Below are 55,652 nucleotides of genomic sequence, written 5' to 3'. Positions count from 1 at the left end.
GCTGATCGTCGGCATGTTTATCGAGGGAACCGCGGCGATGATCGTACTGGTCCCGCTGCTGGCGCCGATTGCGGCGGCCTACGGCATCCATGAGATCCAGTTCGCCATGACGGTTATCTTCAATATGGCAGTCGGCTGCATTACCCCGCCGATGGGTACGCTGATGTTCGTTACCTGCGGCATTACAAAATGCAAGATTAAAAATTTTATCATAGAGGCAAGACCATTTTATGTTCTGCTGCTGGTGTGCCTGATGCTGCTGACATTCGTCCCGATTTTCTCGGTCGGCGTCCTGCAGTTATTCGGACTGGCATAAGGGGGAATCGGTTTTGGAAACGCTATGCTATCAAACCCTGCCGGACCAGAACGCATTCATACTGCGGACTGGAACGGAACGCTTTTTACAGTTTGGCGAAGGGAATTTCCTGCGCGGCTTTGTAGATTATTTTATCGACTGCGCTAATGAGCGCATGGGGTTGGACAACAAGGTGATTGTTGTCCAACCGATCAAGAGCGGGCTGGCGGACGTGATCAACCGACAGGACGGCCTGTACCACCTTTATCTGCGGGGCGGCGAGCCGTCGGCGCCCCAAGTGCAGAGCCGGCTGGTCAGTTCAATCAGCCGGGCGATCGACCCCTACCGTGATTTTGAAGCGTTCCTTGCCTGCGCGGAGCAGCCGGAACTGCGTTTTATTGTTTCCAACACGACCGAAGCGGGGATATCCTGCCGTACGGAGGACCGGCTGGAGGACTGCCCGGCAGCTTCCTTCCCCGGCAAGCTGACGCAATTGCTGTGGAAGCGGTATCAATGCTTTGGCCAACAAAAGGGCAAGGGGTTCATTGTTCTTTCCTGCGAGCTGATCGACCACAACGGACAGGAACTGAAAAAATGCGTGCAAACTTATGCGGGGCGCTGGGGACTGCCGGAAGACTTCCTCAACTGGCTGGAGGAGGAAAATGTGTTCTGCGATACGCTGGTCGACCGCATCATAACCGGCTATCCGAAGGAGGATGCGGAGCGCCTGAATCAGGAAAACGGTGTGGAGGACCGCCTGCTGGATACCGGCGAGCCTTTCGCGTTCTGGGCGATCCAGGGTCCGGAATGGATGAAGCAGGAGCTTCCGTTTGAACAGGCCGGACTGCCGGTGGTGATCGTCCCCGATTCATCGTATTATAAAAAGCGCAAGGTGCGCATCCTGAACGGCGCGCAGACCGGCATCTCATTGGCGGCATACCTAATGGGCAGCGACATCAGCCTGGACTATATGGCCTGCCCGCTGTGCGTCCGCTTTGTCCGCCGGATGATATACGACGAAATCATCCCATATTTGCAGTTGGACGACGCGGATATGCGCGCCTTTGCCGATCAGGTGATGGTGCGCCTGAATAACCCCTTTATCCAGCATAGCCTGCTGGCAATCTCACTCAATTCGGTTTCCAAGTGGAAGGCAAGGGTTTGGCCGAGCCTGCTGGCCTATTGGGAGCAGAATGGGGAGCTGCCGGTCTGCACGGTGTTCTCTCTGGCCGCGCTGCTCGAATTTTACCATCTGCACTCCAAAAACGCACAGGGCTACTACGGCGCGCGCGAGGGGATCCCCTATCCGGTCAGAGATGACCAGGATGTTCTGGAATTTTTCTGGGAACACCGAGAGGATACGCCGGAAAAGCTGGTGCGGTTCTGCGGGGAAACGGTGTTTCCAGAAATCGGCGGCATACCGAAACTGGCGGAACAACTGGCAGGGCTGCTTGCGGATATACGGCAGCAGGGGATCCGCACGGTATTTGACACGCTGATGGATGAATAATTTTGCTGACCTCTTTTTCTTTTCTTCACTTTTCAAAACGCCGCAGGGGTGACCCTGCGGCGTTTTGGCCGTTATGCCTGCGGCTGTCCGGCCGTCTGGTTATTTTTGTATTGACGGGGCGTTTGACCGGTTATTTTTTTGAAGATTTTGGTGAAATAGTTCTGGTCGGAAAAACCTGTCATTTCCGCAATTTTTGCCATGGAATAATGGCTGGTCTGGATATATTCGCAGGCGTGTATAATGCGCTGCCGGTTGAGGAAATCGTTAAAGGAGATGCCCATTTCCCGCTTGAACAATTCGCTCAGATAGGTGCGGTTGAGGAAAACGTGGGCGGCAAGCTGATCGAGCGACAGCTTTTCCATATAATGCGCATCAATATACTGCAGGCAGCTCAGTACGGAGGGGGACAGCTTTTTGCGGTTGGATACCGCCAGCTTCAGGAAATAGCTGATGAATGCAGCGGCGGCCTGGGTGAACTCCTCCTTGGTTGGAAGATGAAGGCAGGCGGATAAAAGGCGGTCCAGCCGGTCGAAAACCGTCGTATCGGATTCTACGGACGGACAGGCGGCGATCAGACGGTAGCCGACAACAGTAAAATATTTTTCAATTTCCTTCGGCGCGCAGAAAAGCTGATGGCTTTCTTCAATATACTGGGTAAGCGCGTCGCAGGCCTCCTGAAACTGCTGGTGGGAGAGAGCGTCGGAGATGTCCTTCAGCAATTTCATGGAAAGGAATTGCTTAGGCTCGGAGTCCGAAAGCTGGGCGCTGTCCACAACATTCAGGGAGTAATACTGCTTGAAGTGAAGTGAATCAAGCGCTTTGTTCAGGTTGTCCTGCAACTGGGTGGCCTGCCGGATGTACATTGCGGTCCATGCGGCGACTCTGCAGCCGGCCTGCCGCTCGATGCCGGCGGAAAGCGAGCCGAAATATGAGGAGGAATCGTAAGAATGACTGTATTGCTGCAGGTTGTTGCAAAACACAACGATGATTTCCCGTGTGTAAGCCAGGCATACGGCGTGAAGCCCCTGTTCATTCAATGTCAGGCTGATCATCTGCAGTATATCGGAAATACCGGCCGACGAGGGAAAGGACAGCTTGAGCAGAAAAATTGAAAGGTTCTGCGGGGAAAGCTGTGGGTCGAGTGAGAAAAGGAACGTCTGTGTGCTGGCGTTCGGCTGCGCGAGGAATTCCTGCAGGAGCAGCGACTTGTCCATCAGTTGGCTTCCTTGGGAGGGCATGTTGGACAGTGTGTGCTGAATTTTGAACTGCTGCGCTTTCTGGAGCGCGTTGGCGATATCTTCGGCATTCATTTCCGCTTTCAGGATATAGTCCGTGGCCCCTAGCCGGAGCGCCTGCTTGACATAAGAAAAGTCGTCATACGAACTGAGAATGACAATACATACCGATGGATATAGGCGCTTGACACATTCGCAAAGCTCCAGACCGTTCATAAGCGGCATTTTGATATCGGTAATAATCAGATCCAGGTCAGGGTTTTCCTGAACAAGAGACAAGGCGTCAGCGCCGTTTTCGGCCTGTAGAATTTCGAGCGTTTTTGCGGACTGCTCCAGCAAAAGCGTCATCCATTTGCGGATCAATGTGTCATCGTCCACAACCAAGATCTTCATGGTTAAATCAGTTCCTCCTGACAAGAAATAGCAGGGATATGGACAAGCACGGTGGTGCCGCCCCCCTTTTTGCTGTAAAAGGTGATGCCGTAGGGATGGCCGAAATGCAGCACGATCCGGCTGTGGATATTGATCAGTCCGACGCTGGACCGGAAATCGGACTGTGCCTCATAGAAAGAGAGGACCTTATCCGTTCCGATCCCGTTGTCCGAAATTGCGATCATGATATCCTGCTGGTAGCGCTGGACACGGATGTACAGCTTCCGGTCGCCCTTCTTGGATTTCAGGCCGTGCATCACGGCGTTTTCAACGAGCGGCTGAAGCGTAAGCTTGAGTATTTTGCAATCCAGAAGGCTTGAGTCGACATCCCAGCAAACCTCGAACGGCTTGTCAAAGGAGATTTGCTGGATATCGATATAGCATTGCAGCATCCGCAGTTCGGTCCGGATCGAGCAGAACTCCTCGCTACTGGAGATGGAGTGCCTGAGCAGGGTGATAAAGGAGCAGAGCGTATGGTCAACGGTCTGCTTTTGCTCGGTATAAACGAGAAAGCGGATAGCAGTCAGGGTATTATAGATAAAATGAGGATTGATCTGCGCGTACAGGGATTGCAGTTCAGCCTTACGCTTGCGCCGCTGCTCCTCAATGATGCTCTGCATCAGCGACTCGATTTGATTGAGCATTTCGTTGAATTCACAGGCAAGCAGGCCGATTTCATCCGAGGAGGTGACGCTGACACGCTGGGAGAACGACGACTGCCTGATGCGGTGGATCTCCTGGGTCAAAAGGTTAATAGGGGAGACGAAATGACGTGAAATAATCCAAGTGAAAGCAAAAAGCGCCAGCAAAAATAGGGAGATGACTACAAGATATAAGATACGGAAACTGATATATTCACCGAAAAGATAGCTGGTGGGCAAAAAGGTGACGACCTTCCATTGTGGCTGCGATACGGTGTTATAGGTGATATGATATTTTACATTATCGATCGAGGTTATGTATGAGCCTGCATATTGGGCCCGCGCCTGTGTGGAAATCGGAAAAACATTAAGATTGTTATAGGATACGGAAGAAATGATATTGTTGTATTGATCGAATATCGCGACCGCGCTGTGGGAGGAAAGGCTGGAGCCATACAGCTTGATCAGGTCGCTTTCCAGAAAGCTCATGATCAAAATGCCGTGATTCTCCCAAGTGTCAAAGTTTTTCAAAGCGCGAATGCTGTAAATATAATTGGTCTGCGCGTTACTGTGGATGCGGTTCAGATACTCGTCCCGCACCCACAGCGTTTGCCAGGAGTTCCGCTGCAGGTCCTGATACCACCACCTCTGCTTAATTTCCGTAATGGGAACGGTATGGTCATAAACGCCGTTCCCATATATCCGTCCGTCGTTAGCAACAATGGTGAGGTGCAGGTCTACGTCAGGGATGGAGGTGTTGTACTTCTGTTGGAGCGCAATGATGTCTCTCTGTGCTGCATTGTAACCAAGCTGGTCATAAATAATGCCGTTTTGGAGCGTGTCCTCGATCATAGGATCAAGGAAGTACAAGTTAGAGATGGAATTTATCTGGTTGAAGATCCTGTCCAGTTGTACTGAGGTCTGGTTGGACTGCTCCAGACACATACGGTCGATGGACTTTTGTATGGCATAGCTCTGATAAAGCGTCAGCGGCGGCAGGAAGATCAGCAGGGGGATAATCGTTGTCAGAGTAAGCCAGTAGAAAAGCTTTTGCCGCAGAGACAGATTCCTCATAGACAAGTGGTTTCTCATAATAAAGCTCCAAAGATGGACAAGGGGTTTTCTTCATTATAGCAATTTTGTGGAATAAGTTTTGGAATATCAAAAAGAACCAGAATATTTTACTAAAAGAGCGAAATATTATAATAAAATAATCGGGATTGCGCCAATATGATATAAATTGACAGACAGTTTTCAAAAACGCGGTTTAGGCGGCCGAATGGGGGATGGAAATGCGTCGGTTACGGTTTGGCAGGCTTGCGGCGGCAGTCCTGATGGTTGCGGCGTCTTTGCTGCCGACAGTATATTTGGATAAAAAATACGAGCTGGGCGCGCAGACAATTCGGGTAAAGCCATACGAAAAACGGGATGATACGCCATATATCAAGATCGGCGTATATGCATCGCTGACAGGATATGCCTCGCTGCTTGGCCGCATGGGGCAACAGGGGATCCGGCTGGCGGTCGAGGACATCAACGGAAGCGGTGGGGTTGACGGAAAAGAGATCCGCCTGATCGAATATGACGACCAGTCCGATAGCGAGGCCGCGGTCACGGCGGTTCGGAAGATGATAGAGGAAGATCGCGTGGATGCCATTATTGGTTCCCATACGAGCGGGAATATCCTGCAAACCACCGAGCTGACCGAACAGGCTCATGTGGTGCAGATCGGGTTGGGGACAAGCTTTGTCTGGACCGGAGTGGGAAACAAATACCTGTTCCGCTCCACAGCAAGCTCGAAGTATTTTGATGAGTTGCTGTTAAGCGCGATGGAGCGTCAGGGAGCGAAGCGGATCGGTATTTTATATTCAGAGACCGATTATGCGGAGAGCGGCGCCAAGCATATGGAAGCGCTGATTGAAGATTGCCCGCAAATGGAGCTGGTATGGCTGAAAAAGCATAAGATTGACGAAAACGATTATTCTACAATGTTTATGCGGCTGAATCATATGAATATCGATTCGCTCATCCTGTACACAAGCAGCGAAACCGCCAGCCTTCAGATCCGCCAGCTGCGCCAGGCCGGTTTCCAGGGCGCGGTGTATGCGCCGGAGAGCTTTGCAAACAGTGAAGTGCGCCGTTCGGCGGGAGATGCGGCGGAGGGCGTGGTATACGCCTGCGGGTACTCCATTCCGGATTCGCCTATTGAAGCGGTTACGCCGGAGGAGAGGACCTTTTTGGAAAAATTTATCCAACGCTACGGTACAATGCCGGTGGCGGAAGCGGCCTACCGCGGCTACGACGCGATGATGCTGTTAGCGGAGGCGATGCGGCGCGCGGACACGCTGGAAAGCGAGGATATTCGGGACGCGCTGGTCAGCATAAAAGGATATAAGGGAATTGGCGGGATTTTTGACTTCACGGATGGTTCGGGAGATGGTATCCAAACCGCGCGTCTGTTCCGGATAGTCAATGGAAAACCAGCCCTCTTCACGATACAGAAATAAATACCTGTTAATCGCAAGGCATAAAAAAACGCCCGCCGTACTTACGGCGGGCGAAGAGAAATCCGCGGCTACAGGCTGGGATCGATGATGAATTTGCCCAGGCTGCGCTCCTGCGGGCTGCCAAGGATGTCGGCAAGCCGGTCCAGTCCGCAGACGGCATGCACCATACTGGTCACATCCAAACGGCCGGAATCGATCAGATCAAGCGCGCGGCGCTGCGTATAGGGATTGATATAGGACGCTTTGAGGACGATTTCCTTTTGAAAAACGGTAAAAGGCTTAACCGCGATCGCTTCATCCGGCCTGGTCAGGCCGAACATCATTACGACTGCCTTGGGGCCGGCCAGTTCAATGGCCTGCTCGATGGTGGCCGGCCGGCCGACGCATTCGATAACCGTGTTCAGACAGAGCATGCCGTGCGCGGCGAGTGCTGTCGGCACGTCCTCGTGCAGCGGATCGATGCAGACATCCGTGCCAAGCGCTTTACCGACCGCGCGTTTACCTTCGACCGGCTCCAGCAGCGCGATACGCGACGCGCCCGCAAGCCTTGCCAGCTGCACCATAATCAGGCCGATCATTCCGCCGCCGATCACGGCGACATGGCTGCCGGGTCGGATCTCGCACATATCCATGCCGTGCAGACAGCAGGCGACCGGTTCGGTCATTGCGCCCTGTTGGAACGAAGTACCGTCTCCGAGCGGGTAAACCTGCTTTTCGTTGACTGCGCAGTATTCCGCGAAAGCGCCGTCCACAGTGGTGCCGTAGCCGGTCATGTGCGTGCAGTAATGCGCCATACCGTCGCGGCAGAATTCGCATGCCCCGCAATAGTAATTGGGATCGACGCACACGCGGTCCCCTTTGCGGTAGCGCGTGACCGCGCTGCCGGTATCCGCGATAACGCCGGAGAATTCGTGTCCCAGAACCGTGGGGGGATGGGTTTCGGCCGCGCCCTTGTCCCCTTCGAAAATATGCACATCCGTACCGCAGACGCCGCATGCCTTGACTTGGATCAGCACATCGTGCGCGCCGACGGCGGGGATGGGACGGTTCTCTATCCGGATATCATGCCTGCCGTAAAAAACTGCGCTTTTCATAACAGCTTCCTCCTCTGCAATCCGATTGTTTGGATGGTTCTATCCCTATGATACCAGCCTGCGTGGCGCAATACAATATGCACCGCGCGGGTTTTCTGTTTTCCTGCTGGGAAACGCATGGTTCAATGCGCGGGACGAGGGCAGCCCCGTCTGCCGGCGGACACGAAAAGCGGGCGGCAGTCAAAAAAATACCGCGCGGATCAGCCGGTTCGGCCGACCCGCGCGGTACCGATTGGAGGGAGACTTGTGGTTACAGGGCCAATCCCTCCACCCAGGATTTTAGCTCGGACTCGGACAGACGGCCGTTGAGCAGGCGCCCGTTGACGATTTTGGTATCAGCGGCCACGCTGCTTCGCAGGCTGTCCGCAGTCCGGCCAAGGCCGCTGCCGCCCGAGGTGGCAAACAGGATGATGGTCTTGCCCGAAAAATCGTAGCTTTCCAAAAAGCTGTTGATAATGGTGGGCGCGATATACCACCAGATAGGGAAGCCGACAAAAATAACGTCATACGCTTCGATGGGTGCGTCCGTGTCGGCAAGCGCCGGACGGGAGGCGCTGTCCTGCATTTCGACAGAGCTGCGGGAGCGCTTATTGGTCCAGTCCAGATCGGCGCGCGTATAAGGCACGGCGGGTTTGATCTCGTAAAGGTCCGCGCCAATCGCTCCGGCCAGCGACTTCGCAGCTTTCGCGGTCACGCCGCTGGCGGAAAAATAAGATACCAATGCTTTTTTCATGGTCAAGTCCTCCTCATTCAGTCAGTGATTTTCCAAGCGCATAGGCCAGCTTGGGGAAACGGCTGCTTTGGGTCATGGATACGGTGCCGCAGCCAGTACCCAGGAGCATGCCTTGGTCGTTGAAATGTAAATACCTGCACAAGGTCTGGTAATGGCCGGCAAGGTCCTGCATCGTCCAGTCGTTGCTGTCCCAAGCCGCTGCGATCAGCGCCGTTTTCAGATGCTTTGCCGACAGCTCGTCGTTGAAGCTGTAAAAGCGGTCGATCGCTGTTTTGAGCTGGGCGGACATGCCGAAATAATAGAGCGGCGTGACAAATACCACCATATCGGAAGCAAGGATTCGGCGCCGCAGCTCCTCCATGCCATCCTTCTGCACACAGGGGCCGGACATGCCGCAGGCGTCGCAACCCAGGCAGGGGCGAAGGTCCGAGCGCGCCACGTCAAAGACCTGTGTCTGGTGTCCGGCCTCTGTGGCACCGCGTATGAATTCCGCAGCCAACAAATTGGAGGAACCGTGCTTGTGAGGGCTGCTCTCCATCACTAAAATCTTCATGTTTCACACCTCCTCGGATCAATAGGATAATTATCGTAAGGACGGCCTTGGCGCCTTTACGACAATTTTATTATACCGCACCTCTGCAGAAATAGCGAATGCTTGTTTTCTATCGCCAGAAATACATTTGGTGCATGATCGCGCTTGCGGCCGCCCCGCGCCTGTGCTATACTGGACAGGCAGGGGGTGGAAGCGTGGAACTTCGGGCGTTGCGGTACTTTCTGGCCGTGGCCAGGGAAGAAAATATCACCAGGGCGGCGGCGCTGCTCCATATGACCCAGCCGACCCTGTCCCGTCAGTTGATGCAGCTGGAAGAGGAGTTGGGTGTCAAGCTGTTCCGCCGCAGCCAGCACAGGATTATCCTCACCGATGCCGGCGTGCTGCTTCGCCGCCGGGCGCAGGAGATCGTCGGACTGGCAGAGAGGGCCGCGCGGGAGCTGCATCCGGCGGAAGAGGTCTCTGGCGAGATCTCCATAGGGAGCGGCGACCTGAAAAGCATCAGCCTGCTGGCTGATATGCTGGCGGAATTCCATCAGGCGTATCCCCTGGTGCGGTATGTGATCTACAGCGGGAATTCGGACGGTATCAAGGAGCGTATCGAACAGGGGCTTCTGGATATCGGGCTGCTGCTGGAGCCGGTGGAGATCAGCAAATATGAGATCCTGCGGCTGCCGGTGCGGGAGAGCTGGGGGCTGTTGGTGCCGGAGGGTTCGGCGTTTGCAGACAGGAAATGTGTAACACCGAAGGATCTGGTCGGCCAGCGGCTGATCCTGCCCACGCGGGAATTGATGCAGCAAGAGATGCTCCGCTGGTTCGGGCCGTATGCAGAACAGATACAGGTTGTGGCGAGTGGGAACCTGCCGTATAATCAGGCGCAGCTGGCCCGCAAAGGGCTTGGGCTTTATCTTGCGATCGAGCTGGACTGCGCTTACGAAGGGCTACGGATGCTTCCGCTATCGCCGCCGCTGGAATCCAGCACGGTTCTGGCGTGGAAAAAAACAGAATCCTTTTCAGCGGCTACGGCGGCATTCCTTGGGTTTGCTCAAAAATACATAAAACGCATATCTGACCATCCATTATAAGTATTAGACAGGGATCGGCTTTGGCCTTACAATGTAGATGTCCGTTCAGGGCGTCTACATTTTTTTATTTTGAGGGATGGGAAATGACAATCCTGGAGGCGAGCGAACGATATCAGATCCCCCTGGAAATCCTGCGGGAATATGAGCGGTGGGGGCTGTGCGGGGCGGTCAAGCAGGTGATGGGCGAGTGGCAGTATGACGATCAGGATCTGGAACGGCTGAGCCTGATCCTGACCCTGCACGACATCGGCTTTACCTCAGAGGAGGTGGAGACGTACATGCGCCTGCTGCTGGAGCAAAGAGGAACGGGAAAGAAGCGGCTACGGATGCTGGAGCAGAAGCGAAAGGCCGCGCTGGACGAGATCCATTTTCGGGAAAGGCAGGTGGCGCGCATGGACGGCCTGCGGCACCGGCTTTTACAGGAGCAACAATCGACAGAGGAGGCGGAACGATGATTTTGAAAGAAACCTATGCACTGGCCAACGGCGTGGCAATACCCAAGCTGGGGCTGGGGACCTGGTTCATCCCCGACGAGCAGGCGGCGGAAGCGGTAAAAGCGGCGACCGCCTTGGGTTACCGCCATATCGATACCGCGCAGGCTTACGGCAACGAGGCGGGCGTAGGCGAGGGCGTGCGCGCCTGCGGCCTGCCGCGGGAACAGGTGTTCGTCACCAGCAAGGTGGCGGCCGAGGCGAAGGATTACGACAGCGCGGCGAATTCGATCGACGGGTCGCTCGCCAAAATGGGGCTGGACTATATCGATATGATGATCATTCACAGCCCGCAGCCTTGGGCGGATTTCCGCGGCGGGGACTATGCGGAGGGCAATCGGGCGGCCTGGCGCGCGCTGGAGGATGCGTATGCGGCCGGCAAGGTAAAGGCGATCGGCGTATCCAATTTCCTGCCGGACGATCTGGAAAATATCCTGTCGTCCTGCCGGATAAAGCCCATGGTCAACCAGGTTTTGCTCCACATCAGCAACACCGATCGGGCGCTGCTGGACTACTGCAAAAACCAGGGGATATTGGTGGAGGCCTATTCGCCGATCGCCCACGGTGAGGCGCTCAAGAATGAACAGATCACCGCTATGGCGGCAAAGTACGGCGTATCCCCGGCGGCGCTGTGCATCCGCTATGTGCTTGAGCTGGGTACGGTCGCCCTGCCTAAGACAGCGGATCCTGCCCATATGAAAGAGAACGCGGCGGTGGATTTTCTGATCGACCCAGCGGATATGGAAAAGCTGATGCGGCTCCCACCCATCGAGAGCTATGGGGAGTTCAGTTGCTTCCCCGTGTTCAGCGGCAAGTAAAAACAGGAGGGATACCATATGAAAAGCTTGGATCAAAATGCATTTGCAAAGCAGAATATATTTGGCTTGGGCGCGGAGAATACCGCCTATGCCCAGTATTTTATCGGGCAGTCCTTTCTCAACCCGCTGACACGGCCGGAAGACGGGATATTCCTGGGCAACGTCACCTTTGAACCGGGCTGCCGGAATAACTGGCACATCCACCACGCACAAAAGGGCGGCGGTCAGATCCTGCTCTGCACGGCGGGCGAGGGCTGGTATCAGGAAGCGGGCAAGGGGGCGGTCAGCCTGACGCCCGGGACCGTAATTGTCATCCCGCCGGAGATCAAGCACTGGCATGGGGCGAAAAGGGATGCGTGGTTCAGCCATATTGCGATCGAAGTACCCGGCGAGGGATGCAGCAACGAATGGTGCGAGCCGGTGACGGACGAAGAATACGCCGGCCTGTAAAATGTTTGCGGCCTGCGGCGCCGGACTGGATGAAGCGAAAAGGAGAGCGATCGACGATGTCTCGAATGGAAAAAGCGGAACAAGCGATAGCCAAATTGTATGGGGATACGGCTGGCGCGCTGCGGCAGAGCGATCCGGAATTTGCCGCGATCAAGGAGCGACTGATCTACGGCGAAATCTATGCCGAAGAACGGCTGGATGCCGGACTGCGCGAGCTGCTCATTCTGGTGGTGGCGGTCACAAACCAGACGATGCATGAGGTCAGGCGCCATGTCAGAGCGGCGCTCCGGTGCGGCGTACCCCCGCAGCAGATACGGGAGGCGGTCTACCAGTGCGCGCCATACATCGGACTGGGAAAAACCGAAGCGGCGGTAGAGGCGGCCAGCGAAACGCTGGCTGACAGCGGTATTCCACTGCCGCTGCCCAGTGGCTACACGGTGGAGGAGGAAGGGCGGCTGGCGGCCGGCATCGCCGCGCAAAAAGCCATTTTCGGCGGCTCCATCGACGCGATGCGCGCTGCCGCGCCGGACAACCAGAAAAATATACAGGATTATCTTTCCGCCTACTGCTTTGGCGACTTTTATACCCGTGAGGGGCTGGGTCTGCAGGAACGGGAGCTTTTGACCTTCGCCATCCTCTGCGCCCAGGGCGGGTGTGAGCCGCAGGTCAAAGCGCATGTGGGCGGAAACAACGCCGTGGGAAACGGCAAGGAAATCCTGCTGGGCACATTGACGGTGTGCCTGCCGTATATCGGCTTCCCGCGCACGCTCAATGCGCTGGCCTGCGTCAATGAGGTTTTGCCGGAGGAGAAATAAGGAATCATAAGATAAGGACAGCCCTGCCCGTGGACATATGCACAGGCAGGGCTGTTCGCTTGCTTTGAGGGCGGGAAGGCGCAACCCCTATCCGTCTAAAGAATAGGTAATCTTCACATTGCCCTTGCCCATGTCCGATTCCAGGGCGGAGAGGGACCCTTCCAGCCGGCCCAAACGGGTAAAGCTCCAGGAGTTGGTAGAGTAGTAAAGCACGATGTTATTACTCTGATACAGAATAAGGTTCCCGGCCGCAGCGTCGATAGGCTCGTCGCTTTGGGACAGGATGGCGGGCGGCCCGCCCACCTTTTCAAACCCGCCGTAGTCATGAGCCTGTATGGTGAGAGAGCTGCCGTTTTCGGCCAGAAAAGCCGTGAAAGCAGCAGCGTAGGCATTATCCGCCAAGGTCGCGATATAGGTGTGTCCGTTAAATGATACCTGAAGCTGGTCAGCGGCTTGCGCGTCCGCGGCAGGTCCGCCGGCCAGCCGGCGATGTCGTCGGGGGAGACTGTGCCGGAAAAACGCCTGCCCTCCAGCCAGACCGCACCCTCCGTCAGCTCCGGCAGACCCGTGTTGCTGTATGGCACTGCCGCCGGAGGTGCAGAAGCCTGCCACGGTTTTGACGCTCCAGTCGTAGCTTTCCGCGAAGGTGCGCGTGATCTTGGGCGGGATGCCCCACCAGATAGGACACCCCAGCAACACTACATCGTAAGACGCCCAGTTTTCCACGACGCAGCCGCCGGCAAAATCGCGGGACGGGCGGTTTCGTCCTGCTATTCGGTGTTGGTGCGGCAGTCGCTGTTATAATCCAGGTCAGCGGCCGTATAGGGATGTTCTGGCAGGATTTCAAAAAGGTCTGCGTTTAAGGGACTGGGCAATAGTTTCCGCAATTCCGGTGGCGGAGAAATAGGCGACCAGAATCCAGCCGCCCGTTTTGGCACCGGTGTTTCCCTCCGGCGTACTCTGCACGCCGGAATTCTGATCGCTGCCGGATACCGCCGAAGAACCCGCGCCGTTTTCCGGAAGTGGCGCTCCGCCTGAATTGGCGGGGCTGCCGAAGGCCGCGCAGGAAGCGGCCAGAACAAGCGACAGAAAAAAGTTGAAAATACGTTCCATGAGCATATTCTCCTGTTGACAAGGGTGTGCTGTTTCCGCATTTATGTGCGCCGCGCGTGCAAGGCTGGCGCAGCGGTTACAGGCTGGTCAGCACCGGATTGCGCAGGTAGTCATATACCCGACGCACTTCGCTGGGGCGGCGGGGTCCAGCATAAAGTCCCACACATCCAGGTTTTCCGCCCGCCGCTCTCGGTGGATGCTTTTGGGGATGACAGCCACGCCCCGCTGGATATCCCAGCGTAGGATGACCTGTGCCACGCTTTTACCGTGCTTGCAGGCGACTGCCGTCAATACAGGATCGGTGAACATGCCGTGCATGTCCTCGGCAAAGGGCGCCCAGGCCTCGGGCTGCACGCCCGGCTCGGCCATGATGCGCGCAGCTCCTCCTTCCGCTGGAAGTAGGGATGGCGCTCGATCTGGTTGACCATGGGCCGAGTATCCGCATTCCAGCACAGGTCCATCAGCAGGGCGGCGTCAAAGTTGCACACGCCGCTGGCCCGCACCTTTCCGGTATGGTATAGCTCCTCCATAGCGCGCCGCGCGCCGTAGTAATCGCCGAAGGGAATGTGGATGAGGTACAGGTCCAGATAGTCCAGCCCCAGCTTCTGTAGAGACTCGGCAAACGCCGCTTTGGTCTTTTCAAAAGCCTATCTGGTGAATGTACGCCTTGGGGGTGACGAACAGCTCCTACCGCGGATCGCCGCGCCCACCGCCTGTTCGTTTTGGTATGAGCTGGCGGTGTCAATGCGCCGGTAGCCCGCGCCGAGCGCGGGCTGTACGGTCCGGAGGCATCCCTCCCTGTCGGTGACCTGCAAGCCCCCGAAACCTTCCAGTAGCATGGTCACGCCGTTGTACAGTTTGACGGTTTGCATGCGGATGCAAGAGGCATGCGGTGCAAAAGCGGCGCCGCTTACGTCCAACATGATGACGCCGCATATAAAGCAAAATTTCTGTAAAAGAGAGATTGGTATGCGATTGCTTGGTTGACATTCTGATGTTGATATATCATGACATTTAGTGTATAATACATGACATTGCTAAGGGGAGGTATCACAAATGGCTGTTAGTTATGATAATCTCTGGAAATTACTGATAGATAAAAAACTCAAGCGGACCGATTTGAAGCAGTTGTGTGGAATCAGCAGTAACGTTCTTGCCAAGCTGGGCAAAAATGAGCCGGTATCTATTGATTCGCTTGAAAAGATTTGCTTATCCTTAAACTGCCATATTGAAGAAATCATGCAAATAGTGGAGGATAATAAGTGATGGAGCACTTTATTAAGTGTGGAGATACATTGGATTTGATTCAATCGGTTCCCAAGAATTCAATCGATTTACTTGTTACATCACCTCCTTATTGGGCAAAGCGTGTTTATAATGGCGAGGGCGAAATCGGTTCTGAAAAAACACCGGAAGCATATGTTGCTCGCCTTGCGGATTTTTTTGATGAGTTGAAGCCATATCTGAAAGACGAAGCAAATGTTTTTATCAATATAGGGGACACATTCTTTGGTTCTGGAGCAGGAGCATGGAAGAAATACCTTGATGGAGAAGGAAATGTTACGGAAGTACAGAAGGAACGAAAAGAAAAGTTTTTTACAACTAAGCCGCTTCAGCCCAAAATCAGGCAAAACGGAAAACTATATCAAAACAAACAGCTTTTGCTGATACCGTCACGGTTTGCCATTGAAATGCAAGAGCACGGCTGGCTCCTGAGAGATGACATTATTTGGCACAAGCCGAACCGTATACCTGCAAGTGTTACCGATAGATTCAATAACACATATGAGCATGTTTTTCATTTCACACTAAAGAAGAAATACTTTTTTGATCTTGACGCTGTAAAGGTTTTAGGACAAAACGGCAAAATGAAAAATCCAGGAGATGTATGGTCGATCAACACGCAGCCCCTGAATGGAGATCATACTGCAACTTTTCCAGAGAGCTTGGTTGAACAGATTGTAAAATGCGGTTCTCCGGCCGGCGGAACGGTTTTTGATCCGTTCCTTGGAACTGGCACAACATGGGTGGTATGTGAACGATTAGGAAGAAAATGTATTGGCTTTGAAATCAACGAAGGATACTTCAATTTTGCGAGCCAAAGATTTAGGGAGGCAAAAGGCAAGCAGTAATGGCTGATTATATTGAAATAAATAGCGAACGACTTTGTGACTGCAAAAAAGGGTATCTCTCCTGTGTTGAAGCAAGAGAATGGATGAAAAACCAGATTGGGGTATGGAATTTTAATTATGAACCTCGCGATGTTCGGGATAAAACAGTACACCCTGCCGTGTTTCCGATCGGCCTTGCAACAAGAGTAATAGAACAATTTACCCATAAAGGGGAACTCGTTTTAGATCCCTTCTGCGGTTCGGGAACAACACTTGTTGCAGCACAGGACCTTGAAAGAAACTGTATTGGAATTGACCTGAAGCAAGAATACGTTGATTTGTCAAATAGTCGTGTTGACAATGAAAAAAACGGCAATCCGTGCAAGCAAATTGCTGTCTGCAGAGATGCAAGAACGCTTTCTGAGGTGGTCAGGCCCAAGACAGTCAAGCTATCACTCACATCCCCGCCGTATGCCAATATTTTAAATAGAGAAAGAAAAAACAAGAGCAGACGCGGTGATTTAAGAGAAAATAAACAATATCTCAAGGTGGAGCAGTACAGCCAGGACGAACGAGACTTGGGAACGCTCTCTGCTGAACAGTTTGAAACGGCGATTTGCGAAATTTATTCATCAATGAAGTCTGTCTTTTCGGAAAAGGCCCATGCTCTGATTAATATTACAGACGCATGGATTGATGGAAAAAGGGTGCCGCTGCATATCAATATCATTAATGCACTTGTAAAGGCGGGGTATGAATTTAGAAATACAATCATCTGGGACAGAAGAAATCTGGTAAATAGGATCGGTATTTTTGGTTGGCCGAGCAGTTACATCACAATGGGAACAACATTTGAATATATTCTTGATTTTACGCTTCCAGCCGAGCCTGAATCAGCACAAAAGTAAAAGCAGACAGCCTCATTTTTGTGGATGAGGCTGTCTGCTTTTTATATAATGATGAATGACGTGTTTTTCCTATGGAATGGGTTTGCAGATTGCAGAATTTCAAATTTTGTTCCGTAACTGTGTTTAATGGGACATTCCCAGTGCGTATACTTTATCTCGAGTCTGACTCGCAGAAATATGGGGCCTTCTCCCTTTGCTTTGGTATGCTTACAGGACTCGTTCAACGCTTTCAAACAAAGTGGAAAGTTTTTTTACTGGTATACGGATATGCGGTCCTCGGTCATGCGGGGCTTTTTTTCCGAACTCGTTTGCTGGTTGATCTATGCACAACTCCATTACTACCGCACCGCTGCTTATAGCGTCGTAAATGTTTTTGGGCGAACTTAAAATGTAGGCTTCAATGAAATGAAATCGTTCGTATTCTGAGTTGGCTGGCCCTTGCGTTTCTGCAAGAACGAATAGTACCTGATTGATTTTTCCTTTCCCGCCTGTTAGATCCCAGGTTGCCAGGTATTCCTCTTCGTGATAGAGACACACTTCTGATACCCCCTGCGCGCGCAGAGTAAAACCAAGGCGATTAAATTTATTTCCGTAAATGGTTGTAAAGAGTTTACGCTTTAAGGAGTCGTCTCTGTTTGACGGCTTCTCGTAACTAAAGCGGTTAAAGATTTGCCTGGGAGTCATTCCGGAAGTTGATGTTTGGTGAAATAGGGTTAACTTACTGGTTTTACCCTTTTTCTTGCGCATTCCTTTTAACTCATATGTGCCTAAATCGGCAAGATGAAGGTTGTTTTCGGCAACACCAAATTCGCGTTCTAGTATTTGCCCCACAATTCCGTCATCAGCGCGAAACATACCTTTGGGAACGGAAATGAATCCTTTGGAATTGATTTCTTTCAGTCGTTCTATCACAGCCTCTTTGGTCCAGATATCAGCCATTGCAGTTCCTCGCTTTCTATGAATTGTTTGTCTGTTTTGCGGCTCTGCGGGCTCTGCTGCAGCCAGCCCGCTGATGCTTAGGTGAAAATTGGGCATAAGCTAAAAAATCCTTATTTTATCTTCCGATAAAATAAGGATCTATGGTGGACCTGAAGAGATTCGAACTCTCGACCTCTCGGATGCGAACCGAACGCTCTCCCAACTGAGCTACAGGCCCAAATATAAAAAATTTTTCGCTCTTGGGTGTAACAGACTAACTGCCCTTGACAAGTAATAATTATACATGTAGAATGAAAATATGTCAAGCATTTTTTTAAACGGCTGGCAAAAAAAGCGTGCATCAGCCAGATGCGCCAAAAGGAGAATGTAAAATGAACAACAGCGAAAAAACCATGGAAAAGATCGTTGCCCTGTGTAAGGGCCGCGGCTTCGTATACTCCGGCTCGGAGATCTACGGCGGCCTGGCCAACACCTGGGACTACGGCCCGCTCGGCGTGGAGTTCAAGAACAACGTTAAGGCCGCGTGGCGCAAGAAGTTTGTGCAGGAGAGTCCGTATAACGTCGGTCTGGACGCGGCGATCCTGATGAACCCGACCACTTGGGTCGCTTCCGGCCATGTCGGCGGCTTTTCCGACCCGCTGATGGACTGCAAGGACTGCAAAACCCGTCACCGTGCAGACCAGCTCATCGAGGAGCAGGCCGGCGAGAATCCGGCCGGCTGGACCAACGAGCAGATGAAAACGTATATTGACGAGCATCAGCTTGCCTGTCCGAACTGCGGCGGTCATAATTTCACCGATATCCGCCAGTTCAACCTGATGTTCAAGACCTATCAGGGCGTAACCGAAAATGCCAAGAATGAGATCTTTCTCCGGCCGGAGACCGCGCAGGGTATTTTTGTCAATTTCCAGAATATCCAGCGCACTACCCGCAAGAAGATCCCCTTTGGCGTGGGACAGGTGGGCAAGTCCTTCCGCAATGAGATCACGCCTGGCAACTTCACCTTCCGCACCCGCGAGTTTGAGCAGATGGAACTGGAGTTCTTCTGCAAGCCTGGCACCGACCTCGAATGGTTCAAATACTGGAAGGACTACTGCCATAACTGGCTGCTGTCCCTTGGCATAAAGGACGAGAACCTGCGTCTGCGCGACCATGATCCGGAGGAGCTGTCGCACTACTCCAATGCCACCACGGATATCGAATTCCTGTTCCCGTTCGGCTGGGGCGAGCTGTGGGGCATCGCGGACCGCACCGACTTCGACCTGACCCAGCACCAGAAAACTTCGGGCGTTTCCATGGAGTATTTCGACCAGGAGGGGAACGAAAAGTATATCCCGTACGTCATCGAGCCGTCTCTCGGCGCGGACCGCGTGGCGCTCGCTTTCCTGTGCGATGCCTACGACGAAGAGGTCGTCGGCCAGGATAAGAACGGCAAGGACGACGTGCGTACCGTGCTGCGCCTGCATCCGGCGCTCGCGCCGTTCAAGGCGGCCGTGCTGCCGCTGTCCAAAAAGCTGTCGGAAAAGGCAATGCCGGTGTGGGAAATGCTGGCAAAGCAGTTCTCTGTCGATTTCGACGACGCTGGCTCGATCGGCAAGCGCTACCGCCGCGAGGATGAGATCGGCACCCCCTACTGCATCACGGTCGATTTCGAAACCGAGCAGGACGGCTGCGTGACCGTGCGCGACCGCGACACCATGGAACAGGAGCGCATCCGGATTGAGGATGTTGCAGACTACCTTGCCAAGAAGATCGCATTCTGAAAATTCGCTGTTTTCAAAAACCCGCTGCATTTTGCAGCGGGTTTTTTCTATACAGGGGGTTGACAAGTAAAGTAGGGAAGTTTATAATTTGATTATTCCTATTGGAATAATATGAAATTAAGGAAGGAGCCGCCATGTGCTTTTGGCTAAAAACGCTGCTGCGGTCTAATTTTCGGTTTGGGCGAATGTGACGCAGCTTCTGTGGAAATAACGGTAATGACAAACCAAAAGGGAAAGGAAGCACTTACCATGACAACAATAAAAAATACCGAAAATTGGGCGTTTGAAACCAAGCAGCTCCACATCGGGCAGGAAAGTCCGGATCCGGCAAGCGGCGCACGCGCGGTACCGATCTACCAGACGGCTTCGTACGTTTTCCAGAACTGCGCCCATGCGGCGGCGCGCTTCTGCCTGGAGGATGCAGGGAACATCTATGGCCGCCTGACTAATTCGACGCAGGAGGTGCTGGAGAAGCGTCTCGCTGCGCTGGAGGGCGGCGCGGCTGCGTTAGCGACCGCGTCAGGAGCGGCGGCCATCTCTTATACGATACAAGCGCTGGCACAGGCAGGGGAACACATCGTGGCGCAAAAGACGATCTACGGCGGCACCTATAATCTGTTGGCGCATACCCTACCGCAGTATGGAATAACGACCTCTTTTGTGGATGCGCATGATCTTGCGGCGGTGGAAGCGGCCATTCAGCCGAATACAAAGGCGGTTTATCTGGAGACTCTGGGAAACCCGAATAGTGACATTCCTGATATCGATACGATCGCGGCGATCGCTCACCGGCACGGCCTGCCGTTGGTGATCGACAATACCTTTGGCACGCCCTATTTGATCCAGCCGATCGAGCATGGGGCGGATATTGTCGTTCACTCGGCGACCAAGTTTATTGGGGGACATGGAACAACGCTCGGCGGTGTGATTATAGACAGCGGTAGATTCAATTGGGCGGCGTCCGGCCGGTACGCACCGATCAGCGAGCCAAATCCCAGCTATCACGGCGTATCGTTCACCAAGGCGGCTGGCTCAGCGGCGTTTGTCACCTACATCCGTGCGATTCTGCTGCGCGATACGGGCGCGGCAATATCGCCGTTTAACGCGTTCCTGCTCCTGCAGGGGGTGGAAACGCTGTCGCTGCGGCTGGAACGGCATGCGGAGAATACAAAACAGGTCGTTGCGTTCTTGGCAGCGCACCCCAAGGTAGAGCGCGTCAATCATCCCTCTTTACCGGAGCATCCGGATCATGCACTTTATCAGAGATACTTTCCGCAGGGCGGCGCCTCTATTTTCACGTTTGAGATCAAAGGCGGGCAGGAGGAGGCGCATCACTTTATCGATAAGCTGCAGATATTCTCCCTGCTGGCCAATGTGGCAGATGTTAAGAGCCTTGTGATCCATCCAGCGACCACGACGCATTCACAGCTCAACGAACGGGAGCTTCTCGACCAAGGGATCAAGCCGAACACGATCAGGCTTTCGATCGGTACGGAAAATATCAAGGATATTCTGGCCGACCTGGAGCAGGCGCTCGCATGAAAGATGGAAGTGCAAAAAAGAACACCCGATCGGGTGTTCTTTTTTGTTCAGGAGGCATGTCGCTCTACAGGCTCCTGGACATTTCGGAACAGAAGCGAGATACACCAGACCGCCGCCAGACCGACCAGGCAATAGACGATACGGCTCATTACGCTGGCGGAGCCGCCAAACAGAAATGCGACGAGGTCAAAGCCGAACAAGCCGACGCCGCCCCAGTTCAGGCCGCCGATGATAGCGAGTGTCAGCGCGATTTTATCGATCATTTGAAAAATCTCCCCTCTTGGTTTTGCAATAGTATGGCCGAAAAAGGGAGAAATATACGGAACGGAAAATAGTTGTTTTATCAAAGCCGGCTGTTGCGCTGCTTGGGGGGCGCCTTTTAAAGCTGTGAGAAAACCTCGCCGATCGGCGCGTGGATGACCAGATCCGCGCGGCGGTCGGCAGGGGTAGAGGTTTTGTTGACCAGTACCAGCTTGCTACCGCGGTAATAATCGATCAGGCTCGCGGCCGGATAAACAGCCAGCGAGGTGCCGCCGATAATCAGGATATCCGCATTTGCAATGTATTCGACGCTTTTGTTGATTGTAACGCTGTCCAGGCTTTCTTCGTAGAGGACGACATCCGGTTTGATGGTGCCGCCGCAGGTGCATTTGGGTACGCCCTTGCCCGCGGCGATGTCACGTACGTCGTACGGCTTGCGGCAGCGCATGCAGTAGTTGCGCAGAACCGAGCCGTGCAGCTCAAGCACTTCTTCGGAGCCGGCCTTCTGGTGCAGCCCGTCGATATTTTGCGTGACGACCGCGCGGCACTTGCCCATGCGCTCCCATTCTGCCAGCTTTCGGTGCGCTGCGTTGGGCTGCGCGTCCAGCGCAAGCATTTTTGCACGGTAGAAGCGGAAAAATTCCTCCGGCTCAGCCATGAAGAACGTATGGCTCAAAATGGTTTCGGGCGGGTATTTGTACTGCTGGTTATACAGCCCGTCCACCGAGCGGAAGTCAGGGATGCCGCTTTCCGTGGATACGCCTGCGCCGCCGAAGAAAACGATATTGTCGCTCGCATCGACCCATTCTTTTAACTTTGCGATCTGTGCGTCCATACCGGCGCGCCTCCTTTTATTCCGTAAACGTGACCGTACCCTCCCTGCGAGGCTTGGCGGGGGTCTCCTTTGCAATGTAGCCGACCGCGGCGGAGCAGATGACGATATGGTCCTCCGGCACGCCGTATTCGGTCAGCAGCGCGCGCACCGAGGGGATGTCGCAGGTCTCGCGCAGCTGGTTGATCCAGCAAGAACCAAGCCCCAGCTCGGTGGCCATGAGCAGCAGGTTCTCCATCGCGGCGGCGCCGTCGACGAAAGCGTGGTGCTCGCCGCGCTGATAGGAGATGATGATGTTGACCGGAGCGCCGTAAAAGTTGTATTCCGGACCGCGGTTGTCCACCTCAGCGACTGCGCGGGCGAGCTTGTAGGATTTTTCCGCGCTGTAAACGACTGTAAAATGCCACAGGTATTTGCCTACGCCGGAGGGCGCCCACTCGGCGGCCTCGACAAGCTGCATGATCTGTTCCTTGGGCGGGAGCTCGGCCTGAAACGCGCGCGTGGAGCGGCGGCTTTGGATGACTTGCATCAGGTTGGACATAGGGAAAGACCTCCTTAAACGATAAGAATAAATATAGTATAGCGCTCCGCGCGGCCGGTTTCAATACAAGATGAACAAAAATGCGGGAAAGGTTGTAAAAAAACTGTGAAAAACCGCGTTTATATGGTATACTGATACAGATTTGAAAAAATGGATGGAGGAGACGAACGCGATATGATCACGATTACCGACCTGAGCCTGAACTTCAGCGGCGAGCCGCTGTTCAAAGACGTAAACCTGAAATTCACCGAGGGCAACTGCTATGGCGTTATCGGCGCCAATGGCGCGGGCAAATCCACGTTTCTGCGCATCTTGTCCGGCGACCTCGACCCCTCGACCGGCACGGTGTCCATCGCGGCCAAGACCCGCATGAGCGTGCTTAAGCAGGACCACTTTGCCTTTAATGAGGAGAGCGTGCTGAATACCGTGCTGGGTGGCAACCCGCGTCTGCTGGAAGTGATGCGCGAAAAGGACGCGCTTTATACCAAGGAGGACTTCACCGAGGAGGACGGCAACAAGGCCGCCGAGCTTGAGGCCGAGTTTGCTGAGATGGGCGGCTGGGACGCGGAAACCGAGGCGGGGCAGCTCATCAACGGCCTGGGACTGGACGCGGACGCGATCCTGTATACCGAGATGCAGTACCTCGGGGACGTGGAAAAGGTCAAGGTGCTGCTTGCCCGCGCGCTGTTCGGCAAGCCGGACATCCTGCTGTTGGACGAGCCGACCAACCACTTGGATATCCAGGCGGTGCGCTGGCTGGAGGACTTCCTCGCGGACTTTGAGGGCACTGTGCTGGTGGTGTCGCACGACCGCCATTTCCTCAATAACGTATGTACCCATATTGTGGATATCGATTACGGTAAGATCAAGCTGTATGTGGGCAACTACGAGTTCTGGTATGAGTCCTCGCAGCTCATCCAGCGCATGATTAAAGACCAGAACCGCAAGAACGAGGAAAAGATCAAGGAGTTACAGAACTTCATCCAGCGCTTTGCGGCCAACAAGTCCAAATCGCGCCAGGCGACCAGCCGCCGCAAGCTGATCGACAAGCTGACTGTCGAGGAGCTGCCGGCCTCCTCGCGCCGCTACCCGTGGGTCGCGTTCCAGCAGGACCGCGAGGCGGGAAAGGATATCTTAGAGGTGCGCGGCATTTCCAAAACCATTGATGGGGAAAAGGTGCTGGATAATGTGTCTTTCATTGTGCGCCGCGGTGATAAGATCGCCTTTATCTCGGATAATGAGCTGGCCATGACCACGCTGTTCCAAATCCTGATGGGCGAGATTAAGCCGGACGAGGGCAGCTTCAAGTGGGGCGTGACCACCTCGCAGAGCTATTTCCCCAAAGACAACAACGACTTTTTCGAGGGCCATGAGGAAAACATGCTCGACTGGATCGCACCCTATTCCCAGACCGATACGCTGGAGTCCACGCTGCGCGGCTTCTTGGGACGGATGCTGTTCTCGGGCGATGATGTGTATAAGCCGGTGCGCGTGCTGTCCGGCGGCGAAAAGGTGCGCCTGATGCTTGCCCGAATGATGCTGTTCGGTTCGAATGTGCTGGTCATCGACCAGCCGACCAACCATCTGGACCTGGAATCCATCACTGCCGTGAACAACGGCGTGCGCGATTTTAAGGGTACGGTGCTGTTCGCCTCGCATGACCATGAGTTTGTGCAGACCATTGCGACCCGCATCATCGAGATACGGGAACAGGGCGTTCTGGACAAGGAATGCACCTACGACGAGTTCCTCGAGTTCCGCGAAACCTATCAGGGCTGATGCGCGGGCGTTTCGGGGCGGGGCTGCTCGGCGTGCTTGTGATCGGGCTGCTGTTCGGAGCAGCGAGCCTCAGCGCTTCCCTGCTAGGGTGGGGCTGTCCGGTGCAGCATTTTACCGGCGTGCCATGCCCAGGCTGCGGCCTGTCTCGCGCGGTATACGCGCTGCTGCGCCTGGATTTTGCGGCAGCGTTTCGGTATCATCCGATGGTCTATGTGCTGCCGCCGGTGGTTTTATATGTCCTGTTCGGGAAAAAACCGCTGCTTGGCAGCAAAACACGCGAGCGGGCGCTGCTCTGGGGTGTAATGACACTCTGGGCGGCGGTCTGGATAGTTCGTCTGGCCGCGCACGACCCGCTGGTATGGGGGTCTGTCTGAAACCGGATACAGCAGCGCGCGGCGCGGGCCGTGCGCTGCTTTTCTGTGCTGGATAAATCCGGCGCGATTGCTTGCCTATATCCGGTATTTTGTGGTATACTATAAAATAACTGGGCATATATCGAGGAGGAAAACGCAGCTATGACCGTTACCTGTCCGCATTGTCAGGCCGAGACCGACCATAAGATGCTCGACCATATCAATATTGACCGTAATCCCGAACTGCGGGCTAAGGTGCAGGATCTGTCCTGCTTCCGCGTCGCATGCCCAAACTGCGGCGAAACCGTGCTGGTGGTGTACCCCTGCCTGTACCATGATATGTCGAATCAGTTTATGGTCTGGTTGTGGCCGGAGGAGGGCGAAGCGCCCCGCGCGGAATTCGACCCGCTGGCAGGCTATACCCTGCGTATTGTGGACAGTATGAACGCGTTCCGCGAAAAGATCAATATTCTGGAGCACGGCCTGGACGACCGCACGGTTGAGATCATGAAGCTGCTGCTGTTTACCCAACTGGACCACGATCTGGATGTGGTTGAACTGCTGTTTCATGAACTGGACGAGCGCACGGGGGATATCCGGTTCGTTGCCGTGCTGTCGGACGGGGCGGAGCAATACGCCGCTATGCCGGGGGCGGTTTACCAGCGCATACACGGTGATGTGGAGGACTACCTGTATACCACCGGCGGGGATTTTGCGCGCATTGACATGACCTGGGCGCACGAGGCGCTCGGGCTGCTGCACGAGCTGGGATAAAAAACAGCCGCTCCGTATAGGAGAGGCTGTTGAAAATACCGGCTGTGTTATCCGTAAAAGAACTGGACAAGCGTGCCGCCGATGACTGCAACGGCGAGCGTGGCCGCAATGACTGGAAGCGCGCGCCGGCGGCCCTCTTTTTCTTCAAAGAGGACGATGTAGCCGAAGCCGGCGCCGGTTGACAGGCCGGCGATCAAAGCGCCGAAGCTGATCGTCCCGCTGACGAAAAGCTCGGAGAGCAAAACGCTCATCGCACAACTGGGTACCAGGCCGAGCAGCGCGCAGAGCAGCGGCTGGAAAATGCTGTCCGACAGCATGAGGGCGGCGACGCGCTCCTCGCCGATGCCGTGTACCACGAGATTCAGCGCAAGCAGTACGGCAAACAGGAAGAACGCGGTCTTGAGCGTGTGCCAGACAACGCTCCAAATAGGCGAGCCTGCACTGCAGTCACAGGCGGTCATTTCGATCTCCAGCGCTTCGCCGCTTTCCGCGCGGTGGGAACGGAATACGGTAAAACGCAGGATATAGCCGCCGATCACCGCAATGCCGAATTTGACCGCCAGCAGCAGCACGACCTGCGGCACGCTTGCACCGCCGGCCAGCATAACGGGCACCGCCTCGTCGGAGGTAGCCAGAAAGACGGCGACCAGTGTCGCGGGGGCGAGATAGCCGGCGGAAAAGAGCGCGGCCGCGGCTGCGGAAAACCCGCATTGTGGGATTGTTCCGGCCAGCGCGCCGACGACCGGACCGAATTGCGCCGCGCGGGACAACAGCGCGGGGGTGTTGGTGAGGCGGTTTTCGATATAGTAAAGCAAAGCATAAACCAGCAGCAGCAGAGGTACGGTTTTGACGACATCGAAAAACGCTTCGGGTACCACATGGGCTAAAAGATGCAGCAAAAAGATTCACCTCAGATTTAATGGGGGCATAAAAACGTACTATAATAGTATAACACAAGGCGGTGCGTTCGGGCAAGCGGGATTTGCCGGAATCAGCCAATTCAAAAAAGGAAACGAAACGATATTATGAAATTTCAAGAACTAAAGATCGAAAAAAATATTCTCAAAGCGCTGGAAGAGGCGGGCTATGAGCAGCCAACGCCGATCCAGCAGAAGGCGATTCCGCCCGTTCTGGACGGACACGACCTGATGGGCTGCGCGCAGACCGGTACGGGTAAGACGTGCGCGTTTTCCGTGCCGATCATCCAACGCTTATGCGCGCAGGGGGAAACGGGCGCGGTGCGGGCGCTGATCCTGACGCCGACCCGCGAGCTGGCGCTGCAGATTTATGAAAATGTGTGTCAGTACGCGCGCTATACGCGCTGCACAGCCGCGGTGGTGTTCGGCGGCGTTTCCCAGGTGCCGCAGGTGGAAGCGCTGCAGCGCGGCGCGGATATCCTGATCGCAACACCCGGCCGGCTGTGGGACCTGATGGGGCAGAAGCTGGTTTCGCTGGACAAGGTGGAATGCTTTGTGCTGGATGAGGCGGACCGCATGCTGGATATGGGCTTTTTCCCAGATGTCAAGCGCATTATCAAGTATCTGCCGGAGGAACGGCAGACGCTGCTGTTCTCCGCGACAATTCCGCAGGAGATTGCGTCGCTGGCCAACAGGCTTTTGAAGAATCCGGCAAGGATCTCGATTACGCCGTCCGCCAAGCCGGTCGAGAAAATTGAGCAAAAGGTGTACCTGGTCGAAAAAGCGGAAAAGCGGGAACTTTTGACCGAAGTCATCCGTCAAAGCAACGTGCATCAAACGCTGGTCTTTACGCGCACCAAGCACGGTGCGGACCGTGTGGCGCGCGACCTGAACCGCGCGGGCATCAAGTCCAAGGCGATCCACGGCGATAAATCGCAGAACCAGCGCCAGACCGCGCTGGCGGATTTCAAGGCCTGCAAGATTGCGGTGCTGGTCGCGACCGATATTGCGGCGCGTGGCATCGATATCACCGAGCTGCCGCTTGTGATCAATTTCGAGCTGCCCAATATTCCGGAAACGTATGTCCACCGCATTGGCCGCACGGGCCGCGCCGGACAGGAGGGGACGGCGGTTTCGTTCTGTGACCGGAGCGAGCGGCCGTATCTTGCGGATATCGAAAAGCTGATCGGGAAAAAGATACCGGTCGCGGGCGAGATCCCGCATGAGGAAAAGCCAGCGGCCTCCGCAGAGCGGGAGAGCGGCCAGCGCAAAACGACGAATACCCGCACCCGCCGCAAGCTGGTTTCGGAAAATGCCCCCGCAGAGGCGGTAGCGGCTGAAGCGGAGCGGGAGAAGGCCGAGAAGCAGAAGGCGCGCAAAGCCGCGCCTGCCAAGCGTGCGCCGCGTAGGGAAAAAGCGGCGGAGCTGCAGCTGGAGCAGCGCGCGAAAGCGGCCGCACCGCGCGCGCGGCGCACCGCCGCCGCATCCGTATCCCGCGGCCGTGGACGGAGAAACGACCCATACGCGCGGTTTGAAAAAAATGAACCGCGGGTGGACGCGCATACCCCGTCCCGCGCCTATGCGCTGAGCGCGGAGGCGGCGGAACGTATCCGCAAAAAGGTGGAGGCCGCGCTGTCGGCCCGCGGACAGAAGGCGGAAAAATCTCCTGCGGCGCAGCCGCAGGAGAAGAAAAGCGCAACGGCTCGCCGCCACAGCCCGCGCCGCCGCAGCGGGAAATAGAAAAAGCGTAAAAGGGGAGAAAACAGACCATGAACGGCGCCAGACACCGCTTTGCCTTAGGGCTAACCTGTTTTTTTATGATATGCCTGACCGTGGTCTACCCCTTTTTGCTGTATACGCCCAATGCATTTGTAACACGCTGGCGAGAGTGGTATATCGAGACCGCAATGGGGACGATGACGCATCAGTGGCTGGCCACCTGGTTTATCCCACACGATATTATCGAGGAGGTCATGGTGAAACGCTATCTGCTGAACCAGAAGCAGGAGGGCGCGGAAAGCGCCTGGGGAGACAGTGGAAATCATACGGCGACGGCATCCACCCCCAAGGAGCGTTTTTACCAGACCTTTTCCGAACTGGACAGGGACAGCTTTGAGCAATTCCTTCAGGACAATCCGGAGTACATAGCCAACGGATACGACCATATTGATATTGACCTGATCGGCGAAGCGGACAAAAGGGATTATCATACCGGCATAACGACTAAGCAGGGGGATACGGTGTTAGCGATCAACGCGGAATACGGTATCCTGATCGCGGAGATGGTCGGCGAGGACGCGCTCGGTATGGAGTATGCGGGTAAGCTGGCGCTGTGCAAGCAGCCGGAGCGTGTGATTGTCGGCACCTGCGAGGGCTTGTTTGAATATGGCTCCTATGTGTCGGACATAACGCGCGCGTATGACGCTATACTCGGCATCAACGCATCCGGCTTTGCCGATTATGAGGGGAACGGTACAGGCGGGCTGCCATATGGGTTCCTGAAAAGCGAGGGCAGGAAACTGCAGAGCGCGGTCGGAGACGGCTGGAAGATCATCGGCTTCGATGAAAACGACCATTTGCAGGTCGGCGCGTTCAGCGATACCTCCAATCTGCGGGATGCGGTCGAATTCCATCCGGCGCTTATCATTAATGGGGAAAACCTGGTCGCGGGTACGGGGCTGAATGAAGAGCAGCCGCGTACTGCGATCGGACAGGCAGAGGACGGCACTGTGATTATGCTGGTCGTGGACGGGCGGCAGTTCCACTCGTTTGGCATTTCGATCGAGCGCTGCGGCGAGATCATGGAGAGCTATGGCGCATACCAAGCCTCCATGCTGGACGGAGGCTCGTCCTCGGTTATGGTGTACGACGGACGGGAAATCACCAGCCCGACCACACTTTCCAAGAATCCGGAGGGCCGCTATCTGCCGGACGCCTTCTTGGTAAAATAAAAATCCGGATGGAAAATGAAAAAAGCCTTGTGTTTCAGCGCAGCATATGGTAAAATAATTAAGCGCCTGTAGGACAGGCGCAAAATGGAGAAGTATCGAAGTGGTCATAACGAGCTCGACTCGAAATCGAGTTGACGGTAAAACGTCACGTGGGTTCGAATCCCACCTTCTCCGCCATATAATCGCACTTTTTCTTGATGGAAAAGTGCGATTTTTTAGTCCCAATTTCCTTGTCGATCCACATGCTCCCGTCGGATAACTATGCAAAATGTCTTGCAATATTGCCTGAAATATAGTAACTTTGGTACTATAAGAAAGAGAGAGGTGCCGCATGGTGCGGAAAACAGTCTGTACCTCCGTGTTGAAGGCCGTGCTGGCCGGGCTGCAGTCGGGCGCATAGGACGGTTCAGAGTTCTCGATGAGTTGCTGGGCGCAGGAGGGCGTGGCTGCAGCCTACCAAAGCAGGGCCGTTTCGGACGAGTTTGATTTGGGTGCAGATTGCCTATTCTTTGGGGAATCTGGTGTTCGGCGGCAGCAATAACCCGTCGGACAAAAACTGCCTGATCTACCGGCATACGTTTACGCTCGATCTGTACAGCCGTCAGGTTGCTGCCTCCTCTCATCAGGCCATTCCCTGTTTGGTTTCTTCCGTATCGTGGCGGAACGACTACCATCCTGTAAAGCGCTGAGTGTTTTCACCGGCCTTTAGGTTGGTGAGAACAGACAGGGTGTCAATATACAAAGAACAGTCTCGGATCAGATCCGAGGCTGTGTGGGTTGTGATCTGCCAAAGTGCCAAAATGGGGGAGGGGCTCTGCCGGATAAAACTGCCGAACTGTGGCGTTGTGAAGCCGGTTTCTGTTTAGACAATAGGATAGATCTTGCCCTTGCTGATGAGCCTTGCGCGGAGTGGAGGGCGAATGCGTTTTTACATACATATACTCTTGAACTTCTTTTATAAGTGAATTTATATCACAAAGAAAAAGGGGCGGCTGTGATACCACAGCCGCTCTGGTATAATCATTTCGCTTAAGGATAGCGCGCCGCTCGGTATCATGATAAACTGATATGGCTTGACTCCATGCACCGGCCTGCCTTTTACGATAAAATAAAACCGGCGTGGGAGCAAAAATAAACCGTTTCCCGTGAACCGTGCGGATACACCGGAGGCGCCAATCCCATTGCCCTCCTATGCTTCGCAAGGCAAGTCGGGAATCTCGTCGCATAATTTGCGGCCTGCCCTCTGCCGCAGATGTTCGTTTGCCTGATTGAGCGGGCCGAACGTTTGGCATGGGCAGAACACATATCGGCAGGCATCCATTACAGCACATGCGGACTGTAACGTCTGTTTGGTGATCGGCTGATAGGCATGTTCGGAAATGACCTCCGCTGCCAGCATGGACGCGACAGGATAATCCATGTCGTTTTCATGCAGGATTCCGGCGGCGAACGGGATGCCGTGCTGTTGCAAGCGGCGGTATATCGGGAGTCCGCTGCCGCCTCCGCCGATGACAAACACCTGCGGCTGCCCCCGCGCTGCCTGCAGTTCCGGAAAGCCAAAGGCTTCATTATAGGAACCGGAGGTGATTCCATACAGTTCGGCAATATAGCCGCCGGAGAAAATCTCTTCCGGCGTGCCGTAGCGGTCTACCGCGTTGTGCCGGACACAAAGGATGTGATCGGATACCTTTTGCGCCAGATCGATCTCGTGCAGGGACATAACGACCGCCAGTTGTTTTTCGCGCACCAGTTGTTTGAGCATAGACAATAATTCGAGCTTATAGCGGATGTCCAGAAAGGAGGTTGGCTCGTCAAGCACGATTACTTCAGGCTCCTGGCAGATGGCGCGTGCCAGAAGTACGCGCTGCCGCTGCCCGTCGCTGATCTGCGAAAAGTCGCGGTCATACAGCTCCTCCGCATGCACCAGCGCCATAGCTTCCCGCACTTTGCGGCGGTCAGCGGCGGATAAAACGCCCATAAGCCCTGTATAGGGATACCGTCCCGTGCTGACTACATCCCCGCAGGTCATCAGTTCAGGCTGGACACGCTCAGTCATCAGGACGGACATCGACTGTGCAACTGTCTGCTCCGACAGGCTGCGCATCGCGCGGCCGTCCAGATATACGGTCCCGCCAATCAGGGCAAGCTGCCGAATGATGCTTTTCAATATAGTGGATTTACCTGCGCCATTCGGCCCGATGAGCGACAGGATCTCGCCTTTGCGGACGTGAATCTCAATATCGCGGATCAGAGGAACGCCGCGATACCCTACTGTCATGTGTTCCGTGCGGATTTTATAGGTATCCACAGCGGCTTCCTCCTTTCATCCTGCCTGCATCCTGCGGCGCACCATGATGTAAATGACGACCGGTGCGCCTAAAACCGCTGTTACTGAGCTGATGCCTAGTTCGGTAGGAGCAAAAGCTGTGCGCGCGATCAGATCGCAGAACAGGCTGAAGGCCGCGCCGCCCAGAAAAGAGCCGGGGATGATCAGAAGCGGTTTGGCAGTCTGGAACAGGCTTTTTACAAGATGCGGTACCGCAATGCCGACAAACGAGATCGGTCCGGCAAAAGCGGCCACGCATGCGGATAACAGGCTGGACAGCAAAATCAGGGATAAGCGGAAGGCCCGAATATTCACCCCCATATTCTGCGCATAGACCTCGCCCATCTGATAGGCGCTGATCGGCTTAGAGAGCAGGAAGGTAAGCAGCAGCGCGGCCAGCACAACGGGTGCCATGATGTAAATGTTTTCCCATGAAATGCCGGAAAAGCTGCCCATTGACCAGTTATGAAGATTGACGATATTGGAATCATCGGCAAAGGTTACAACAAAATCCGTAACCGCAGAACAGATATTGCCGATCATTACGCCGCAGATGATGAGCAGCGACATTTTCCTGACCTTCTGGGAAATGAGCAGCACAAACCCCATGCATAGCATGGCGCCCACAAAGGCCGCCGTAATCATCAGCGCCGAGCCGATGATCAGGCCGTGCGCAAGTGCGCCCACCAAAGCCAGCGAAACCATCAGTCGGGAACCGGATGAAATGCCCAGAATAAACGGGCTGGCGATAGGGTTGGCAAAAAAGGTCTGCAGCAGAAAACCGGAAACCGACAGCGCGCCTCCCAGTAAAACCGCGGCCAGAATGCGCGGCAGGCGGATGTCCCAGATGACGGCGGCGTTTTCACCGCTGCGAAACAGCAGGATGTGCAGCACTTCGCTGACGGACAGATGCAGGCTGCCCGAATGGATGTTCCAGATCAGCAGGGCCAGCAGCAGTATGGCCAGCATGCCGAAGGATAAGATATAACGCCTGGTTCGTTTTTCTTCCATAGGTACCTTCTTTTATGTCAGCCGATGCAGGTAGGTCAGAGGTTCCGGAGCCTCTTCGGTCAGTACGGCGTGGATATCCAGAATCATATCGCCAAGGCCCATCGTGGACTGGAACAGGTTTTGTCCGGTACACCACACGTCGCCGTTCCGGACCGCCTTGAAATCAGCGAGTAGCGGGCTTTTGGCCAGCAACTCGTCGATGGAATGCAGTTCCCCGTCAATCGTGCTGTTATAGATGATGACATCCGCGTCTTTGGCTCCCGTATAAAACATCTCCATCTGCATATTCATGGTAGAGAGTGCGTTGTCATTCCCAAGGTCGCTGAAGATGTATGTTCCGCCCGCCATTTCGATCATTTTCGCCACATAGTCGTTGGACTTGCGGACATTGGCGGAACCATTGGAATTGATATAAAAGAACACGACGGCCTTGCCGGTGTTCTCCTGCTCTATCACAGGCCGCAGGCTGTCGAGCGCCTGCTGATATATGGCTTCCGCCGCCTCCTCACGGTTCAGCAGCACTCCGTACAGCTTCAGCCACTCCATGCGCCCCAGCGGGCTGCTCTCGTAGCTGGAGCGCTCTACCAGTACGGGTACGCCCAACCGTTCGAGCTGTTCTTTCACCTCGGGTGAATGATAGATCATGGTCGATTCGACCGCCAGATCGCATTGCTCAGCATAAATCAGTTCATAATCCGGCGCACTGTATTTGCCGGCGTACAGCATCGCTCCGTTTTGCATTGCGGCTTTGGCCTCATCAATATACCAGCCTCTTTCGTCTGTGCCGGACAGCCGGATGCTGCCGATACCGTCCAGCGCGCAGAACAGGTCCATGGCAGAGGTTGCAACCAGATAGATATGGTCCAGCGGTTGCGTAAGGACAACGGTCGTATCCGCCAGCCCATCCGGCACCGGCTTGTTTTCCGGAACGACAAGATAATCGTTGCCGTCGACAATATGGATTAACGCATAGCCGCCGGTGTAATAATCGACTGTGAACTGGTCGGCGTATTGCAGGTCAAGGCCGCTTTCCACCGTGAGGCTGTCCCAACTGACTGCGGAAGGCTCACCTGACACCGGCTCGGATGCGGGGGAGCAGGCGGCCAGCAGAACGGCAAGCGAAAGGATGGCCGCCGCCATTCCATGCCTTTTCATGATGCCGCCGGAGAAAGGGAAGCCGAATCGAAGCGTAGCGCGTAATCAATTTCATGCGGCTGGCTCATTGCAACCGTATCAGCAACCACCGCCATTTTCCAGTCAAAACAGGCCACAGGGATGGTAAACACCGAACGGTCGTTTTCAATGACAGCGTCATAGCGCACATCAGCAACCTTCATGTAGTCGTAGTTCGAGCTGCTCCAGACGATAGTTGCCGTGACCTCGCCGTCCCTGACCGTCACCTGCGCGGGCGATTCCACGCTCGCGCGGCCGGAGCCGCCCTCCAGGGCGACGTCAACCTGATAGCTGCCATCCGCCAGCGCCAGCTCCTCCGGCGTTGTTACGACGCCATCGGCAAAAGCGTCAACCGGCAGGGAATCGGCGCGGAACACCAGCGTGCGGTCGTACCATTTTTCCTTGTTTTTGCTGAATGCGGCGCAGGGGATGCCAGCATCCAGCGCATCGACCGGCACGGTATAGGTGTGGGCGCCTGCGGCCTCTTCGACAAACGGGATATATGCCGTCTTGTCTGCGGCTGCGGCCTGCTCGCCCGTACCCATATAGACATACAGGTAGCCGGCTCCGCCCATGGTCATTTGTGCGGTCATGCTTCCGTCCTTTACGGTAAGCCGACAGGCGACGATATGGAACATGGATGAGCTGGAGTCTACCGTTATATCGTATACGCCGTCCCTGATCTGAGAGCCGTCGATCGGTGTCATATCCTCCGCAACAACGTCTTCTACGCCGGCCATCTCGTCGGCGGAAGCGACTGCGTCATTTACGGGTGGAATATCGGATTGCTGACCATTTCTATCAGCGGTGCAGCCCACCCCGAACAGCAGCAGGGCCGTCAGAGCGGCAAGTGGTACAAGGTTGCCTGTTCTCATGTGTTTAGCGCGGTTTTCGTGAGAATACCGCATCCTCCTTTTGCAAAAAAATGTTCCCTCGACATTCTGAACGGGGTCCGGCCTGAGAAGCCGCACCCCGTTCAGAACAAGAAGTATAAAAAAGCAGAAAGATAAGGAAAGAAAGCTGTTTGAAATAATCAGCCTAATTTTGCCGCTGCAGCCTGTGCGTGCTGTACCAGCAAGTCCTGGATCGCTTCGAGCTGCCCTAAGCCCTCTACGATCGTAATCACTTCATAACCGGCGTCCTCGAAAGCGGTTTTCCAAGCGCCTTCCTCATCGCCGGCCATATCGTTGTTGGCATGGTCGCCTGCCACGATCATCAGCGGACGAAGCACTACCTTTTTGTAATTGCCGGCCTGGACAAGCGACAGGACATCCTCTAACGTCGGAGAGGCTTCCACCGTGCCGACAAAGTAATTGGCATGGCCGCCGTCCGTCAACACCTGCTGCATCCTGGCATATACGCTGTTGGAATCGGCCTCGGTCCCGTGGCCCATAAAGCAGATTGCGGTTTCGCCGTCGTCATATTCCGCAGTCGCCGCGACGATTGCATCCGCGACGGCCTGGAAATCCGCGTCACTGGTCAGCAGCGGTTCGCCGATGACTACCTTTTCAAAAGAATCGCTGTATTCCGCGAGTTCATTGACCAGATCATTGTATTCCAGACCATTCATCAGATGGGTCGGCTGAACGACCAGATTTTTGACACCGTTATCAGCGGCGCGGTCCAGCGCCTCGCCAACGTTGTCAATCACTTCGCCATCGCGGTCCTTGACGTGGTCAAGGATGATTTGGCTGGTAAAGCCGCGGCGTACCGAGTAGTCAGGGAATGCTTCCTGCATGGCTTTCTCGATGGCGCCGATCGTAAGCCGGCGGTTGTCGTTATAGCTGGTGCCGAAGCTGACAACCAGCAGTTCGTTTTCGCCAATATCGTCCTGATTGAGCGGATCGTCCAGACTGGCGTCTCCGGTATCATAGTTTTCATCGGGGGCAGTCTGTTCTGTCTCCCCGCCGGCCGCGGTTTCAGCGTGGGTATCCGTGTTGTCTTCCGCCTGCGTTTGAGTGGAAGCGCATCCGGCCAGCAGAGAAGCAAGCAGGACGGCCGATAGCAGGACAACCAGCAGTTTTTTAAGTTTCATTTTTGTTTTTCCTCCTTTTGGGGGACATCCCCTGTGATGTATATAAAATGCACACCACTTCTGAAAAAGTACAGGAAAAACAAAACCCTTTTACTGCATATGACGTGCAAATAAAAGGGTCGTAAAGAGACAAACGCGGCTACAGTACGACCAATTACTCGTGATCTGGAATGTGATTCCTGTACCAACAGGCGGCAGGTTTCCTGACTTGCAGATCGCTACGCACGGCCGCCTTCCCGGTTTGCACCAGTGGACTGAATGGACGCGCATTCCCTGCTTACAGTGACGAGATCGTACAGGCTTCCCACCTGTTTCCCTTTTAACCCGCATCTTCGACAGATAAGGAAGTGCAGGCACCGACTGCTCGCTGTATTCAGTTTTGAATCTATTCCTCATTATACAACCTATATCGCAGATGTCAAGCAGATACTTTGGATAAGCTTATTGAACTTTTATAAATCCGCTGCCGATCTGTGCTATGATAATAAACGGGCAGGTGAACGATATGACGGATATTCCTTATATCATAGCAGATTTCGCGCGGAGGGTATGGGAATGAACAAAGGTATTAACGCTGTCAAAAAATAAGGAAGCGTTTTGCTGCTTCCTTGAGATAGCAGAAGCTTTGAGAAAAGCTCTGGTCTGAATCAGACCAGAGCTTTTTTGCTGCATAAAAATCAGGCAGGAGCGGGAAAAACTTTGCTGATTGAACGGCGCATCAAAACACTCGGCCGGCAAAGAGGGGATACAGAAAGCCGCTGCAGATATGCGCCGAAGCGCTATAGCAGATTTTGTGTCCGGTACGAGCGGGGTGTAGCCTTATATTGTTCCTTGAATTTTTTTGTAAAGTAGCTGGTGTTATTGAAGCCGGTTGAATAACAGATATCAGATATGCTGTTTTTGGTGCTTGTCAGTAGCTGCGCGGCTTGTAGCAGGCGGAACTGGTTGACATATTCGATCGGCGTCATTCTGGAAAGCTCGGAAAAGCAGCGGAAGCATTCGCTTTTGCTAATGTTGGCGGCTGCAGCGATCTCGGAAATCGTGATGGGCTGCGCATAATTTTTGCGAATGAAATGCAGCATAGTCCGCATGCGCTGCTCCCGCAGGAATTTGCTGCTGTCCTCGGAAACCGAAGCGGCCTTGGGCAGGATGGCAAGCAGATTGCGCCAAATGCCGATCAAATGCTCCAGCAGGAACAGCTCATAGGCGGTATGGGTGCTTTCGGCGTAGTACATGCGCTTGAGCAGTTCCAGAACCACATGCCCCTCCTTGCGTTCCGGCGTGATGACAAAGGCCTCTGGATGGCGGGAAGTCAGCGGGGCCGCATATTTTTCACAGTTGGAGACTTGAAACAGATTGGTCAGGAACTGCGGGAGCAAAACCACATTGTAGCCAATGGCGTTTGAGGAAAGCGCTTTCATCATATGTACGGCTTCCGGCGCGATATAGATAGCGCTGCCCTCGCTAACTATATAGCGGGTGCCGTTGACCCGATATTCCGCATTTCCTTTCAACATGATCTGAAGCTCAAACTCATTGTGCCAGTGGCTTGGGAAGCTGCCGTCTGCAAACGTGTCGAAATGGTCCACAAATTCGGATAGGGGGAACATCTGGTTCAAATAGGTCAATTCCTCTTTTACTGCGTGCAGCGCGCTGATATTTTCCATACAGGGCTTCCTCCTTTGCAGAAGTAGTTTTAAAGTCTCATGAAGGCGGAAAAAGGGCGTTGTGAGAAATGTACAATAGGGAAAACGAATTTTGCGTTTTAACCACGGATATGCCTATAAATAGTTAAGAAAAAATCAAAAAACAAAAATGCTGTTGTTCAATGTGACGATAACAGGATTGGAGAGGGATAGAAATGACGTTGGATTTGCCTGAAACTGTTGCGATATTCCCAGTGGCGTGGGAGGATAATTACAATTCCTGAAATTAAATTGATTGAACCCCTTGTGCTTTCATAGTACTATACCAGTATAAAAGAGTTGCCGGTAATTTTCAAGAGCATTATCCTAAATGAACGGAAGATTGAAAGGGGCTGTAAAAAGTGCGGAAATCAGAACTTTTTCTCGGAGAAGCGAAAAGGACGACCGTCTGCATCATACCGGCATGGATATACGGGGCGGCGCCGGAAAACGGTTGGATGCAAGCGATCCAGTTGGCATAGTTCCGGCTACGATTTTCCCAGCTTGCACAATGCTTGAGGGAAAACGGATTGCCTTGGGGCGATCCGGATTGTGATTGGAAAGAGAAAGGAGTTTTTCAGTTGGAGCATACTTCGGAAATCCAGCGGAGCAGAGAGGACCACGTTGTCAGCCTGCGGGAAAAGATATGCTATGGTTTGGGCGATTCGGCCTGTAACGTGGTATACGGCCTGTGCAGCACGCTGCTTACCTTTTTTTATACGGATTATGTGGGTGTCAGTGCCGCGCTCGTCGGTATCATTTTCCTGATTACGCGTGTGTTTGACGGTGTTTCGGATATTATCATGGGCTTTATCACGGACCGGACGAAATCCAAGTACGGCAAAGCGCGGCCGTGGATTCTGTGGATGGCGGTGCCGTATGCGGTGACGTTCGTCCTGCTGTTCCTCATTCCGGCGAATGCGCCGGTCATGGTGCAGGCAGTGTATATTTTCGTCACCTATAACCTGGTCAATACGGTGGTTTATACCGCGCTCAACCTGCCGTATTCCACGATGGCCTCTCTGATTACGCGCGACCAGAAATCCCGTACCTCCACCCAGGCGATCCGCATTTTCTGCGGGCCGATGGGCAAGATGGTGGTTACGGTTTCCACGATCCCGCTGGTGCAGGCGTTTGGCAACACCCAGCAGAGCTGGATCATCGTTTCGATCATCTTCGCCGTGATCGCGCTGGTGCTGCTGCTGGTCTGCTTCTTCAATATTGAGGAGCGCGTGGTGATCGAAGCGGCCAAAACCGAGAAGGTATCGGTGGGAAGAAGCCTAAAGGCGCTGTTTTCCAACCAGTACTGGGCGATCTGCCTGGGGCTGTGGGGCTTTATGGTCATGATGAGCACTGTCACCGGTACGATCGAAACCTATTACTGTAAATACATATTGGGCAACGAGGCCTTGTACAGTCCGATCTACGCGGCGGAGCTGATCGCGCAGAGCATCGTTGTGCTGATCGTGCCGCAGTTTGTACTCCGCTTCGGAAAGAGGAATCTGACGCTTGCCGGTATTCTGCTGGTAATCGTGGCGCAGTTTGTGTGGATGAGCAACCCGATGAGCGTCACCGTCGCCATGGTCAGCGCCGTGCTGCGCGGCATCGGTGTTGCGCCGCTGTGGGCCTGCGTATTCCCGATGATCGCGGACTGCGCGGAATTCGGTCAGTGGAAGACCCACGTCCGGCAGGACGGCATGATTTTCAGCGCCGCTTCGGTCGGCTCCAAGCTGGGCGGCGGCCTTGCTTCGGCGGGCATCGGCCTGCTGATGGATTCGGTCGGGTATGACGGCCTGGCCGCGGTACAGAACGCGGACGCGATGGCGATGATCAAAGCAATCTGCATGTATGCGCCAATCATTTTCTCTGTCATCATCGTGATCCTCTGCCTGCTTTACAAGCTGGATAAGCTCTATCCGCAGGTGATTGCGGATCTGAAAAAGCGCGACGAGCAGGGCATCCTGTAAACGGGCTGCACAATAGGAAGCAGCACAGAACACGGAAAGAAGGTGAAGACATGATAGATTTTGCGATTAATATTGAAACCATTTATCCAGGCATGGAGGTATGCGAGAAAATCGAGCGGGTCAGCGCGGCGGGATTTCGGGCGATCGAATTCTGGAGCTGGCACGACAAGGACCTCGCGGACATCCGGCGGGTCTGCCAGGAACGGGGCGTGTCCGTCAAAGCGTTCAGCGGCACCAGTATCTACTCCCTGTGTGATCGGGCGCACAGCCAGGACTGTATCGACTGGATCCGGCAGTCGCTCGACGCGGCGAAAATGCTGAGCTGCGACAAGCTGATCCTGTTCCCAAATCACTTTACGCCAAACGGCTGCGCGGACTTCCGCGACCAGTACAGCCATACCGCGATGCTCGCCAACATCACGCATACGCTTACCAGGCTGGCGCCGGTGCTGGAGGCAAACGGGGTGACCGCCCTGGTCGAACCGCTTAACAATTTGGGGGGCGACGCGGGCATGTCGCTGACCACAACCGAGGAGGGCGCGGACATCGTGCGCGCGGTCGGTTCGGAGCGGGTCGGTCTGCTGTGCGATGTGTTCCATATGCAGTTGATGCACGGGAACCTGCTGCGCAGCATCACCAACAACCTGGGCGTGGTGAAATACATCCATCTGGCGGACGCGCCCGACCGGCACGAGCCGGGAACGGGGGAGATCAACTTTGATTTCCTGCTGCGCGGCGTGGCAGAAAGCGGCTACGCGGGGACGGTCTGCTTTGAATATTTTCCGGCAGGGGACACCGAGGCCGGCTTCCCCGCAGTCAAAAAGCTTTGCGATTCCATTTCAAAATAAAACCAACCACTATCATCAATTTTTAAGGAGGACGACAAAATGTTCAAGGAAGTAACGTACGGTATGGTAGGCGGCGACCTGAAAGCTCTGATCGGCGAGTGCCACCGCAAGGCGCTGGGCCTGGATCCGCGCGCGAAGCTGGTCTGCGGCTGCTTTTCCGCGATCGACGAGCTGAATGACGAGTGCGCGGAGGCGTACCACGTTGATAAATCCCGCGTGTATTACAACGCGGAGGATATGGCAAAGGCTGAGGCTGGCAAGATCGATTTCGTTTCCATCTGCACGCCGAACTTTGTGCATTACTCCGCTGCCAAGACCTTTCTGGAGCACGGCATCAACGTCGTGTGTGAGAAGCCCCTCACCCTGACCGTGGAAGAAGCCGAGGACCTGGCCCGCATTGCCAAGGAGAAAAAACTGGTGTTCGCGGTGGACTACTGCTATTCCGGCTATGTTATGTGCAAGGTCATGAAGCAGATGATTGCGCGCGGCGACATCGGCCAGATCATCGCGGTCAATGCCAACTATATTGAGAACAGCTTCCTCAGCCTGCTGGCCGAAAAGGAGCAGGTCAACGGCCGTATCTGGCGCACCGATCCCAAGTATAGCGGCATCTCCAACACCTGCGCGGACGATGGCACGCATGTCGAGCATCTGGTACACTATGTCACCGGCCTGAAGATCAAGCGCCTGCTGGCCACGACTGATACGTTCGGCAAAAAGCTGGACCTGAACGACAACATTATTCTGGAGTATGAAAACGGCGTTCACGGTGCTTACTGGTTCACCCAGGTAGCCTGCGGCTGCCCCAACGAAATCGACCTGCGGATCATGGGTACGGAGGGCTGCCTGGAGTGGCACCAGACCCGTCCGGACGAAGTGGTTTACATCAAAAAGGGCGAGGCGCCCCGCACGCTCTGCCGCGCAGGCGACGGCATCGACGTACCCGCAGGCAAGCTGGCGCGTGTGCCGTTCGGCCATCCGGAAGGCTACTATATCGCGATCGCCAATATCTACCGCAGCGTGATCGACACGATCCTCAAGCTCAAAAACGGCGAGACCCCGACCGAGGAGGATCTGGACTTTCCGGATGTGGAAACCGGCGTCAACGGCGTCAAGTTCTTCCACGCTGTCGTTGAGAGCGCGCAGAACAACTCCAAGTGGGTGGAGATCAACTAAGAGCAGAGCGGCCTGGCAGGGGCAGGGCGGCCGGCCCTGTCCGTGCCGGACCGGAACAGGAGGAAAAGACAATGGCAAACATGCAGAAGGCAATCGTTTACAAGGGGCCGGGCCAATTCGCCTATGAGGACCGCCCTATTCCCGAGATCAAGAACCGGAACGATGTCAAGATCAAAAGTTACGGCTGCGCGGTCTGCGGTACGGACGTGAATATTTTTGCCACGCCCCAGAAGCATCCGTGCAAGCAGGATATTATTTTCGGCCATGAGTTCTGCGGCGAGGTCGCGGAGGTGGGCGAAGGCGTCACCGACCTCAAGCCGGGCGATAAGGTGGTCATCGACCCACACGGCCCCTGCGGCGAGTGCGACAACTGCCTGGCCGGCCTGCCCGAAGCCTGCCAGCACGTCAGCTCACGCGGCGTGTTCGCGGATGGCGGCCTGACCAATTACGTCGTACTGCCCAAGCAGTACTGCTATAAGGTAGCGCCGGAAACCAAGCCTGAGCTGATGGGCGTGGCCGAGCCGCTCGCGGGCTGCGGCTGCGCGCTGGAAAAGCTGAACGTGCATGTGGGCGATACCGCATGCGTACTGGGCGCCGGCCCGATCGGCCTGATGTTCATCGCGCTGCTCAAGGCGAACGGCTGCCGCAAGATCATCGTTTCCGAGCCGATCGAACACCGCCGCAAGCTGGCGCTGGAGGTCGGCGCGACCCGCGTGGTCAATCCAGATACCGAGAACCTGCAGCAGATTGTCAAGGAGGAAACCGGCGGTCTGGGCGTGGACCACTGTGTAGAGGCGGTGGCCGCGATGCTGGTGGACTGCGTCTATCTGGTGCGGCCGCACGGCAAGGTGCTGCAGTTCGGACACGATGAGCTGGCTCGCCCGGAATTTCCGGTCGCCGAGCTGCTCAAGAACGAGATCGAGGTTTACGGCGGCTATCTGGGCAAGTATTATATGCGCAAGGTCGCGCAGATCATAGAATCCGGCATTCTGCCGCTCGATAAGATCGTGACCGATGTGATACCGGCCTCCCGTTATCAGGAGGCGCTCGACCTGGCGGCGAGCCGCCAGTGCGGCAAGGTATTCGTTTCCATGGACCTGTGAGAAAGGACAGCGCGGAATGGTAGATAAAAAAGAGGTATTGCGCCTGACCGAGCTGGCATACCAGGCGCGCCGCGACCTGTGCAAACTGTGCGGGGCGTACAGCGGCAACATCCATATGGGCGGCGACATGTCCATGCTCGATGTGCTGACCTGCCTGTTCCACCGCACGATGAACGTCTCTCCCGAACGGGAGCAGGACCCCGCCCGCGACCGCTTCATTCTCAGCAAGGGACACGGCGCGGTCGGCATGTACATCGTGATGGCGCAAAAGGGGTTTTTTGATTACCAGGAGATCTGCGAGACCTACGGCCAGGTGGGCAGCAAGTTCGGACAACATCCCTGCAAGACCCGACTGCCGATGCTGGACGCCTCCACTGGTTCGCTCGGCCACGGCCTGCCGCTCAGCGTCGGCCTAGCGGCCTCGTCCCGCCAGAAGGGGCGCCGGAACCGCGTGTTTTGCCTGATGGGTGACGGCGAGACCTGTGAAGGCTCAGTGTGGGAGGCTGCGATGGCGGGCCACGCGCTTGGCCTGGGCAATCTGGTGGCGGTCGTGGACCGTAACAGGCAGCTCATGACCAGCTTTTCCGAGGATTCGATTAAGCTCGCCCCCTATGCGGATAAATGGCGCGCGTTCGGCTGGAACGTGATCGAGATTGCGGATGGCAACGACATGCAGCAGGTGGCCGACGCGCTCGAGCGCCTGCCGGAAAGCAGCAGCGGCGTGCCGACCGCGGTTATCGCGGACACGGTCAAGGGCAAGAATATTTCCTTTATGGAACGGGAGATCAAATGGCATGCGGGCAGCATGAACGAGGCGGATCTGCAGACCGCGCTGGCCGACCTGGACGCGGCGCTGGACCGGCAGAGAAAGGAGTTATAAATGAAGCAGTCATATACTCTGGATGAATATAACTCCGCGCGTTCTGTGGTGGGCGACACGATAGCGGAGCTTGGCGGAAAGGATAGCCGCGTCTGGCTGCTCACGCCGGATATCGGCTTCGGCTGCAAGGAGTTTCATGAGAAATATCCGGACCGTTTCATCGACACCGGCATCGCGGAGCAGGATGTGGTCGGCGTATCGGCCGGCCTGGCGTATGACGGGAACATCCCGTTCATCATCGGCATGATGCCGTTCATGAGCATGCGCGCGCTCGAACAGGTGCGCACGGATGTATGCTATCCCAACCTGCCGGTGCGCATCATCGCCAACTATGCGGGACTGACCGGCAACGGCGGCTCCACCCATTATGCGATGGAGGACATGGCGCTGTATTCCTCGCTGGTCAACATGACGGTCTGCGCGGCATCCGATCCGGTGCAGCTGCGCCAAATCATCGAGAAAAGCCTGTATTACGAAGGCCCGCTGTCCATCCGCATTGACCCAGGCAAGGAAAACCGTGTGCTGTACACGGCGGAGGACAGGTTTGAGATCGGCAAGGGCCACCTGGCGCGGGACGGAAAGGATATCACCATCATCGCCTGCGGCGAGATGGTCAGCTATGCGCTGCAGCTGCACGACAAGGCAAAGAAGGCTGGCATCGGTGTGCGCGTGATCGATATGTTCACGGTCAAGCCGCTGGACGAAGAGATCGTGCGCAAGGCCGCTGAGGAAACCGGCCGCATCATCGTTTGGGAGGACCACTTGATGAAAAACGGCCTGGCCAGCGCGGTTGCGGACCTGCTGTGCGACAACGGTATCGCACTCAAATCGTTCAAGCGCTTCGGCATCCCGCAGGTGTACCCGGGCTTTGGCAGCGCGGAGGACCTGTATCACCTGTACGGCTATGACCCGGAAGCCGTTTGGGAATATGTGAGCAAGCTGTTAGGATAAATGCGGTGCTTCGGTCGGCCCGCCCTGCGTGGCGGAGCGGCCGGAACGCGCAGAGGAGGACATAAGATGAGCGTTTATATGTGGAACACCTTTTGCCCCACGCTGTTCGGGACGGGCGCTTCCGGGGAGACAGGGGAGCGTGCAAAGGCGCTCGGCATGCATCGGGTAATGGTCTGCACCGAACAGGCGCTGTGCGAATTCGGTGTGGTAACGCCGGTCATCGATGCGCTGAAAGACGCCGGCCTGGAGGTGTTCGTGTTCGACCGGTGCCGTGCGGACGCACCGAGCGATATCTGCGACGCGGGCGCGGCCTATGTGCGGGAGCACGCGATCGACGGCGTTGTGGCGGTCGGCGGCGGCAGCACGCTGGACACCGCAAAGGCGGTCGGCATCGTCATCAGCCAGAATGGCACGACCATCCGCGACTACTATGGGATAGGAGAGGCGGAGCATACCCTCAAGCTGATCACGCTGAGCACGACCTCGGGTACGGGCAGCGAATTGTCGCAGTGGGCGGTCATCGGCGATGTGGAAACCGGCGCCAAGGAAATGCCGGTGTATAAGCCGGATCTGGCAATCGTCGATCCGGCGCTGACCTACTCCGTGCCTGCGGGTGTGACCGCCGCGACCGGCATGGATGTGCTGGCGCACTGCGTGGAGGCGATCACGAACCGGAATTACAACCCGTATGGCTATATTTTCGGCAAGGAGGGCATTCGGCTGACGCTGCAGTGGCTTCCGGTCGCCGTAAAAGAGCCGAAGAATGCGCAGGCGCGAGAGGCGATGTCCCTGGCCGCGAGCCTGGGCGGCATGGCGATCTCCGCCTGCGGCTGCCAGATCGGACACAGCTTCAGCCAGACGTTCGGCGCGCGCCATCATGTGCCGCACGGATTGGGCTGCGCGTGGGGGTTGCCGGGCGTCATGGTCTATACCGCCAAATATGGTGAGCGCAGGAATCTGGAGGAAGTCGCCGAGGCAATGGGGGTCGCCTGCACTGCGGAAACCGGAACCATGGAGCTTGCGGAGACGCTGGCGCAGCGCGTGGTTGGGCTGATGAAAGAACTACAGATCAAATCGCTGCGCGAATCCGGCTTCTTGCTGGAGGACTGCCTGGCTTCCGCGGAGCAGTTCGCGCATGACGGGGCGTTCGGCAACGCACCCGGCGCGCCCAGTATGGAGGAGATCAGGGAATACATCTCCTATACCTATGCGGCGTATTGATGGAAAACGGCGGGCGGCCGGCGCAGAGGGCGCAGCCGCCTTGCGACCGTGAAATAGCGGCCGCTTCTCTCTCTTACAAAAACCGGTGTTTTATTCTCAGAATAAAACACCGGTTTTGTGTTGGGTTGGAAAGGGTGGCGGGGTCAGTTCCCTGTGGGACAGTGCCAGATGTGCGCGTTGGCATCCGGTTCGGTCAGCCAGAGGTGCGCAGTGTCGTCGATGCGGGTCTTGTCCCACGGGTTGCCGGGCAGGTGCCGGATTCCCCAGGCATAGCAGCAGGTATAGCCGGGGGCGGTGACCTGCGGGTGCATCCCTTTTGTAATCAGAGCTAGGCCGTTGTGGTGGGTCTCATATAACTCCCCGTCGCCCCAGCCCGCGCCAAAGCCGCTGGGGTGATCGAAACGGTAAAAATATACCTCGGGCTGGGGGTGATGATGCGGCGGGTAGGAGGACCATTTGCCCGGCAGGTTGACGACCTCGCCCAAAACCATGTTGGAATACGGCGCGTTATCCAGATCGAAGCAGGTACGGACATCGCGCTTAGTGCAGCCCATCAGCTCGCCCTGGTCGCCGCGCGGCCAAGTGTCGGTATCCTCCGGCCCGTACATGCGGCAGGGGAAAACCGTGTCGTTCTCTGTTTTTTGAATGTAAATATGGCAGGCTCCATGAGCGGTGATCCGGACTTCGACGCCCTTGCAGACGTGCAGGCAGGATGGGTTGTAATCAAGCGGGTTGGGACGGTCCACGTCGCGGGCCTGCCCTTCCCATTCCAGCGTGCAGCGTCCGTCGAACACCAGCGCGGCCATCTCCTTGCGGTCCTCCCGCAAAGAGATGGTGTCGCCGGCCTCCATGACAAGAAGCCCGACGTCCATCATGGCTTTTTTTCCGTATCCTTCTTCCAAACGGAGATATTCATTATATCCCCGCTTGACCTGCTTATCCATATACATATGCTGTCCCTCCATGCGGCATCGGTGGTTTTCTGGCCCGTGATTCAATAAAAAATATTTTCTGTCCGCGGATTGTAAAGACCAGTCTGTTATTCTATAATTATAGCAGATAATGCGGAAAATACTTGCAATATATTCTCGGTTAATAACATGATTTTAAGGAGGGGGATGGATGGAAGCACAAAGTGAAAAGCAGAAAGAGGCCGCTGCCGGCATTCCCCTCCGCATATATCCCGCGCTGGACGGGAGCGAGGCGGACGTGGTTGACCGCGTGCCGTTCCACTGGCATACGGAAAGCGAGATCGTCATTGTCGATGCGGGGACGGTTTCGCTTGTCATAGCCGACCGTGCATACCAGGGAACGCGCGGAGATATTTTTTTCATCGGAAGTGAAGAACTGCATGAAATACGGGCGACAGGGCAGGGGAACCAGTTTCACTCGTTCTTGTTTTCGCTGGAACTGTTGGAGTTTGCCCGCGCCGACGATGCTGAAACCAGCCTGCTGGAACCGCTGGCCGAGGGACATCTGCGCTTCCCCAGGCAAGTACGGAAAGGGGAGGCGGGGCAAGAGGCGCTGCACAGGCTGCTGGCCCGTCTCGTTTGTGCCTGCCTTCGGCAAAGCTTGGGTTGGCGGCTGACAGCCAAGGCGGCCCTGCTGGAGATCGTGGCGGTGTGCGCGGACTATTCGTTGATAGAAAAAGTGGACGCGCCCTGCGGCACGGATGAACGGCTGCGGCAGAAAAAAGCGATCGTGGCTTATCTGGATGAGCATTTTACGGAGCCGGTCCGGCTTCCGGACGTAGCGGCGGCGTTTGGGCTTTCCCCTCAGTATTTCAGCACATTGTTTCGGGAAAGCTTCGGCCGGACGCTGATGCAGCATGTCAATTTCCTGCGTACCGAAAGGGCGGCGCGCCTGCTGCGGACAAGCAGCCTTCCGGTCATGGAGATTGGGCTGCGCGTCGGTTATGAAAATTTCAGCTATTTTATCAAGCGGTTTCGGGAGGCTTACGGCGTCCCGCCATCGGTCTACCGGAAAAACAACAGGGAATTCGCCGCAACGCCTGTTGGGCGCGCGCATTGAAAAGAATACCGGCGGAAGCGTCCTGCTTCCGCCGGTTGGTTTTTATACGCAAAGCGTCAGTTGCCAGCAAACCGCAGCTTGATGTTTTCCTGCTTGCAAAGGCTGACATATTCCTTGGCAGGCTCCCGATCGGTGATGAAGCCGGTCAGATCCTTTAAGTGGCAAAAGGTGACGATGGCCTCGCGCCCGATCTTGGAGGAATCCGCCATGCAGTAGATGCTGTCTGCACGGTGGACGACCGCGCGCTTGATCTCCGCTTCGAGGAAAGTGGTGTTGGTCATGCCGGCGGTCAGGGAAACCCCTGTTGCGCCCATGAACGCCTTGTTGATCCGCATGTTGGAAAGCGCTTCGATCGTGGACAGGCCGACGAACGAATCGGTCGTGGGGCTGTAGATGCCGCCGAGCGAGATGATGTTCAGGTTTTCGTATTTTGCCGCTTCGCTCAACGCACCGAGCGAATGCGTGATAATGGTGATGCGGTTTTTCGCCACCAGATAACGCAGCAGGCAGAGTGTGGTTGTGCCGGAGTCGATAAATATGGTGTCCCCGTCCGCGACCTCCTCAGCGGCCATGCGGCCGATCAGCGACTTGTCCGCCGGATTGAGACTGGAACGGATCGGCGTGGGTACTGCGCCGGAGGGTACCGTGGCGGTAACGCCGCCATATACCTTTGTAATATGCCCGCGCATTTCCAACTCGTTCAGGTCGCGGCGGATCGTGTTCTTGGAAACCTCGAAAACCTCGCACAGCTCGTCAATGCTGACCGTTTCGTGCGAGATGACATACTGCTCTATGGCATTTAAACGGCTGACTTTCATCTTCCTCATTCCCCAATCGCGGGCCATTAAAGGTATGGCAGATTTACTGATATTTAGTTTATCAAAGATTCAGAAAAATGTCCACTGTGCCGCATCATGCCAAAATCGGCATTTTTTGATATGGAAAACAGGGGGTTTATAGCGCGGTAACGGGACCGCGCATACTTGCGAGCTGGAAAAAGTGGTTAAGTTATGGGTAAAAAATTATTTCCTGATGCATAGAATGTGGTTTTGTGTTTGTTGCATTGTGCGCAAGTGCGCGCTGGCATGATTTTTGCAGGAAAAGCAGATAAAACAGGGGGGCCTGCGCGGAAAATACGGAAAAACCAAACAAATCAAAGGGGAATACTGCCTTTGAAGCGTTCGCGCGCCTCGTGAAAATTATCATGCGGTGTAAAAATAAGGGGCAAATTTTTGTTAACAAATGCTTGGATATTGGTTGAAATCTGGTTGGTTTGGTGGTACACTGTAAACGAAAACGGTGTCCGGCAGGACGGCCGTGTTCCGGAATCTGTTCCGCGGAGAGAAAATACTGATATAGAATTAGGCAGGTGTATGCAATGCAGAAAGCAGAAAAAATGCAGGAGCTACGCGTATTTGCAGCGCAGATCCGTCTCGAAACGCTCAAGACGATCGGTTCGCTGGGCTTCGGCCATGTAGGCGGCTCGATGTCGGTTGCGGACGCTCTGGCGGTGCTCTACGGCGGTGTTATGAACATCGACCCGAAGAACCCGCGCTGGGAGGACCGTGACTGGTGCGTCATGTCCAAGGGACATGCCGGACCGGCCATGTATGCCACCCTTGGGCTCAAGGGCTTCTATCCGGTTGAGGAAGCGTATACCCTCAATAAGCCCCACACCAACTTCCCGTCCCACACCGACCGCCAGAAGACCCCCGGCGTCGATCTGACGACCGGCTCGCTCGGACAGGGCATGTCCACGGCTGTCGGCGCGGCGCTCGGCAACAAAATGGACGGACGCGACAGCCATGTGTTCGTGTTCGTCGGCGATGGCGAGTGCGACGAGGGCCAGGTTTGGGAAGCGGCCCAGTTTGCCGCGCATTATAAGCTCGACCACCTGATCTGCTTTGTCGACTATAACAAGCGCCAGCTTGACGGTGCGTGCGAGGACGTTATGAGCCACGGCAAGGGCATCGGCGCGAAGTTCGACGCGTTCGGCTGGAATGTGATCGATCTTCCGGATGGCAACGACGTGGAGGCGATCTACGACGCGGTGCAGCTGGCATACGATGTAAAGGGCAAGCCCACCTGTATCGTTTTGAACACTGTCAAGGGCAAGGGCGCGACGTTTGCAGAGCCGTCCGGCGCGCATTCTTCGCAGCCGACTCCCGAGCAGTGGGACGAAGCGATTAAGGCCTCTGAAGCGGCGTATGCCGCTGTCAAGGCACAGTAAGGGAGGGGATGCAAATGAGCTTTACTTTGATTGGCAAGCACGAGAAGGATTCCCGTGCAATGCGTGACGCATATGTCACTGCGGTACATGACCTGATGGCAAAGGGCGAGCCTGTCGTACATATTGACTGCGACCTTGAGGGCTGCAGCAACGTGGGCAAGCTGGCCAAGGAATTTCCGAACAATGTATACAATGCCGGTATCGCGGAAGCGAACGCAATGGGCATCGCCGCGGGCCTGACCGCCACCGGCAAGACCGTGTTCATGCACTCGTTCGGTCCGTTCGCGTCCCGCCGCGCGTTTGATCAGGCGTTTATGTCCGCGGCCTACGCCGGCCTGCCGGTGCATGTGATCGGCTCAGACCCGGGCGTCTGCGCGGCGTTCAACGGCGGCACCCATATGCCGTTTGAGGATATGGCGCTGTATCTGTCCGTGCCGGACGCGGTCGTTATCGACCCGACCGACTACGCGATGCTCAACTGCCTGACCGGCAAGCTGGCGGCATCGGGCAAGTTCTCCTACACCCGTCTGGTCCGTAAGGGCTTCACCACAGTGTATGCGGACGGTTCGGACTTTGAGATCGGCAAGGGCATTGAGCTGCGCGACGGTAAGGATGTTGCAATCATCGCCTCTGGTATCCTGGTGGATGAGGCGCTCAAGGCGGAGGAAGCGCTCAAGGCTGAGGGGATCTCCGCAAAGGTTGTGGATATGTTCACCTGGAAGCCGCTGGATGAAGAGCTGGTTAAGAAGTGCGCTGCGGAGTGCGGCTGTATCGTCACCGCAGAGAACCATCAGGTCGGCTGTGGCTTGGGCAGCGTCGTAGCGAACTGCCTGGTCAAGAACGCGCCCGTACCGATGGAAATGGTGGGTGTGCAGGACCGCTTCGGCCAGGTTGGTCCGGAGGATTTTCTGCGCAAGGAGTACAACCTCACTGCCGACGATATCGTGGCGGCGGCGAAAAAAGCGATCTCCCGCAAGTAAGGCATTCCATAATGGAAAAAGCGGCAGCTTTGGCTGCCGCTTTTTATATAGCGCTATCGGTCGCTTAACCCAACGAGGTAATCAAGCGAAACCCCATAATATTGCGCTAAGCGGATCAATAAATGCACCGGTATTTCACGTTTACCAGTTTCGTAATTACTATAAGTGCGTTGGTCGATTTTCAGATATTCTGCAAGTTGAATCTGACTGGTGTCAGAATCCTCGCGCATATGCCGTAAACGCGGATAATGATACATAGCATTCACCTCATATAATATAGTTTACCTATACTTTCAATAAATATGTTGATTTTACTATCGTTTGATAGTAAAATTGAAATGAGGTGATTTGAATGGAAAAGAAATGCAAAACCTGTAAGCATTACCGGCCGCACTATGTAAAAATAAAGGGCTGCGGATTTCGCCGGACCCGTGGCGGCCACTGCACCTATCCGCGCGGTAAACTGCGCTATGAGGACAAAGCCGCCTGCGCGAATTACCAGCCGGCTCAAACGGAGCAATAAAAACGCGGGAAAAACAGCAAGTCCCCCTTTACGAAAGCAGGCCCGACTCCTATAATAAGGGTATATCAGAGAGAAAGAGGTAGGGTTGATGGCGCAGCAGTTGGACAGCCCGCTTGGGACTGCACCAGAGGGGAAGCTGGTGCTGCAGCTCGCCATTCCGGCGATGCTGGCGCAGTTCGTCAATATTTTGTACAGCGTGGTCGACCGGATGTACGTCGGCCATATTGCGGAGGTCGGCGCGGAGGCGCTGGCGGGCGTAGGCGTCTGCGCGCCGGTTGTGACGATGATTACGGCGTTTGCCGCGCTGGTGGGCTTTGGCGGCGGGCCGCTTATGAGCATCCGTATGGGGCGGCAGGACTTGGAGGGCGCGCGCCAGATCGTTGCCAACAGCTTTTATCTGCTCCTGGCGCTTTCGGTTGTAGTCACAGTGCCGGTGGTGGTGCTGCGCAGGCCGATCCTGTTTGCATTCGGCGCGAGCGAGCAGCTTTGGCCCTATGCGGAGGCGTACTTTACCACCTATGTGCTGGGGACGGTGTTCGCGCTCCTCAGTGTGGGGCTGAACCAGATTGTGATGAGCCAGGGCTTTTCCGGCACGGCGATGCGGTCGGTCATGCTGGGCGCGGCTGTCAATATTGCGCTTGATCCGGTCTGCATCTTCGCGCTGGATATGGGGGTGCGCGGCGCCGCCGTGGCGACCGTGCTTTCGCAGGTCTGCTCGGCCATGTATACGCTGCGGTTCCTGTTCAGCCGCCGCGCGCTGGTGGGCATAACGAACTGTCCGCTGCATTTCGGCTGGATCCGGCGTATTTTTCAGGTCGGCCTGTCGCCAGCGCTGATTATCGCGCTGGATAACGTGTTGCTCATTTCGGTGAACGTGATGCTGCGCAAATACGGCGGCGCGGACAGCGACATGCTGATCGCGTGCGCGGCTATCCTGCAGAGCTTTATGCTGATCATCACCATGCCGCTGGGCGGCATCACAGCGGGTACGCAGTCTATTCTGGGCTATAACTACGGCGCGGGGGATACCCGCCGCGTCATGCGCGCGGAGAAGCGCATCGTATTGCTGTGCTTCATTTTTACCGCTGTTATGTTTGTGATTGCGCAGACCATGGCCACGCCTTTTGTCCGTATCTTTACCACGGATCCGGTACATATCGAGCAGGCGGCCTGGATGATACGCACCTATACGCTGGGGGTGCTCGGCTTGGCGATCCAGTACCCCTTTGTGGACGGCATGACCGGCATGGGGCTGGTACGCTGGGGGTTGACGTTCTCCCTGCTCCGCAAGGGTATCTTTTTCGCCGGCGTGTATCTCCTGCCCGCGCTATTTTCCGCAACGACGCTGCTGTATGCCGAGCCGATATCGGATATCCTGTCCGCAACGGTTTCGGGCGCGGCGTTTATCCTGCTGTTTCCACGGCTGATGCGCAGGCGGGAGGCAGAGAACTGACGGCTTTTTCCATTCTGCCCCTATGCAGCACGGGTTTTTTGTTGTAAAATAGCGATAGAAAAAAACAGGCGCAAAAAAGTTATGGAGGAAAGCGATATGGATTTGAAAGAACGCGCGCTCAAGGCGCATGAGCAGTGGGGCGGCAAGATCGAGGTCGTTGCTCGGTGTGAGGTAAACAGCAAGGAGGACCTTTCGGTCGCCTATACGCCGGGCGTGGCCGAGCCGTGCCTTAAAATTAAGGATGACCCGTCGCTGAGCTATACTTATACCCGCCGGCATAACCTGGTTGCGGTTATTACGGACGGCACAGCGGTACTCGGCTTGGGCGATATCGGCCCTGTCGCCGGCATGCCGGTGATGGAGGGCAAATGCGCGCTGTTCAAGGCGTTTGCGGATGTGGACGCGTTCCCACTGTGCGTGGCCTCCAAGGATGTGGACGAGATCGTACGCACCATCCAGCTTATTTCGGGTTCGTTCGGCGGCATTAATCTGGAGGATATCGCCGCGCCGCGCTGCTTTGAGATCGAGCGAAAGCTCAAGGAGGTTTGCGACATTCCGGTATTCCATGACGATCAGCATGGAACGGCGGTGTGCTGCGGCGCGGCGCTGATTAACGCCTGCCGGCTGACCGGCCGCAGGGTGGAGGATATCCGGATGGTGGTCAATGGCTGCGGCGCGGCCGCGATCGCGGTGACAAAGTTCCTGATGTTCCTCGGCGTGCAGCATATCACGATGGTGGAGCGCTTTGGCATCGTCTGCGAAGGGGACGAGCGTCTCAATCCCGCGCAGGCGGAGATGGCAAAGCTGACCAACCGCGCGCACTTGACCGGCGCGCTCGCGGACGCAGTCAAGGGCGCGGATGTGTTCTTCGGCATGTCGGTACCGCAGGTGTTGACTGCGGAAATGGTTTCCACCATGTCGGCGAAGCCGATGGTGTTTGCCATGGCCAATCCGGTACCTGAGATCTGGCCGGAGGACGCCAAAAAGGGCGGCGCGGCGGTGGTCGGCACCGGACGGTCGGACTACCCGAACCAGATCAATAATGTGCTTGCATTCCCAGGCATTTTCCGCGGGGCGCTCGATGTGCGCGCCAGAGATATCAATGAGGAGATGAAGCTCGCGGCGGCAAGGGCGATCGCGTACTGCGTGTCCGATGAGGAGCTGACCGCGGAATACATCATGCCCATGGCGTTTGACCATAAGGTGATACGGGCGGTCGCGGACGCGGTCGCGCAGGCGGCGCGCGATTCGGGCGTGGCCCGCATCTGAACGGCGTAATCACGCGTGGAAAGAGCGGGACGCAGGCGGCTGGAACGCTTGGAAAAGCAGGAAAAACGCGCGGCGGCACGGTATGAAAAAGCAAAGCCGTCTGTTTTTGCCACCGTACAGGACAAGATACCGGACGGCCTGCGCGGCAAGCTGGAACTGGCGTTCTGCAAGGGGTTCCGGCTGGTGTTTGAAAAGGGGGAAGGGCTGATCGGCAAAACTTATGACGCCGACCAGCTCTGCGGACGCTATGAGCAGTATGCCGCCGCAGTGCGGACGAAAGCGACAGGGGCGCGGCTGCGCCGTTTGCGCCGCGGCGCGCGGTCGGCTGTGCGGGGCGGTACGGGCGTCGCTCTGGCGGAGGGCGCGGCGCTGGGCGTGCTGGGGATCGGCCTGCCGGATATCCCCTTGTTCCTCGGCGGTCTGCTGCGCGGGCTTTACCGTATCGCGCTTAGCTATGGCTTTGATTGTCACAGCGACAGGGAGCGCCGCTACCTGCTCCTGTTGGTCGCGGCTTCGCTCAGCAAGGGAGAGGAGCGCGAGCGGTTTGCGGCGTCCGCGGAGGCGGTGGCGGCCGGCGGCGCCTTACCCTCTTTGGAGGAATGTATGGACGCGGCGGCCGGACGGCTTGCGGAGGAGATGCTCACGGCAAAGTTCGTGCAGGGGCTGCCGCTGGTCGGCCTGGCGGGCGGTTTGCGGAATGTTCCGGTCTACCGGCGCGTCACGGCCTGTGCTGCACGGGCATACGAGCGGCGCTGGCTGCTCGAACAGGAGAACAGGGAAAAATAAGCGGACGCACCCCAGTTTGGCTGGGGTGCGTTTTCCTATGCGACCGTGCGCAGATAGGCGCGTATCGTGATCTGGTAGCAGATAAGGTAAAACAGCGCGAACACCAGCATGGAAAGCGCGATGCTGCCGTACAGCACCAGCGGCGTGTCGATCGAAATGAGACCCATGAAGGTGGAGAGGAAAGGCGTGGCGAACGCAATATGCAGCAGGGTCCCGCCCAGCGGCAGCAGGAATACAACGCGAAGCTGCCGGCGGGCTGTGCGCACCGTCATTTCATCAGACAGGCCGATCGAGCGCAGGATGCGGAAGCGGCCGGCGTCCTCTATGCCCTCGGAAAGTTGCTTGTAGTATAGGACCAGCGAGGTGCAGGCCAAAAAAACCAGTACGAAAAAGACGCCGAGAAAGGCGAGCGTGGTGAACATCATGGTGATGTCCTCCACGGTCACGTTGGTAAAGTTGATGCCGGACTGGCTGTTTGTGATCGTCTGCCCCACGCGGGCGATCACCGCACCCTGTCCGAACAGGACGCAGAGCGAGCAGCAAAGCGTGAACAGGGCGGCGCAG

Annotated in this window: 56 protein-coding genes, 2 tRNA genes, 1 pseudogene and 1 riboswitch (2 of these 60 only partly in view); of the genes and pseudogenes, 34 read left to right on the top strand and 25 right to left on the bottom strand. The window is 55.8% G+C overall.

Annotated features, from left to right (window positions below):
• Together H8S45_RS05845 and H8S45_RS05840 are read left to right on the top strand one after the other, a co-directional pair.
• On the top strand, positions 1-316 hold the end of the coding sequence (locus H8S45_RS05845; protein ID WP_054326143.1) for a TRAP transporter large permease. It extends 980 nt beyond the left edge of the window; 316 of the gene's 1,296 nt are visible here — the last part of the coding sequence; the start codon falls outside the window, past its left edge; it ends in the stop codon at positions 314-316.
• Positions 317-329: 13 nt separating this feature from the next.
• Positions 330-1,805, top strand: a complete 1,476-nt coding sequence (locus H8S45_RS05840) for a tagaturonate reductase (protein WP_147573849.1) — start codon at positions 330-332, stop codon at positions 1,803-1,805.
• Between the two features lie 71 nt (positions 1,806-1,876).
• On the opposite strand, the gene H8S45_RS05835 is transcribed toward H8S45_RS05840, so the two are convergent.
• Together H8S45_RS05835 and H8S45_RS05830 are read right to left on the bottom strand one after the other, a co-directional pair.
• The gene (locus tag H8S45_RS05835) at positions 1,877-3,433 is read right to left on the bottom strand and encodes a response regulator (protein ID WP_107630698.1); all 1,557 of its coding nucleotides are present in this window, start codon (positions 3,431-3,433) and stop codon (positions 1,877-1,879) included.
• 2 nt (positions 3,434-3,435) lie between these two features.
• Positions 3,436-5,187 (bottom strand): sensor histidine kinase, encoded by a 1,752-nt coding sequence (locus H8S45_RS05830; RefSeq protein WP_159068047.1) that lies wholly within the window; start codon positions 5,185-5,187, stop codon positions 3,436-3,438.
• A gap of 218 nt (positions 5,188-5,405) precedes the next feature.
• Here H8S45_RS05830 and H8S45_RS05825 point away from each other — a divergent pair, with 218 nt between their 5' ends.
• Positions 5,406-6,620, top strand: coding sequence for an ABC transporter substrate-binding protein (locus H8S45_RS05825; RefSeq protein WP_186949804.1), 1,215 nt, complete (start codon positions 5,406-5,408; stop codon positions 6,618-6,620).
• A gap of 68 nt (positions 6,621-6,688) precedes the next feature.
• On the opposite strand, the gene H8S45_RS05820 is transcribed toward H8S45_RS05825, so the two are convergent.
• The 3 genes from H8S45_RS05820 to H8S45_RS05810 form a co-directional block, all read right to left on the bottom strand.
• Positions 6,689-7,714, bottom strand: coding sequence for a zinc-dependent alcohol dehydrogenase family protein (locus H8S45_RS05820; protein WP_186949802.1), 1,026 nt, complete (start codon positions 7,712-7,714; stop codon positions 6,689-6,691).
• A 250-nt stretch (positions 7,715-7,964) separates the two neighbouring features.
• Positions 7,965-8,447, bottom strand: a complete 483-nt coding sequence (locus H8S45_RS05815; protein WP_186949800.1) for a flavodoxin — start codon at positions 8,445-8,447, stop codon at positions 7,965-7,967.
• A gap of 13 nt (positions 8,448-8,460) precedes the next feature.
• Entirely contained in the window at positions 8,461-9,000 is a 540-nt protein-coding gene (locus tag H8S45_RS05810; RefSeq protein WP_186949798.1) for a flavodoxin family protein, read from the bottom strand.
• A gap of 98 nt (positions 9,001-9,098) precedes the next feature.
• On the opposite strand from H8S45_RS05810, the gene H8S45_RS05805 reads away from it, so the two are divergent.
• The 5 genes from H8S45_RS05805 (at position 9,099) to H8S45_RS05785 (ending at position 12,656) form a co-directional block, all read left to right on the top strand.
• Entirely contained in the window at positions 9,099-10,082 is a 984-nt protein-coding gene (locus H8S45_RS05805) for a LysR family transcriptional regulator (RefSeq protein ID WP_330603149.1), read from the top strand.
• A gap of 83 nt (positions 10,083-10,165) precedes the next feature.
• Positions 10,166-10,537 carry a MerR family transcriptional regulator gene (locus H8S45_RS05800; protein WP_054326151.1) on the top strand — a complete coding sequence of 124 codons (372 nt, stop codon included), beginning with the start codon at positions 10,166-10,168 and terminating at the stop codon, positions 10,535-10,537.
• Positions 10,534-11,391, top strand: coding sequence for an aldo/keto reductase (locus H8S45_RS05795; protein WP_186949796.1), 858 nt, complete (start codon positions 10,534-10,536; stop codon positions 11,389-11,391). The genes H8S45_RS05800 and H8S45_RS05795 overlap by 4 nt, the downstream gene beginning before the upstream one ends.
• An 18-nt stretch (positions 11,392-11,409) precedes the next feature.
• The gene (locus H8S45_RS05790; RefSeq protein ID WP_054326153.1) at positions 11,410-11,841 is read left to right on the top strand and encodes a cupin domain-containing protein; all 432 of its coding nucleotides are present in this window, start codon (positions 11,410-11,412) and stop codon (positions 11,839-11,841) included.
• Positions 11,842-11,897: 56 nt separating this feature from the next.
• Positions 11,898-12,656, top strand: a complete 759-nt coding sequence (locus H8S45_RS05785) for a carboxymuconolactone decarboxylase family protein (protein ID WP_054326154.1) — start codon at positions 11,898-11,900, stop codon at positions 12,654-12,656.
• An 87-nt stretch (positions 12,657-12,743) separates the two neighbouring features.
• Here the strand turns inward: H8S45_RS05785 and H8S45_RS05780 are convergent, their stop codons facing one another.
• From H8S45_RS05780 to H8S45_RS16225, 4 genes and pseudogenes are all read right to left on the bottom strand, one after another.
• Complete coding sequence (locus H8S45_RS05780) at positions 12,744-13,382, bottom strand: cyclophilin-like fold protein (RefSeq protein WP_054326155.1); 639 nt, start codon at positions 13,380-13,382, stop codon at positions 12,744-12,746.
• 117 nt (positions 13,383-13,499) lie between these two features.
• Entirely contained in the window at positions 13,500-13,769 is a 270-nt protein-coding gene (locus tag H8S45_RS16230; RefSeq protein WP_054326156.1) for a hypothetical protein, read from the bottom strand.
• An 87-nt stretch (positions 13,770-13,856) separates the two neighbouring features.
• A complete protein-coding gene (locus H8S45_RS16010) occupies positions 13,857-14,138 on the bottom strand; it encodes an aldo/keto reductase (RefSeq protein ID WP_207724457.1) in 282 nt (93 codons plus the stop codon).
• Positions 14,057-14,608 (bottom strand): annotated as a pseudogene (locus H8S45_RS16225) (aldo/keto reductase). Before H8S45_RS16225 ends, H8S45_RS16010 begins: the two are co-directional and overlap by 82 nt.
• A 217-nt stretch (positions 14,609-14,825) precedes the next feature.
• Here H8S45_RS16225 and H8S45_RS05765 point away from each other — a divergent pair.
• From H8S45_RS05765 to H8S45_RS05755, 3 genes are read left to right on the top strand one after another with little or no spacing between them, the layout of a single operon-like run.
• Complete coding sequence (locus H8S45_RS05765) at positions 14,826-15,035, top strand: helix-turn-helix domain-containing protein (protein WP_054326157.1); 210 nt, start codon at positions 14,826-14,828, stop codon at positions 15,033-15,035.
• Positions 15,035-15,901, top strand: a complete 867-nt coding sequence (locus tag H8S45_RS05760) for a DNA-methyltransferase (protein WP_107630693.1) — start codon at positions 15,035-15,037, stop codon at positions 15,899-15,901. The genes H8S45_RS05765 and H8S45_RS05760 overlap by 1 nt, the downstream gene beginning before the upstream one ends.
• Positions 15,901-16,788: a site-specific DNA-methyltransferase gene (locus H8S45_RS05755; RefSeq protein ID WP_186949794.1), complete on the top strand. Its 888-nt coding sequence runs from the start codon at positions 15,901-15,903 to the stop codon at positions 16,786-16,788. Before H8S45_RS05760 ends, H8S45_RS05755 begins: the two co-directional genes overlap by 1 nt.
• Positions 16,789-16,995: 207 nt before the next feature.
• Here H8S45_RS05755 and H8S45_RS05750 read toward each other — a convergent pair whose 3' ends face one another.
• On the bottom strand, positions 16,996-17,823 hold the full coding sequence (locus H8S45_RS05750) for an MvaI/BcnI family restriction endonuclease (RefSeq protein ID WP_107630691.1): 828 nt from the start codon (positions 17,821-17,823) through the stop codon (positions 16,996-16,998).
• A 45-nt stretch (positions 17,824-17,868) separates the two neighbouring features.
• Positions 17,869-17,944, bottom strand: a tRNA-Ala gene (locus H8S45_RS05745).
• 154 nt (positions 17,945-18,098) lie between these two features.
• Between H8S45_RS05745 and H8S45_RS05740 the strand changes: the two genes are divergently transcribed.
• The gene (locus tag H8S45_RS05740; protein WP_054326159.1) at positions 18,099-19,490 is read left to right on the top strand and encodes a glycine--tRNA ligase; all 1,392 of its coding nucleotides are present in this window, start codon (positions 18,099-18,101) and stop codon (positions 19,488-19,490) included.
• Positions 19,491-19,739: 249 nt separating this feature from the next.
• Positions 19,740-21,032: an O-acetylhomoserine aminocarboxypropyltransferase/cysteine synthase family protein gene (locus tag H8S45_RS05735; RefSeq protein WP_054326160.1), complete on the top strand. Its 1,293-nt coding sequence runs from the start codon at positions 19,740-19,742 to the stop codon at positions 21,030-21,032.
• A 47-nt stretch (positions 21,033-21,079) separates the two neighbouring features.
• On the opposite strand, the gene H8S45_RS05730 is transcribed toward H8S45_RS05735, so the two are convergent.
• The 3 genes from H8S45_RS05730 to H8S45_RS05720 all read right to left on the bottom strand — a co-directional run bounded on the left by H8S45_RS05730 (position 21,080) and on the right by H8S45_RS05720 (position 22,666).
• Complete coding sequence (locus H8S45_RS05730; RefSeq protein WP_054326161.1) at positions 21,080-21,295, bottom strand: DUF378 domain-containing protein; 216 nt, start codon at positions 21,293-21,295, stop codon at positions 21,080-21,082.
• A gap of 116 nt (positions 21,296-21,411) precedes the next feature.
• On the bottom strand, positions 21,412-22,128 hold the full coding sequence (locus tag H8S45_RS05725) for an NAD-dependent protein deacylase (protein ID WP_054326330.1): 717 nt from the start codon (positions 22,126-22,128) through the stop codon (positions 21,412-21,414).
• 16 nt (positions 22,129-22,144) lie between these two features.
• Positions 22,145-22,666 carry a nitroreductase family protein gene (locus H8S45_RS05720; RefSeq protein ID WP_107630689.1) on the bottom strand — a complete coding sequence of 174 codons (522 nt, stop codon included), beginning with the start codon at positions 22,664-22,666 and terminating at the stop codon, positions 22,145-22,147.
• A 174-nt stretch (positions 22,667-22,840) separates the two neighbouring features.
• Here H8S45_RS05720 and H8S45_RS05715 point away from each other — a divergent pair, with 174 nt between their 5' ends.
• The 3 genes from H8S45_RS05715 (at position 22,841) to H8S45_RS05705 (ending at position 25,572) form a co-directional block, all read left to right on the top strand.
• The gene (locus H8S45_RS05715; RefSeq protein ID WP_107630688.1) at positions 22,841-24,445 is read left to right on the top strand and encodes an ABC-F family ATP-binding cassette domain-containing protein; all 1,605 of its coding nucleotides are present in this window, start codon (positions 22,841-22,843) and stop codon (positions 24,443-24,445) included.
• A complete protein-coding gene (locus tag H8S45_RS05710) occupies positions 24,445-24,819 on the top strand; it encodes a DUF2752 domain-containing protein (RefSeq protein WP_186949792.1) in 375 nt (124 codons plus the stop codon). Before H8S45_RS05715 ends, H8S45_RS05710 begins: the two co-directional genes overlap by 1 nt.
• A gap of 141 nt (positions 24,820-24,960) precedes the next feature.
• On the top strand, positions 24,961-25,572 hold the full coding sequence (locus H8S45_RS05705) for a CpXC domain-containing protein (RefSeq protein ID WP_054326163.1): 612 nt from the start codon (positions 24,961-24,963) through the stop codon (positions 25,570-25,572).
• Between the two features lie 47 nt (positions 25,573-25,619).
• Here H8S45_RS05705 and H8S45_RS05700 read toward each other — a convergent pair whose 3' ends face one another.
• Positions 25,620-26,471 carry a putative manganese transporter gene (locus tag H8S45_RS05700; RefSeq protein ID WP_054326164.1) on the bottom strand — a complete coding sequence of 284 codons (852 nt, stop codon included), beginning with the start codon at positions 26,469-26,471 and terminating at the stop codon, positions 25,620-25,622.
• A 126-nt stretch (positions 26,472-26,597) separates the two neighbouring features.
• Here H8S45_RS05700 and H8S45_RS05695 point away from each other — a divergent pair, with 126 nt between their 5' ends.
• The 4 genes from H8S45_RS05695 (at position 26,598) to H8S45_RS05680 (ending at position 30,129) form a co-directional block, all read left to right on the top strand.
• Positions 26,598-28,229 carry a DEAD/DEAH box helicase gene (locus tag H8S45_RS05695; protein WP_147573846.1) on the top strand — a complete coding sequence of 544 codons (1,632 nt, stop codon included), beginning with the start codon at positions 26,598-26,600 and terminating at the stop codon, positions 28,227-28,229.
• Positions 28,230-28,258: 29 nt separating this feature from the next.
• Positions 28,259-29,440 carry a phosphodiester glycosidase family protein gene (locus H8S45_RS05690; protein WP_054326166.1) on the top strand — a complete coding sequence of 394 codons (1,182 nt, stop codon included), beginning with the start codon at positions 28,259-28,261 and terminating at the stop codon, positions 29,438-29,440.
• 86 nt (positions 29,441-29,526) lie between these two features.
• A tRNA-Ser gene (locus tag H8S45_RS05685) sits at positions 29,527-29,617 on the top strand.
• A gap of 314 nt (positions 29,618-29,931) precedes the next feature.
• Positions 29,932-30,129, top strand: a complete 198-nt coding sequence (locus tag H8S45_RS05680) for a hypothetical protein (protein WP_054326167.1) — start codon at positions 29,932-29,934, stop codon at positions 30,127-30,129.
• Between the two features lie 500 nt (positions 30,130-30,629).
• Here the strand turns inward: H8S45_RS05680 and H8S45_RS05675 are convergent, their stop codons facing one another.
• The 6 genes from H8S45_RS05675 to H8S45_RS05650 all read right to left on the bottom strand — a co-directional run bounded on the left by H8S45_RS05675 (position 30,630) and on the right by H8S45_RS05650 (position 37,652).
• Complete coding sequence (locus tag H8S45_RS05675) at positions 30,630-31,748, bottom strand: ABC transporter ATP-binding protein (RefSeq protein WP_390126225.1); 1,119 nt, start codon at positions 31,746-31,748, stop codon at positions 30,630-30,632.
• A gap of 15 nt (positions 31,749-31,763) precedes the next feature.
• A complete protein-coding gene (locus H8S45_RS05670; protein WP_054326168.1) occupies positions 31,764-32,777 on the bottom strand; it encodes a FecCD family ABC transporter permease in 1,014 nt (337 codons plus the stop codon).
• A 12-nt stretch (positions 32,778-32,789) separates the two neighbouring features.
• On the bottom strand, positions 32,790-33,932 hold the full coding sequence (locus H8S45_RS05665; protein ID WP_082396726.1) for an ABC transporter substrate-binding protein: 1,143 nt from the start codon (positions 33,930-33,932) through the stop codon (positions 32,790-32,792).
• A complete protein-coding gene (locus H8S45_RS05660; RefSeq protein ID WP_147573845.1) occupies positions 33,929-34,858 on the bottom strand; it encodes a hypothetical protein in 930 nt (309 codons plus the stop codon). Before H8S45_RS05660 ends, H8S45_RS05665 begins: the two co-directional genes overlap by 4 nt.
• Positions 34,859-34,983: 125 nt before the next feature.
• The gene (locus H8S45_RS05655; RefSeq protein WP_186949790.1) at positions 34,984-35,985 is read right to left on the bottom strand and encodes a sirohydrochlorin cobaltochelatase; all 1,002 of its coding nucleotides are present in this window, start codon (positions 35,983-35,985) and stop codon (positions 34,984-34,986) included.
• A 176-nt stretch (positions 35,986-36,161) separates the two neighbouring features.
• A riboswitch (cobalamin riboswitch) is annotated at positions 36,162-36,361 on the bottom strand.
• A gap of 403 nt (positions 36,362-36,764) precedes the next feature.
• Entirely contained in the window at positions 36,765-37,652 is an 888-nt protein-coding gene (locus H8S45_RS05650; protein WP_054326172.1) for a helix-turn-helix transcriptional regulator, read from the bottom strand.
• Between the two features lie 599 nt (positions 37,653-38,251).
• On the opposite strand from H8S45_RS05650, the gene H8S45_RS05645 reads away from it, so the two are divergent.
• The 7 genes from H8S45_RS05645 (at position 38,252) to H8S45_RS05615 (ending at position 45,816) form a co-directional block, all read left to right on the top strand.
• A complete protein-coding gene (locus H8S45_RS05645; protein WP_207724456.1) occupies positions 38,252-39,637 on the top strand; it encodes an MFS transporter in 1,386 nt (461 codons plus the stop codon).
• Between the two features lie 50 nt (positions 39,638-39,687).
• Positions 39,688-40,485: a TIM barrel protein gene (locus H8S45_RS05640; RefSeq protein WP_147573844.1), complete on the top strand. Its 798-nt coding sequence runs from the start codon at positions 39,688-39,690 to the stop codon at positions 40,483-40,485.
• Positions 40,486-40,524: 39 nt separating this feature from the next.
• Positions 40,525-41,661, top strand: coding sequence for a Gfo/Idh/MocA family protein (locus H8S45_RS05635; protein WP_054326175.1), 1,137 nt, complete (start codon positions 40,525-40,527; stop codon positions 41,659-41,661).
• A 71-nt stretch (positions 41,662-41,732) separates the two neighbouring features.
• Positions 41,733-42,764 (top strand): zinc-dependent alcohol dehydrogenase, encoded by a 1,032-nt coding sequence (locus tag H8S45_RS05630; RefSeq protein ID WP_054326176.1) that lies wholly within the window; start codon positions 41,733-41,735, stop codon positions 42,762-42,764.
• 16 nt (positions 42,765-42,780) lie between these two features.
• Positions 42,781-43,644 (top strand): transketolase, encoded by an 864-nt coding sequence (locus H8S45_RS05625; RefSeq protein ID WP_054326177.1) that lies wholly within the window; start codon positions 42,781-42,783, stop codon positions 43,642-43,644.
• The gene (locus tag H8S45_RS05620; RefSeq protein ID WP_147573843.1) at positions 43,645-44,595 is read left to right on the top strand and encodes a transketolase family protein; all 951 of its coding nucleotides are present in this window, start codon (positions 43,645-43,647) and stop codon (positions 44,593-44,595) included.
• Positions 44,596-44,661: 66 nt separating this feature from the next.
• Positions 44,662-45,816: an iron-containing alcohol dehydrogenase gene (locus H8S45_RS05615; RefSeq protein ID WP_054326180.1), complete on the top strand. Its 1,155-nt coding sequence runs from the start codon at positions 44,662-44,664 to the stop codon at positions 45,814-45,816.
• Between the two features lie 143 nt (positions 45,817-45,959).
• Here H8S45_RS05615 and H8S45_RS05610 read toward each other — a convergent pair whose 3' ends face one another.
• Positions 45,960-46,766, bottom strand: coding sequence for a 5-deoxy-glucuronate isomerase (locus H8S45_RS05610; protein WP_054326181.1), 807 nt, complete (start codon positions 46,764-46,766; stop codon positions 45,960-45,962).
• Between the two features lie 172 nt (positions 46,767-46,938).
• Between H8S45_RS05610 and H8S45_RS05605 the strand changes: the two genes are divergently transcribed.
• Positions 46,939-47,847, top strand: a complete 909-nt coding sequence (locus H8S45_RS05605; RefSeq protein WP_054326182.1) for a helix-turn-helix transcriptional regulator — start codon at positions 46,939-46,941, stop codon at positions 47,845-47,847.
• A 56-nt stretch (positions 47,848-47,903) separates the two neighbouring features.
• Here the strand turns inward: H8S45_RS05605 and H8S45_RS05600 are convergent, their stop codons facing one another.
• On the bottom strand, positions 47,904-48,665 hold the full coding sequence (locus H8S45_RS05600) for a DeoR/GlpR family DNA-binding transcription regulator (protein ID WP_054326183.1): 762 nt from the start codon (positions 48,663-48,665) through the stop codon (positions 47,904-47,906).
• Positions 48,666-49,225: 560 nt separating this feature from the next.
• On the opposite strand from H8S45_RS05600, the gene H8S45_RS05595 reads away from it, so the two are divergent.
• Complete coding sequence (locus tag H8S45_RS05595) at positions 49,226-50,077, top strand: transketolase (protein ID WP_054326184.1); 852 nt, start codon at positions 49,226-49,228, stop codon at positions 50,075-50,077.
• Between the two features lie 14 nt (positions 50,078-50,091).
• A complete protein-coding gene (locus tag H8S45_RS05590) occupies positions 50,092-51,057 on the top strand; it encodes a transketolase family protein (RefSeq protein WP_054326185.1) in 966 nt (321 codons plus the stop codon).
• Between the two features lie 53 nt (positions 51,058-51,110).
• Here H8S45_RS05590 and H8S45_RS05585 read toward each other — a convergent pair whose 3' ends face one another.
• The gene (locus tag H8S45_RS05585) at positions 51,111-51,287 is read right to left on the bottom strand and encodes a helix-turn-helix domain-containing protein (RefSeq protein ID WP_307718896.1); all 177 of its coding nucleotides are present in this window, start codon (positions 51,285-51,287) and stop codon (positions 51,111-51,113) included.
• Between the two features lie 122 nt (positions 51,288-51,409).
• Here H8S45_RS05585 and H8S45_RS05580 point away from each other — a divergent pair, with 122 nt between their 5' ends.
• From H8S45_RS05580 to H8S45_RS05565, 4 genes are all read left to right on the top strand, one after another.
• The gene (locus H8S45_RS05580) at positions 51,410-51,580 is read left to right on the top strand and encodes a hypothetical protein (protein WP_153802370.1); all 171 of its coding nucleotides are present in this window, start codon (positions 51,410-51,412) and stop codon (positions 51,578-51,580) included.
• Between the two features lie 88 nt (positions 51,581-51,668).
• The gene (locus H8S45_RS05575) at positions 51,669-53,033 is read left to right on the top strand and encodes an MATE family efflux transporter (RefSeq protein WP_107630649.1); all 1,365 of its coding nucleotides are present in this window, start codon (positions 51,669-51,671) and stop codon (positions 53,031-53,033) included.
• A 96-nt stretch (positions 53,034-53,129) separates the two neighbouring features.
• Complete coding sequence (locus tag H8S45_RS05570) at positions 53,130-54,302, top strand: NAD(P)-dependent malic enzyme (protein WP_054326332.1); 1,173 nt, start codon at positions 53,130-53,132, stop codon at positions 54,300-54,302.
• Positions 54,303-54,317: 15 nt separating this feature from the next.
• The gene (locus tag H8S45_RS05565; protein ID WP_082396734.1) at positions 54,318-55,088 is read left to right on the top strand and encodes an EcsC family protein; all 771 of its coding nucleotides are present in this window, start codon (positions 54,318-54,320) and stop codon (positions 55,086-55,088) included.
• Between the two features lie 35 nt (positions 55,089-55,123).
• Here the strand turns inward: H8S45_RS05565 and H8S45_RS05560 are convergent, their stop codons facing one another.
• Positions 55,124-55,652 carry the 3' end of an FtsX-like permease family protein gene (locus tag H8S45_RS05560; protein ID WP_186949788.1) on the bottom strand. It continues 881 nt past the right edge of the window, so the window shows 529 of its 1,410 coding nt (coding positions 882-1,410); the start codon falls outside the window, past its right edge; the stop codon is at positions 55,124-55,126.

It is taken from the genome of Agathobaculum faecis, assembly GCF_014287995.1.
Taxonomy (GTDB): domain Bacteria; phylum Bacillota; class Clostridia; order Oscillospirales; family Butyricicoccaceae; genus Agathobaculum; species Agathobaculum ammoniilyticum.
This window is presented reverse-complemented; position numbering and strand designations above follow the sequence as displayed.

Excerpts from the sequence above, each read along its gene's own strand:
- H8S45_RS05785 (WP_054326154.1), top strand. The coding sequence starts at position 11,898 with ATGTCTCGAATGGAAAAAGCGGAACAAGCGATAGCCAAATTGTATGGG.
- H8S45_RS05570 (WP_054326332.1), top strand. The coding sequence starts at position 53,130 with ATGGATTTGAAAGAACGCGCGCTCAAGGCGCATGAGCAGTGGGGCGGC.
- H8S45_RS05790 (WP_054326153.1), top strand. The coding sequence starts at position 11,410 with ATGAAAAGCTTGGATCAAAATGCATTTGCAAAGCAGAATATATTTGGC.
- H8S45_RS05580 (WP_153802370.1), top strand. The coding sequence starts at position 51,410 with ATGGAAAAGAAATGCAAAACCTGTAAGCATTACCGGCCGCACTATGTA.
- H8S45_RS05730 (WP_054326161.1), bottom strand. The coding sequence starts at position 21,295 with ATGATCGATAAAATCGCGCTGACACTCGCTATCATCGGCGGCCTGAAC.
- H8S45_RS05660 (WP_147573845.1), bottom strand. The coding sequence starts at position 34,858 with ATGCGGTATTCTCACGAAAACCGCGCTAAACACATGAGAACAGGCAAC.
- H8S45_RS05810 (WP_186949798.1), bottom strand. The coding sequence starts at position 9,000 with ATGAAGATTTTAGTGATGGAGAGCAGCCCTCACAAGCACGGTTCCTCC.
- H8S45_RS16230 (WP_054326156.1), bottom strand. The coding sequence starts at position 13,769 with ATGGAACGTATTTTCAACTTTTTTCTGTCGCTTGTTCTGGCCGCTTCC.
- H8S45_RS05640 (WP_147573844.1), top strand. The coding sequence starts at position 39,688 with ATGATAGATTTTGCGATTAATATTGAAACCATTTATCCAGGCATGGAG.
- H8S45_RS05720 (WP_107630689.1), bottom strand. The coding sequence starts at position 22,666 with ATGTCCAACCTGATGCAAGTCATCCAAAGCCGCCGCTCCACGCGCGCG.
- H8S45_RS05625 (WP_054326177.1), top strand. The coding sequence starts at position 42,781 with ATGGTAGATAAAAAAGAGGTATTGCGCCTGACCGAGCTGGCATACCAG.
- H8S45_RS05805 (WP_330603149.1), top strand. The coding sequence starts at position 9,099 with ATGCTTGTTTTCTATCGCCAGAAATACATTTGGTGCATGATCGCGCTT.
- H8S45_RS05750 (WP_107630691.1), bottom strand. The coding sequence starts at position 17,823 with ATGCCCAATTTTCACCTAAGCATCAGCGGGCTGGCTGCAGCAGAGCCC.
- H8S45_RS05610 (WP_054326181.1), bottom strand. The coding sequence starts at position 46,766 with ATGTATATGGATAAGCAGGTCAAGCGGGGATATAATGAATATCTCCGT.
- H8S45_RS05650 (WP_054326172.1), bottom strand. The coding sequence starts at position 37,652 with ATGGAAAATATCAGCGCGCTGCACGCAGTAAAAGAGGAATTGACCTAT.
- H8S45_RS05620 (WP_147573843.1), top strand. The coding sequence starts at position 43,645 with ATGAAGCAGTCATATACTCTGGATGAATATAACTCCGCGCGTTCTGTG.
- H8S45_RS05835 (WP_107630698.1), bottom strand. The coding sequence starts at position 3,433 with ATGAAGATCTTGGTTGTGGACGATGACACATTGATCCGCAAATGGATG.
- H8S45_RS05655 (WP_186949790.1), bottom strand. The coding sequence starts at position 35,985 with ATGAAACTTAAAAAACTGCTGGTTGTCCTGCTATCGGCCGTCCTGCTT.
- H8S45_RS05765 (WP_054326157.1), top strand. The coding sequence starts at position 14,826 with ATGGCTGTTAGTTATGATAATCTCTGGAAATTACTGATAGATAAAAAA.
- H8S45_RS05725 (WP_054326330.1), bottom strand. The coding sequence starts at position 22,128 with ATGGACGCACAGATCGCAAAGTTAAAAGAATGGGTCGATGCGAGCGAC.
- H8S45_RS05710 (WP_186949792.1), top strand. The coding sequence starts at position 24,445 with ATGCGCGGGCGTTTCGGGGCGGGGCTGCTCGGCGTGCTTGTGATCGGG.
- H8S45_RS05690 (WP_054326166.1), top strand. The coding sequence starts at position 28,259 with ATGAACGGCGCCAGACACCGCTTTGCCTTAGGGCTAACCTGTTTTTTT.
- H8S45_RS05575 (WP_107630649.1), top strand. The coding sequence starts at position 51,669 with ATGGCGCAGCAGTTGGACAGCCCGCTTGGGACTGCACCAGAGGGGAAG.
- H8S45_RS05830 (WP_159068047.1), bottom strand. The coding sequence starts at position 5,187 with ATGAGGAATCTGTCTCTGCGGCAAAAGCTTTTCTACTGGCTTACTCTG.
- H8S45_RS05590 (WP_054326185.1), top strand. The coding sequence starts at position 50,092 with ATGAGCTTTACTTTGATTGGCAAGCACGAGAAGGATTCCCGTGCAATG.
- H8S45_RS05600 (WP_054326183.1), bottom strand. The coding sequence starts at position 48,665 with ATGAAAGTCAGCCGTTTAAATGCCATAGAGCAGTATGTCATCTCGCAC.
- H8S45_RS05615 (WP_054326180.1), top strand. The coding sequence starts at position 44,662 with ATGAGCGTTTATATGTGGAACACCTTTTGCCCCACGCTGTTCGGGACG.
- H8S45_RS05695 (WP_147573846.1), top strand. The coding sequence starts at position 26,598 with ATGAAATTTCAAGAACTAAAGATCGAAAAAAATATTCTCAAAGCGCTG.
- H8S45_RS05735 (WP_054326160.1), top strand. The coding sequence starts at position 19,740 with ATGACAACAATAAAAAATACCGAAAATTGGGCGTTTGAAACCAAGCAG.
- H8S45_RS05795 (WP_186949796.1), top strand. The coding sequence starts at position 10,534 with ATGATTTTGAAAGAAACCTATGCACTGGCCAACGGCGTGGCAATACCC.
- H8S45_RS05800 (WP_054326151.1), top strand. The coding sequence starts at position 10,166 with ATGACAATCCTGGAGGCGAGCGAACGATATCAGATCCCCCTGGAAATC.
- H8S45_RS05760 (WP_107630693.1), top strand. The coding sequence starts at position 15,035 with ATGGAGCACTTTATTAAGTGTGGAGATACATTGGATTTGATTCAATCG.
- H8S45_RS05665 (WP_082396726.1), bottom strand. The coding sequence starts at position 33,932 with ATGAAAAGGCATGGAATGGCGGCGGCCATCCTTTCGCTTGCCGTTCTG.
- H8S45_RS05595 (WP_054326184.1), top strand. The coding sequence starts at position 49,226 with ATGCAGAAAGCAGAAAAAATGCAGGAGCTACGCGTATTTGCAGCGCAG.
- H8S45_RS05825 (WP_186949804.1), top strand. The coding sequence starts at position 5,406 with ATGCGTCGGTTACGGTTTGGCAGGCTTGCGGCGGCAGTCCTGATGGTT.
- H8S45_RS05705 (WP_054326163.1), top strand. The coding sequence starts at position 24,961 with ATGACCGTTACCTGTCCGCATTGTCAGGCCGAGACCGACCATAAGATG.
- H8S45_RS05740 (WP_054326159.1), top strand. The coding sequence starts at position 18,099 with ATGAACAACAGCGAAAAAACCATGGAAAAGATCGTTGCCCTGTGTAAG.
- H8S45_RS05605 (WP_054326182.1), top strand. The coding sequence starts at position 46,939 with ATGGAAGCACAAAGTGAAAAGCAGAAAGAGGCCGCTGCCGGCATTCCC.
- H8S45_RS05820 (WP_186949802.1), bottom strand. The coding sequence starts at position 7,714 with ATGAAAAGCGCAGTTTTTTACGGCAGGCATGATATCCGGATAGAGAAC.
- H8S45_RS05635 (WP_054326175.1), top strand. The coding sequence starts at position 40,525 with ATGTTCAAGGAAGTAACGTACGGTATGGTAGGCGGCGACCTGAAAGCT.
- H8S45_RS05715 (WP_107630688.1), top strand. The coding sequence starts at position 22,841 with ATGATCACGATTACCGACCTGAGCCTGAACTTCAGCGGCGAGCCGCTG.
- H8S45_RS05815 (WP_186949800.1), bottom strand. The coding sequence starts at position 8,447 with ATGAAAAAAGCATTGGTATCTTATTTTTCCGCCAGCGGCGTGACCGCG.
- H8S45_RS05630 (WP_054326176.1), top strand. The coding sequence starts at position 41,733 with ATGGCAAACATGCAGAAGGCAATCGTTTACAAGGGGCCGGGCCAATTC.
- H8S45_RS05585 (WP_307718896.1), bottom strand. The coding sequence starts at position 51,287 with ATGCGCGAGGATTCTGACACCAGTCAGATTCAACTTGCAGAATATCTG.
- H8S45_RS05755 (WP_186949794.1), top strand. The coding sequence starts at position 15,901 with ATGGCTGATTATATTGAAATAAATAGCGAACGACTTTGTGACTGCAAA.
- H8S45_RS16010 (WP_207724457.1), bottom strand. The coding sequence starts at position 14,138 with ATGGCCGAGCCGGGCGTGCAGCCCGAGGCCTGGGCGCCCTTTGCCGAG.
- H8S45_RS05670 (WP_054326168.1), bottom strand. The coding sequence starts at position 32,777 with ATGGAAGAAAAACGAACCAGGCGTTATATCTTATCCTTCGGCATGCTG.